We start from the raw sequence: 55,705 nt of genomic DNA on the forward strand, positions 1-55,705 counted from the left end.
CTACGCGACGAGGTGACCTACCAGTTGGGGGCGCTTGACGCGTTCTGCCGGCTGTTCGGCACCCGGGTCCGCTACCTCAAACCGCACGGCGCGCTCTACCACGCGGCCAGCACCAACGAGTCCCAGGCGGCGGCGGTGGTCGCGGCGGTCACCGGCTACGACCCTGAGCTGCCGGTGCTCTGCCTACCCGGCTCGACGCTCGCCCAACTCGCCGTCGGCGCGGGCCTGCCGGTCGTCGCGGAGGCCTTCGCCGACCGTGCCTACCTGCCCAACGGGGCGTTGGTGCCGCGCGGCACACCCGGCGCGGTGATCACCGACCCGGAGCAGGTGGCCGAACGGGCGGCGCGGATGGCCACCGAACGGATCGTGGTGGCGGTCGACGGCACCGCCATTCCCTGCTCGGTCGACTCGATCTGCGTGCACGGCGACACCCCAGGGGCGGTCTCCGCCGCCGAACTGGTCCGCGCCAGCCTGATCGACGCCAACATCACGCTGGCCCCGTTCGCGTGAGGCCGGAGGGGCCCGGGCGGGCCCCTCCGGACACCTCAGGCGTCCAGGCCGCGCAGCACCAGCGGCAGGCGGGTCACGGCGCCGTCGACGACCCGGACCGGTACGCCCCAGTCCTGCCGGGTCAGGTGGCACGCCGCGTGTTCGACGTCCGCGTCGCAGGTCGCCGCCTGGGCGGTCACCTGAAGCACCCCCGCGGTTACCTCGGCGTTGAGCACCAGCCGACGGGTCAGCTCGGTGCCCGTGCCGGCACCGTCGACAAGCAGCTCCGGCGGTGACGCGGAGACGACCAACCGGGTCGACGGCCCGAACGTCTCGTCCAGCTTCTGCCCCGGCGCCGGGGTGAAGACGATGTCCAGGGTGACCTCACCGGCCGCGACGTCGGTCGGCTTGCGCTCGGTACGGTGCCGGGGACCGTCGACGGTGCTGGCGCCCGCCGCCGACAGGGCACCCGGGGCGAGCCGGGTCAGCCGGTGCGCGGCCGACTCCACCACAAGCACCTCGCCGGCCGGGCTGAGCACCAGGTCGCTCGGCTCCGCCAACCCGTCCGCGACGGTGGAGACCTGGTTGGTCGCCGGGTCGAAGCGACGAACCGCGCCGTTGTACGTGTCCGCGATCAGCACCGAGCCGTCCGGCAGCGCGCACACACCCAGCGGGTGTTGCAGGAGCGCCGACTCGGCCGGACCGTCCACGTGCCCGAAGTCGAACAGGCCCTGCCCGACGGCGGTGCCCAACACACCGTTCTCGACGTACCGGAGGGAACTGGTCTCGCTGTCGGCGATCCAGAGCCGGGCACCGTCGGTGGAGACGGACAGCCCCGACGGTTGCGCCATCCACGCCTCCGCCAACGGGCCGTCCCGCAGCGCCTCGACTGTGGTGCCGGCGTACATGCCGGCGGTCCGCTTGATCGGGTCGAACCACCAGAGCTGGTGGATGCCGGCCATCGCGATGATCAGCTTGTCGTCGTACCAGGCCAGATCCCACGGGGAGGAGAGGTCCACCGCGAGCGCGTCGTGGGCGTGGTCGTCGACCTCGGCGCGCCACTGCCGGCCGCTGCCGGCCACGGTGACCACCTCGCCGGACTCCAGCCGTACGCCACGCAGCAGGTGGTTGACCGTGTCGGCCACCACCAGGTCGTAGCCGGCGACCTCGGCGACATGGGTGGGCAGCAGGCACACCCCCTGCGGCTCGGAGAACGTCGCCGCGGCACCCGGCCCGTCGGCCCGGCCCCGCTCGCCCGAGCCGATCCGGCGCACCGGCGTCTCGCCGTCCGGGGCCACCTCGACCAGGGAGTGTCGGGCCGAGTCCGAGACCAGCAGGTTGCCGTTCGGCAGCAGCGCCGCCTTACCCGGGAAGCGCAGAGCCGTCTCCGGGGCCGGCGGCGGAACGTACGGGCCGTCACCCCGATGCAGGGTGCCCTTGGCCTCGTGAGTGGCGATCAACTCGTCGATCAACCGGGCCAACCCTTCGGCATGACCCTCGCCGGCCATGGTGGCCACCACGTAACCCTCGGGGTCGATCACCGAGAGGGTCGGCCAGGCACGGGCCGCGTACTGCTGCCACATGTCCATCTCCGGGTCATCGAGTACGGGGTGGTGCACCCCGTACCGCTCGACGGCCGCGACGAGGGCGTCGGCGTCCTTCTCGTGCTCGAACTTCGGCGAGTGCACACCGATCACGACGAGCACGTCGCCGTACTTCTCCTCCAGCGGACGCAGCTCATCCAGCACGTGGAGGCAGTTGATGCAGCAGAACGTCCAAAAGTCCGCGATCACGATCTTGCCGCGAAGGTCCTGCAAGGTCAGGTTCCGTCCGCCCGTGTTGAGCCACTGGCGGCCCCGCAGTTCGGGCGCACGTACACGCGCTGTCGTTCCCATGCCTGTCAGCCTGCCACGCCTCAGTCCCAACCGCCGTGACCCCGACGACAGACCCGGAGGCATCCCAACCTGCTGGGGGAGCCGTCGCCTGCGAACCTCGGGCGGTCGGCGGGGCTAACGGGCTTCGGCCCACCCGACGAAGCGAGGCGTCAGGTCCGGGAGCACGGTGCCCGGGTTGAGTTTGGCCAGGTCGGCAGCCGCCTCCTCCTGGACCTTCGCCAGGTGCACCAACAGCCCTGGCCGATCGTTGCGGTACTCGCCCAGGAGGCGCAGCTTCGCGGCCGAGCAGGGCCAGAGGATGCCGCAGGCAGGGCAGCGCCACGACGGGCGCAGGGGCTTATGTTCAGGTCGGTCGCGCATCAGCCGACCCGCAGCGGCATACGGGCGACTGGGCGGCGGGCAGTCCGCGGGGCAGCCGGGGTCAGTGCGGGCGGGTCCTTCCAGATCAGGCCGGCGGTCATGACGAACAATGACCGGCGCGCGGTCGCGTCGCCGCTCGGGCCAAGCTCGTAGGCGTCGATCCAGAGCCAACCGTCGTACGTTGGCCAGTCGAGCACCCGAATGACGCGAACCGAGATCGGGCGCATGAACTGCACGCTCGCGGCGCGGGTTAGGTTCAGGACTTCGCCCGTCAGGACCTTCCGGGCTGACACGCTCATGCGCTCACCCAGTGGCTGCCGGCGACGTGGTTGGCGGGCTTCGGGTCGGCCATCGTTTCGGGGGGCTTGTCCGGCATTGGTGCTTCTCCTGATCATCGCTGGGAAGGGGCCCCCGCGAGTGCTCACCCTCAAGGGCGGCCCCAGTACGGACGGGTCCGCTGGTCTCGCGTCCTTGCCAGCCGCGCCGTCTACAGAGCACCTTGCCCATTGAAGCTGGACGGCTACACCACGTAGCTATACGTTCTGTAGACGTTGAAGACGTTCGCTCGGAGGTGGATATGAACCAGGCGCTACGAGCTGCGCTGGCCGACACGGGTGAGACCGTAGAACGTCTTGCCGAGCAGGTCGGCGTAGACCCGAAGACGGTGGCGCGCTGGGTAAACCCCGGCCGAGTCCCACACCCTCGCCACCGTGCAGCCGCAGCCGCTGCGCTCGGCCGCGAGACTGAAGACATTTGGCCGGACGTCTTGAAGCGGCGGGAACCGCCATGGCTACGCCCGTGGGTGGAGACCGAGCTTCAGGCGTCCGCCCTGCGCGCCTTTCAGGTCGCGGTCATCCCCGGCTTGTTGCAAACCCCCGAATACGCTGCGGCGGTACTAGCCAGCGGGGTGCTCGACCCGGACGAGGTTGCGGACTACGTCGCGACCCGGCTACGCAGGCAAAAGGCAGTTCTCGACCGACGCAAGCCCCCACTCTTCGTCGCGGTGATTGACGAATTCGCCCTTCGTCGTGGTGACCCCGAGATCATGAACCCGCAGCTAGACCACCTGGTAAAGATGGCTCAGCGGCCGAACGTGCTTCTTCACGTGCTGCCGCTGGACGCGGGCCTCCATCCCGGGCAGGCGGGACCGTTCGTCATCGCCACAACCGAAGACGGCGATGTCGCGTACCTCGACGACCAGGCTGCGGGAAGGCTGACCAACGACACCGCCGCCCTTTGGGCCACCTGGGATACTCTGCGCTCAGTGGCTCTCTCACGCCGCCAAACCATCGACTACCTTGAGGCAAGGTCATGGCTGATCTGACCGGCGCCCTGTGGCGCAAGAGCACCCGTAGTAGCTCCAACGGCGGCGACTGCGTCGAGGTTGCCGACAACCTTCCAGGCCTCGTCGCGGTGCGCGACTCGAAGGATCCGTCGGGTCCGGCGCTGACCTTCTCGCCGGTCGCGTGGGTCGCGTTCGTCAGCCAGGTCGCCGAGCGGCCGTAACCGACCCCAGACGCACGAGCGCGCCCGTCCCGGATACCGGGGCGGGCGCTTCACGTCCTACGGGGTGCCGCGCCGTTCGTGTTCGGAGCTGCGCCGGGTACGACGACGGCGGGGTCACGGTTGCCCGTGGCCCCGCCGTCGGTGGCGTTACTTGGTGGCCGGCTTGAGGCAGAGCACCCGGTTGGCGCCGCTACCCGGCAGCACCACGTGCGGCTGCGTCGGGTCGGCGCACTTCTCCTTCGCGTCCACCTTGGAGACGATGGTGAAGGAGCCCGCCTCGCCGCAGTTGGCCGCCGAGGCGCCACCCTCGCCGGCCTGCTTCACGCAGGTGCCGACGGCCGGGTCGAAGGCCGGGGTTTCCTTCTGGTCGACCTTCCCGAGGAGCAGCAGCAGGCCGAGCGGCACCGCCAGGATGAGCACCGCGGCGATCAGTACCGCGGCCAGCACGCGACCGTTGCGTACCTTCGGTGTCGGTGGCTCCGCCTTGGGGCTCTCGGCGGCGTCCGGCTTGAACGCGTCGAATCGACCCTGATCCGACTGGCCGGGCTCCTGGCCCCAGGACGGCGCGGGCTGCGGCGGTGGCGGGAAGGCCGGCGGGAAGCTGCCGCCCGGTCCCGACTCGATCGCGGGCCCGCCGAAGCCTGGCCCGCCGGAGCCCGGTCCGCCGAAGTTCGGCGCGCCGAAGGTCGACGCGCTGCCGACCGCGGCGGTGCCGGCGGCCGGTGACCCGGGGCCGCCGAACTGGTCCGCCGGCCGCTCGGCACCGCCGTGCGGCCGCGTGCCGTTCACCGGCCGGTTGTTGCCGGGCGCGTCGACGAAGGACGGCACGCCGGGCGGGAACGCGGGCGGCGGTGGCGGGGCCTCACCGAACGCGTTCGGGGCGGGCTGCCGGTCGTCGAAGCGCGGCTCGGCGGCAGGCTCGCCGCCCCAGCCGGGGCCAACCTGACGCTGCGGGTCGTTCTGCCAGTCCGGTGCGGCCTGCCGCTGGGAGTCGTTCTGCCAGTCTGGTGCGGCCTGGCGGGGCGGTTCGTTCTGCCAGTCCGGGGCCGCCTGGCGAGGCGGGTCGTTCTGCCAGTCCGGTGCGGCCTGCCGCTGGGAGTCGTTCTGCCAGTCCGGTGCGGCCTGCCGCTGGGAGTCGCTCTGCCACTCCGGCACAGGCTGGCGGTCGGCACCCGCGTCGACCTGGAACGGCTCCGGCTCCGGCTCGTTCTCCGGCTCGGGTCGAGCTGGCCGGCCGTACACCCGGGGTTGTGGTGTGGCCGTGCCGGTCGGACGGATGGCCTGGTCGGTCGGGGGCATCACCCGGCTGGCCAGCGGCACCGAGGCGCTTGCCCGGGCCGCCGCCGCGCCGGCTGCCGACTCGGCGTCCGACACCGGCACCACCGCGCGGCCCGCTCCGGACTCCGGAGAGGTACGCGGTGCGGGCACCACGGCGCCACTCGCGGGGGCGTCCTCGGCGCGGCCCCAACCGGCCGGGTCCGCCTCGTACTGCGCGGGGGCGTCCGGGGTCTCCCGCTCGGCGTACGCGGGCTGCTCGGGGATCGGTGCGAACTGGGCCTGGGGTGCGTAGTCGCTGGGCGGGGCAGCCGCCAGGCTGGCGCCCGGCACGCGCTGCTCCTGGGGAGGCAGCGGCACCGCGTTCGCCGGTGAGATGCCCGGCGCGGGTCCGGGTTGGTAGGCCGGCGCCTCGTCGCCCCGGTCCGCCTCCCAGCCGCCGCGGGCCTGCGCGGCTTCCGCCTCGGCGCGACCCCACACCTCGCCGGGCGCCCAGGGCTCGACCTCGGGCGGCCCATCCTTGCCGGGCACGCTGACGCTGGCACGGGAGGGCAGGCCGCTCTGCTCGGCGGGCGTCCACCCGACCGGCTCCGGTCGCTCGGCGGGTTGGTCCTGCGGGGAGAGCACCCAATCGGGCTGCTGCGGACGGCTCTCGGCATCGCCCCAGGCGGCCGGCTGAGCGGGCTGCTCCTGCCGCGCGTCGCCGTCACCCCACCCGGCGGGCTGCGCCTGCTGCTGCTGCTGCGCGGCCCATCCACCGGAGCGGGCCGGGTCGTCCTGTCCGGGCCAGTTCGTCGGCGGTGCCGGCACCTGGGCCGCGCCACGGGCCGCGCTGGGCGCGGCGGCCTGACCCCACGAGGGGGCGGACTGCTCGGCCGGTTCGGCGGGCTGACCCCAGGTCGGCGGCGACTGCTCCGCCGGCGTCCACACGGGCTGGTCGTCGCGTCCGGCCGTGGTCGCGGGCCAGCCGCCGTTGCCGGGCGTCTCGTTCTGCTGAGCGCCGCCGGACCAGTTGGCGGCCTGCTGCGGCTCGGCCTGCTGGGCCTCGGCTCCGCGCCACTCGGCGGTGGGCGGGTTGGTCGGTGCCGGGCCACCCCAGCCACCGGCATTCGCCGGATCTTCCTGGGCGGGCCAGGCGGTGGTGGCCGGAGGCACCTGCGCGGCGCCCCGCGCGGGCGGCTGGGCCTGCGCCCAGTCGGGCTGCTCGGCGGCGTTCGGAGTCCAGGTGGGCGCGGGAGTGCTCTGCTCAGCCGGCGTCCAGCCCTGCTGTTGCGGTGTGGCCCAGGCCGGCTGCGCCGGGGCTGGTGCGCCCTCACTGCCGGGCCAGGTGCCGGGCTGCTGCTGCGGCGGCTCACTCGTGCCACCGCCGGCCGCCCACGCCGGCTGCGGCGGGTCGTTGGGCTGCGCCGCGGGGGCGGCGCCCCAGGCGGGCTGCGGCGGGTCGTTGGGCTGCGGGGCGGCGGCGGCACCCCAGGCGGGGGCCGGCGGTTGCTCGGACTGGGTCGCCCATGCCGGCGTCGACGCGTCGGGCCGCGCCGGTGGCGGGGGTGCCCAGCCCAGGTCGGGGCCGGCAGCGTTGTTGCCGTTGTCCGGCTGCGCCGGGCGGTCGCCGTACGGCGCCGGTCCGCCGGCGCCCGGTGACACCTCGTCCGGCTCATGGCCGGTGCGGTGCGGGCCCTCGGACGTCATGGGTGCGCCTCCTCCATCACATGTCGGCTCGCCGGTGCCGATCGGTCTCCTCGGCATGGCTGCCGGCGTCACCGGCGTACCGCTGTGCCGGCTCCCCGCACGGTATCGGGTGGTGGCACGGCACGTCCAAGGAGCACCGGTCGTCACTCCCCGTGGCCGGTCGGTGTCGAGCAGCTTCGGTGTGCTCGGCCTCTGCCGGGTCGGCGGGCGGCGACCGAAGCCCACCGTACCGGGCGCTGCGGCAGGGCGGAATCCCGGTGGCGGGTGGCCGGGAACGCCGATGGCCCACCCGGTGAGCCGGGTGGGCCATCGATCTGGAGGAGGTGAGGAAAGTTGTGGAGCGTCAGCTCATGTGACGCTGGGCGATGACGAGGAGTTCCTCGCGAACTGCCGGCGAGTTCGCCGAGCGCAGCGCGTGCTCGATGGCACGGGCGCGGCGGGTGGCGTCGCGGTGGTTGCGGATTCGCTCGATCATGCTCATTGGTGGGTCCCCCTAGCTATTCGGTTGTCAGCCCCTGATGCCTCTATTCAACAGCAGAACCCCGCCAACTTCCATCGATTATTAGGTGAGCTGGGACACCTGCCTAACAATCAAAGGTCAACAGGCCGTCTGGCCGACGCTTCCGTCGTCTAAACGACACGGCCGGTGTGCCGGGCGTTAACCCGTGGCACACCGGCCGTGGCTGGCGTCTCGAACGATCAGGTCCAGGCGAGCAGCGCCGCCTCCGGATCCGCGAGGAAGTCGCCGATGTCGCGCAGGAACTTCGAACCCAGCTCACCGTCGATGATCCGGTGGTCGAAGCTCAGCCCCAGCGTGGTGACCTGACGCACCTTGACCTTGCCCTTGTGCACCCAGGGCATCTCCCGCACCGCGCCGAAGGCCAGGATCGCGGACTCACCCGGCGGCAGGATCGGCGTGCCGGTGTCCACGCCGAACACCCCGACGTTCGTGATGGTCAGGGTGCCGCCGGACATGGCCGCGGGCGAGGTACGCCCGGACTTCGCCGTCTGCACCAGGTCGGTCAGCGCGTCCGCCAACTCCCGCAACGAGAGTCGGCCGGCGTCCTTGACGTTCGGCACGATCAGACCGCGCTCGGTGGCCGCCGCGATGCCGAGGTTGACGTACTCCTTCACCACGATCTCGTCGCCGGCCCACGTCGAGTTGACCATCGGGTGCCGCCGTACCGCCAACAGCACCGCCTTCGCCACCAGCAGCAGCGGAGAGACGCGCACGTCGCGCCACTCCCGCCGACCCCGGAGCCGGTCCAGCGCCTTCATCGCCCGGGTCACGTCGACGGTCAGGAACTCCGTCACGTGCGGGGCGGTGAACGCCGAGCGGGACATGTTCTCGGCGGTCAGCTTGCGGACCCCCTTGACCGGGATGCGCTGCTCCCGGTCCGCGCCGAAGCTGGGGGCAGTCGTCGACGTCGCCGCGACCGGCTCCGCCACCACGACGGCAGCGCTCACCGCCCGCTGCACGTCCTCCCGGGTGATCGAGCCGAGCGGCCCCGACCCGGTCACCGTGCCGAGATCGACCCCGAGATCCTTGGCAAGCTTGCGCACCGGCGGCTTGGCCAACACCAACCCGCCGCTCGCCCCATTGCGTCGCTCATGGACCTGGGGTGCCGGATGTGCGGGGGTAGCAGCCGGTTCGTCGGCCACCACGGGCGGCTCGGCCTGCGTCGGGACGGCGCCCTTGCGGGGGCGGCGCTTCGCGGCTGTCGTACGCGGCCCGTAGCCGACAAGCACCGCCGTTCGGCCACCGGGAGCGGCGCCGCCGATCAGGCCTGGCTCGACCATGCCCTCGGCCGGGGCCACCTCCACCGCCGCCAGCGACGCCGCCGACGGGGTGGGCAGGTCGGCGCTCGGCGTGGCAGTTGTCGACGTCGACTCCAGCGGGCCGGCGCCCGGGTCGGTGTCGATCGCGATGATCGGCGTACCGACCTCGACAGTGGTGCCCTCCGGGTGGTGGATCGCCTGCACCTGCCCGGCCCACTTCGCCGGGATCTCCACCGCCGCCTTGGCCGTCTCGACCTCGACGATCGGCTGGTTCAGCTCGATCGTGTCGCCGACCTTGACCAGCCAGGCCAGGATCTCGCCCTCGGTCAGCCCCTCGCCCAGGTCGGGCAGGTTGAACGTCTTGATCCGGGACATGTCGCTCACCAGCCGAAGGTGCGGTCGACAGCGTCGAGCACCCGGTCGAGGTCGGGCAGGTACTCCTCCTCCACCCGGGCAGCCGGGTAGGGGGTGTCGAAGCCGGTCACCCGCAGCACGGGCGACTCCAGCGAGTAGAAGCACTCCTCGGTGATCCGGGCGGCCAACTCGGCGCCCAGGCCGATGTTCGACGGCGCCTCGTGCACCACGATCGCGCGGCCGGTGCGCTTCACCGACTCGTACGCCGCCGCCAGGTCCAGCGGGGACAGCGAACGCAGGTCGATGACCTCCAGCTCACGGCCGTCCTCGGCCGCGGCGGTCGCCGCCTCCAGGCACGTCCGCACCATCGGCCCGTAGGCCAGCACCGTCACGTCCGTGCCGGGCCGCACCACGCGGGCCGAGTGCAGCGGGTACGCCTCGGACAACGGCGCGTCCAGGTCGACCTGACCCTTCTCCCAGTAGCGCCGCTTGGGCTCCAGGAAGACGATCGGGTCGTCCGAGGCGACGGCCTGCTGGATCATCACGTACGCGTCCTGCGGGTTGGCGCAGGTCACCACCTTCAGGCCGGCCGTATGCGCGAAGTACGCCTCGGGCGACTCGGAGTGGTGCTCGACCGCGCCGATGCCACCGCCGTACGGAATTCGGATCACCATCGGGATGCTGAGCCGGCCGCCGGAGCGGTAGTGCATCTTCGCCACCTGCGACACGATCTGGTCGTACGCGGGGTAGACGAAGCCGTCGAACTGGATCTCGCAGATCGGCCGGTAGCCACGGATGGCGAGACCGACAGCGGTGCCGATGATGCCGGACTCCGCCAGCGGGGTGTCGATCACCCGCTGGTCGCCGAAGTCCTTCTGGAGCCCGTCGGTGATCCGGAAGACGCCGCCGAGCTTGCCGACGTCCTCGCCCATGATGATGACCTTGGGGTCGTTCTCCAGGGCGCGGCGCAGGCCGGTGTTGAGGGCCTTGCCGATGGTGAGCGTCTCCGTGGCCATCAGTGAGCACTCCCCTCGAACGACTCCATGTAGCGGCTGAACTGCGTACGCTGCTCGTCGAGCAGCGGAGAGCCGTTCGGGTAGACGTGGTCGAACATCGTCACCGGCTCGGGGTTGGGCATGTCGAGCACCCGCTCGCGCAGGTGCACCGACTCGCGGCGGGCCTGCTCGTCGACCTCGGCGAAGAAGGTCGCGTCGGCGATCTGCTGCTTCTCCAGGAAGGCCTTGACCCGGGTGATCGGGTCCTTGGCCTGCCAGGCCTCGACCTCGCTGGCGATGCGGTAGCGGGTCGGGTCGTCGGAGGTGGTGTGCGCGCCCATCCGGTAGGTGTACGCCTCGATCAGGCTCGGGCCCTGCCCGTGGCGGGCGTTGTCGAGTGCCGTGCGGGTGACCGCGTACGAGGCCAGCACGTCGTTGCCGTCCACCCGTACGCCGGGGAAGCCGAAGCCGGCGGCCCGCTGGTAGAGCGGGACGCGGGTCTGCCGCTCAAGCGGCTCGGAGATCGCGTACTGGTTGTTCTGGCAGAAGAACACGAGCGGGGCGTTGAACACGCTCGCCCAGACGAACGCCTCGTTCACGTCGCCCTGGCTGGTGGCCCCGTCGCCGAAGTAGGCGATGGCCGCTTCGCCGTCGTCGGTGCCGGTCTTGCCGTCCATGGTGATGCCCATGGCGTAGCCGGTCGCGTGCAGGGTCTGCGCGCCGATGACGATCGTGTACATGTTGAACTTGAACTCGTTCGGGTCCCAACCGCCCTGGTCGACACCGCGGAACAGACCGAGCGGCATGATCGGGTCGATGCCCCGGCAGTAGAGGACGCCGTGCTCCCGGTAGGTCGGGAAGGCCATGTCCTGCGTCCGCAGCGCCCGCCCCGATCCGACCTGCGCGGCCTCCTGGCCGAGCAGGCTGGCCCAGAGGCCCAGCTCGCCCTGGCGTTGGAGAGCGGTCGCCTCGGCGTCCAGCTTGCGGACCAGCACCAGATCGCGGTAGAGCCCGCGGTATTCCTCATCGGTGAAGTCGACGCGGTATTCGGTGCCGTCCGGCCCGGTGACGCTGTCGATCCGCTCGCCGTCGGGGGTGAGCAGCTGCACCAGCTCGGGGTCGCCGGCCGTGCCCTTCTTGGAGCGGGGTGCCGCCCGCCTGCCGCGGGTGGTGCCCCCGGGGTCGCCCTTTGCCATCGGTCTCTCCCTGTCGTGTCTGCGTCGGCACCGGGGGGTCACCCGGCCACGCAACTCGTGCGCCTGCCCGGCTCTTGCCGGACCGGTTCCTGGCGGCCGCGCCTAGCCCCGGTGGGGGTTGCCGCACGGCATGAGCCGGGTTCTGGCCGAACCCGGATCGGGAGCGCCGGCGCCGGGCCGCGCCTGCCGCGTGGGTGCGCGGAGGTCACGGCTGCGTTGCCGTCGTGCTCCATATTCGCAGAGCAGGTGAGCGCGCCCACAGTACGCCCGCCCCGGATTCCGACCGCCCACCCTTTGCCGCTGTTTGTCGCCCTCCTGCCGGCCTGCCGTTCCGAGGCGTTCCGGCGATGATTCGTCACGGTTCGGTCAGCCCGGCGTGTCGACACGCCGTGGAGGTTGGCTGACGGAGGGTAACTGGGTCAGGCTGATTCCCGCAGGATCACGTTTGTCGGGTTATATGCCGGCTTTGTGGCTGACGGCGGCGAAGCCCGGCGGCGGTGGCGGCCAGGCGTTCGCGCGGCGTCCACAGGTGTCCTCCGACGGCCGACGACAAGGGGTGTGTGGTGCACGAGCCAGGTGACGGTCCCGGCACACCAGCACTCGGCCGGCATCGGTCCGCCGGTGGCTACCGCCGCGTGGTCGGCGTCCACCGCGCCCCCGGCGCGGGCGGCCCCACCCGTGGTTACCTGCTCACCGTCGCGCTGCTGGCCGGCACCGCGTCGATGCCCATCCTCGCCGCCATCAGCGCGGGCTCGGCCACCCCGGGCAGCACCGCGCTGCCCGACAACAGCACCCCGTTCATCCCGACCCCGTCGATTGGGCCGGTGGTGATCCCGATGCCGATGACCAGCCAGCCGGCACTCCCGCCACCCGGCACCCCCAGCGTCGGCCCGACAAGTGGCTGGCTGCCCGCCGCTCCCCGGCGTACCTCGGACCGGCCCGCCTCGGAGACCGTGACCGGCCCCGGGCCCGGCCGGCCGGCGACCTACCCGCCGCTGGCGCCGAAGCCCACCCGCGGCACCTGGCCCGCCGTCCCCCCGCCCGGTCCGCCGACCGACCCTCCGGACTCCGAGCCGACCGACCCCTACCCCGACCCCGACCCCACCGATCCCGACCCGACGGATCCCGAGCCGACCCCGACGCTGGACCCGTCACCGACGACGGACCCGACGCCCACGTCGGAACCGACGCCGACCATGGACCCGTCCGACCCGACGCCGACGTCGGACCCGTCCGACCCGACGCCGACGTCGGACCCGTCCGACCCGACGCCGACGTCGGACCCGTCGGACCCGACGCCGACCATCGACCCGACCCCAAGCTCGCGCCCGCGCCCGACGCCGACGGACGCCCTCACCGCGACCGCCGTGCCGACCAGGGCGCCGTCTGCGCCGGTCACCATCCCTGGGCCGACCGCCGCCCCGGCCACACCGACCAGCCAGCCCGGCCCAGCGGTCCCGGCGCCCACCGGCGTCTCGTCGATGCCATCGGGCGATCGTTCCCCGGTGGCCTGACCAACGCATCCCACCGTTTACCGCCGCGACGGTACGGTGACCCTCAGGCGTGACCCATCCGGTGCCGGCGGTGTGCCGGCGTCAGGCACGTACCGGAGGGGGTGGCGTGGGCGGCGGCGCGAGACTCCGCCCGGTCGTCACCCGGCCCGGCCCGGGGCTGCGGGTCGCCCGGCTGGTCACCGAGGTGAGCGCGCCGGCCGTGCTCGTGTCGCTGCTGATCGTCACCGTGAGCTGGCACAGCGCACGCCGGCCGGGTCAGGGCCTGATCTGGGGTCTGCTCGCCACGCTCTTCGTCATCGGCATTCCGTTCGCCTACGTCGTCGGCGGGGTACGCCGTGGCCGCCTCACCGACCACCACGTCGGCCGCCGGGAGCAGCGCCGGGCGCCGCTGCTGGTCGGCCTCGCCTCGGTGACGGCGGGGCTCGCCCTGCTCGTCGTGCTCGGCGCCCCCCGCCCGGTGCTGGCGCTTGCCGTGGCCGGGCTCGTCGGTCTCGTGGTCACCGTGTCGGTGAGCCACTGGTGGAAGATGTCGATCCACTCGGCGGTGGCCGCCGGCACACTCGTCATCCTGATGCTGACCTTCGGGACGCGGCTGGTCGTCGCCGCACCGCTGCTGGTGCTTGTCGGCTGGTCCAGGGTGCGGCTCAGGGACCACACGGTGGCGCAGGTGCTCGCCGGTGGTGTGCTCGGCGCGCTGATCGCCGCGGTGGTCTTCGGCGCGCTGCGCTGACCGGCCTCCGCCGCCGACCAAGCCGCCGCCGGGCGCGGTGGCAGCCGCGCGGGCGGGCGGTGGCGGCGAGGCGGGCGCGCGGTGGCGGTGAGACCCGGGGCGGACGGCGTGCCACCCGCCCCGGAAACCGTCAGGCGCCGTCGTCGGCGAGGCGGTGCCGGTTGGCCTCGATCCAGGCGTCCAGAGCGGCCGGGTCGTCCGGGTCCACCCCGTCGGCCATGAGCTGCGCCACCGCGGCGGTCGCCGGGCTGCGCCGCTCACCTGTCGAGTAGAGGCGGGCGAACTCCGGCACCATCTCCTCGATCGCCTCGTCGGTGCGTGTCGCCGCCGCCTCCGGCAGCCCGCGCTGGCGGGACGCGTACCGCGCCCAGGCGCGCAGCACCCGGGGCAGCATCGCCGCGTCGTCCATGTCCAGCACCGCGCGGCGGTGCACCCAGTCGAGCAGGAACAGACCCGACACCGCGGGGCTCCAGCGCATCGGGTCGCCGTCCGGGAAGCTCGCCGAGTGGTCCAGCACCAGGCTCAGGCAGAAGTGCAGGGAGGCCAACTCCGCGCCGTCGACGGCGTCCAGCCCGAAGCGGGCGGCCTCCGGCGCGGCGAGGAACTGCCGGACCAGGTCGGTGCGCTCGGCCGCGGAGAGCGGCTCGACCGCCGCCGGGCCGGTCGGCTCGGCCGCGGTGGGCAGGATCGCCAGCCGGGCACCGACAAGCGCCCGGTCGGTCGCGAGGGAACCCTCGCCGGGCAGCTCACTCAGGTCGTCGGTCACCGAGAGGTGGCGGGCCACCTCACCGCGGAGCCGGGCCGGGTTCTCGGTCCGGAACCAGGTCAACTCGTCGTCGGCACACATCTGCCGGACCTGGTCCAGGATCCGTTCCGCCGGCCCGCCGACGAAGATGTCCTTGGTGATCCCGATGTTGTGGTCCACCAGGGCCACCAACGCGTGCTCGGTGCCACCCGACGCGTCGTCGTAGGCGAAGGTGGCGAGGTAGGAGGTCTGGTCGCCGTACACGTCGCCGTACGCCCAGGTGCCGGTGAGGTGCACCCGGCCGAGCTGCCCGGACCAGGCGGGCGCCTGGCTGCCCGGACGGACCCGCTCGGTGCCCTCGGCGTTCGGGACGAGCGCGGCGAAGACCTGCCGGATGGTGGTCGCCGCCGCGATCCGACGGCGGGCGGTGGCGGCGAGGAACCCGGTGACGAACTCCCGTACGGCGGTGTCGCGGTCGGTCTCCGCGATGGCGTAGACACTGCCCAGCAGCGCGCTGCCGAGCATCTCGGCGTCGAGGGCGGACTCCAGCTTGGTCACGTCGCGTGCGGCGTGCAGCACCGCGTCGTAGGGGGTCTCAGGCGTGGCCATGCTCCGACCCTACGCCGCCCAGCGCCGATGGAGAGCGGTAGCGGACCGGGCAGAGCGTCAGCGGCTGGAGGCGTCCCGCAGCGCGTCGCGTGCCTGCGCGTACGAGTCGAGCACGGTCCGTACCGGTGTCAGCACGTATTCGTCGCCGACCAGGGCGACCTTCGCCGTCAGCCGCTGCTCGGCACGGGCTCGGGCGCGCCGGGCGGCCCAACGCACCACCGGCCGGGTCAGCGCCGCCACCAGCAGCCCGGCCAGCAGGCCACCGAGCAGCAGCAGGGTGGGCAGCGGCACCTGACCGACAGTCGGGTTGTCCAGCGCCGGCAGGCCCAGCGCCCGCAGCGCGTACCCGAGCGCCAGCCAGCCGAGCCCGACCACGGCGGCGAGGGTGACAAGCCACTGCACACCGCCGACGACACGCCACCACAGCGGTCGACGGTCCAGGCCGAGGTCGGTGCCGGCGATCGTGCGGTCCAGCGCGTCCGGCAGGTCACCGAGGCGGGACCGGGCGGCCGAGGTCACCGCGCCGGGCCAGGCGGCGGGCAGGTCGGCGGCGGACCGGTCGGCCACGGCGCGGATCGCGAGGCCCAGCGCCGAGCGCTGCGCGGCCGACGGCTCCGGGACCGAGGTCGCCGCGACCAGGCTCTCCGCCGGGTCGTCCCGGCCACCGGTCGGGCCGGGCAGGTGCAGCCGACGCAGCGGGTCGGGTCGCAGCCGCCGCCAACCCCGGACCACGGGCCAACCGGTGGCCGCGCCGGCCCGATGCCGGTACGCCTGCTCCACCGCGTTGCTGACCGCGGGCACGCCGGCCGCTCCGGCCAGCGCCCGGTTCAGCCCGTCGACCGTCGGGTCGTCCGGTCCAGCCGCGGGTCGGGCCGAGCCGACCAGCTCGTCCAGGCCGGCGACAACCGTGTCGACGTCACCCGCGAGTCGGCGCAGCGCGGCCTGCCGTTCGGCGACGGTCCGTTCCAGCGCACCGCGCAGCCCCACCATGCCGGCCGGGTCGACGGCGGTGGTGGACAGCAGCGGCACACCGGTCAGCCCGTCCGAGTCGAGCAGCCGACGCAGGTCGTCCAGGACCCGGGGCACCTCGGCCGGGGACAGCCGGTCGGCCTGGTTGAGCACGACCACCGTGACGTCGCGGTGCCTGTGGAACTCGCGCAGATAGCTGTCGTGGATGACCCGGTCGGCGTACTTCTGCGGGTCGACCACCCAGACCACCTGGTCGACGAGGCCGAGGAGCCGGTCCACCTCCAGGCGGTGGGAGCGCTGCACCGAGTCGAAGTCGGGCAGGTCGAGCAGGACCAGGCCGTGCAGCGCCGTCTCGTCGTCCGCGTCCAGGGCGCTCTCCCGGACGAAACGGTGTCGGGGCAGCACGCCGATCCAGTCGAGCAGCTGGTTGGCACCCGCCAACGGCCCCCACACGCAGGCGTGGGTGACGCCTGTGGTCGGCCGGCGGACCCCCACCGGCGACAGCTCCAGTTGGGCCAACGCGTTGAAGAGGCTCGACTTGCCGCTGCCGGTGGCACCCGCCAGCGCGACCACCGTGTGGTCCCGGGACAGCGCCAGCCGGGTGCCGGCCCGCTCGACGAGGGTGTGCGCGGGCACCAGCTCGGCGTCGGGCAGCAGGCCGTCCACCGCGGTCAGGAAGCGCCGGACCGCGTCCAGCCGGGCGACAAGCGCGTCGGCGTCCACCCGCTTGTCGCCGCGGAACGCCTCGCGTACCCGGCCGGTGAGGTTTGTCACCGGGAGCCCTCCTCGTCGCGGGCCGGTCGGGTGTCGCCGCCAGCGGACAGACCACTGCGGTGCCGCGCCAGCTCGACCCGGCCGGCGGCCCGGCGCAGTCCGTCGCCGGCGTCCGCGGCGGGGCGGGCGTCGACGGTGCGGCCGAGGAACCGGTCGGCCTCCGCGTCGAGCAGCGTCCGCACCCGGGCTAGCAGGTCGGTGCGGGCCTTGGCGGCCAGGGTACGCACCGCCTGGTCGCCGAAGATCGCCTGGAGCACGGCCTGCGCGGCGACTGTGGTGCCGGCCCCGGTGGCCAGCTCCAACCCGGTCGGGATGAACGCGGTGGAGGCGAAGACGGCGATCATCACGGCCAGGCCTGTGGCGTTCACCGCGTACGCCGCGGTGCGGGCCACGAACCGCTTGTCGCCGCCCTCGACCCGGACCAGCTCCAACACCCCGCGCTGCCAGTCCCGGACCATCCGTTCGGCGCGCTCGGGCAGGTCTTCGCTGGGGTGGGCGAGCGCCGGATCGAGCAGCCCGCTGCCCGCCGGGTGCGCCTTCCAACCCGTGTACGCCGATTCGGCGGCCTCCGAGGACACCCCGCGCAGCAGCGTGACCAGTTGCGACTCGATGGCGTTGCGCAGCTCGACGGCGGGTGCCGGTCGACCGGTGACGGCGGCGACGACCCGGTCCCGCAGGCGGCCGATGCGTGCTTCCAGGGTGCGGAAGAACTCCCCGGTGCCGACGAACTCCTGCCAGCGGGCGAGCACCTCGCCTCGGAGCAGTCGGCCGTCCTGAAGCCCCTGCTCGACGGTGCGCTCGGCGCCCCGGTACGCGGCCCGCACCCGGTCGTCCAGCTCGTCGGCGGCGGTGACCTGCTCGTCGGCGGCGTCGGCCAGCTCCTCGACGGCGGGGTGGAGCGCGGCCAGCGCCCCGTCCAGCGTCTGGCGGACCACCGCCGACCGTGCGTCCGCGTCGCCGGCCAGCCGGGCGAACCAGTCGGCAAGCGCCGCGGTCGCGCCCTCGGGCAGCAGCCCCTGCCCGTCGACCCAGGTCTCCGGCAACACGAACAGCGGCGCCCGGCCGAGGTCCTGTTCGGCGAGCATCTCGGCCAGGTGGGCGGCGATCTCGTCGGTGGCCTCGGCGGGCACCCGGTCCAGCACCATGGCGATCACCGCGCCGCGCGCCCGGGCGCTGCGCAGCAGCTCCCAGGGGACCGCGTCGGCGTACCGGGCGGCGGTGGTGACGAAGAGCCAGAGATCGGCGGCGGCCAGCAGTTGGGTGGCGAGCGCGCGGTTGGCGTCGACAACCGAGTCGATGTCGGGCGCGTCGAGGAAGGCCAGCCCGGCGGGGAGGGCGGGGGCGGTGACGAGGTGCAGGGCGCGCGGGTCGTCGCTCGGCTCGGTGGTGCGGGTCAGGCCGGGCAGCAGGTCACCCTGCCGGAACCACGCCGCGTCGGACGGGTTGCAGACCAGGACCGGGGAGCGGGTGGTCGGCCGGAGCACACCGGCGGCGCTGACCCGGGCCTTGACCAGGCTGTTGACCAGGGTCGACTTGCCGGCGCCGGTGGAGCCGCCGACCACCACGAGAAGCGGGGCGTCCAGCCGGGCGAGCCGGGGCAGCAGATAGTCGTCGAGCTGATCGCTGAGGGCCGTGGCGGTGTGCCGGGCGGGGCCGGCGGAGGGCAGCGCGAGAGGGTACCGGGTCGCGCCGATCGCCTCCCGGAGGCCCGACAGGGCGCCGGGGAGGCCGTCGTCCCCGGTGGTGGCGGGCGGCTCCTCCGCGGCGTCCGGCGGACCGGTGCGGGCTGCGACGGCGGGCGCGCCGGAACGGGTGGCGGAATCGCCGGGCGTCGTCACCGCTAAAGCGTGCCCGACCGATGCAAGGGAAGACAACCGGACGGTAGGAAAGGCTGGGTTGCGTCGGGGTGACTCAACTCAACTTGACGATTCGCCAACGCGTGGCACTATTGAGTCCAGTTCACTCAACTTGTGGTGGGGCCCGCTGCGGGCGGTGTCCGCCAAGCAGCAACGGGCAGTGCCCGTCACCTGCACAACCTTACGAAGCGAGGAAGCGAAGATGGCACGTGCGGTCGGTATCGACCTCGGCACGACGAACTCCTGCGTCAGCGTTCTCGAGGGCGGTGAGCCCACCGTCATCGCCAACGCTGAGGGCTCGCGGACGACCCCGTCGATCGTCGCGTTCGCCCGCAACGGGGAGGTGCTCGTCGGTGAGGTCGCCAAGCGCCAGGCGGTGACCAACCCGGACCGGACGATCCGCTCGGTCAAGCGCGAGGTCGGCACGAACTGGTCCGTCGACATCGACGGCAAGAAGTACACCCCGCAGGAGATCTCGGCCCGGACGCTGATGAAGCTCAAGCGGGACGCGGAGGCGTACCTGGGCGAGCAGATCACCGACGCGGTGATCACCGTTCCGGCCTACTTCAACGACAGCCAGCGGCAGGCCACCAAGGAGGCCGGTGAGATCGCCGGCTTCAACGTGCTGCGGATCGTCAACGAGCCGACCGCGGCCGCCCTGGCGTACGGGCTGGACAAGGGCTCCAAGGAGCAGACCGTCCTGGTCTTCGACCTCGGCGGCGGCACCTTCGACGTCTCTCTGCTGGAGCTGGCCGAGGGCGTCATCGAGGTCAAGTCGACGAGCGGTGACAACCACCTCGGCGGCGACGACTGGGACCAGCGGATCATCGACCACCTGGTCAAGACGTTCCGTGGTGAGCACGGCATCGACCTCGGTCAGGACAAGATGGCCCTCCAGCGCCTCCGTGAGGCCGCCGAGAAGGCCAAGATCGAGCTGTCCGCCGCCACCACCACGAACATCAACCTGCCGTACATCACCGCCGGCGCGGCCGGCCCGCTGCACCTCGACGTGACGCTGAGCCGCGCCGAGTTCCAGCGGATGACGCAGGACCTGCTGGACCGCTGCAAGGGCCCGTTCGAGCAGGCCGTGAAGGACGCCGGGATCAAGATCTCCGACGTCGAGCACGTCATCCTGGTCGGCGGTTCGACCCGGATGCCCGCCGTGACCGACCTGGTCAAGCAGCTCACCGGCCGCGACCCCAACAAGGGCGTCAACCCGGACGAGGTCGTCGCCGTCGGCGCCGCCCTCCAGGCCGGTGTGCTCAAGGGTGAGGTCAAGGACGTCCTGTTGCTCGACGTGACCCCGCTGAGCCTGGGCATCGAGACCAAGGGCGGCATCTTCACCAAGCTGATCGAGCGCAACACCACGATCCCGACCAAGCGCTCCGAGGTCTTCACCACGGCGGACGACAACCAGCCGTCGGTGCTGATCCAGGTCTTCCAGGGCGAGCGGGAGATCGCGGCCTACAACAAGAAGCTCGGCACCTTCGAGCTGACCGGCCTCCCGCCGGCGCCGCGCGGCGTGCCGCAGATCGAGGTCGCCTTCGACATCGACGCCAACGGCATCGTCAACGTGCACGCCAAGGACCTGGGCACCGGCAAGGAACAGAAGATGACGATCACCGGCGGCTCGTCGCTGCCGAAGGACGACATCGAGCGGATGCGCCGGGACGCCGAGGAGCACGCGGAGGAGGACAAGCGTCGCCGCGACGACGCCGAGGCTCGCAACGTGGCCGAGGCGCTGCAGTGGCAGACCGAGAAGTTCCTCGCCGAGAGCGGCGACAAGCTGCCCGGTGAAAACCGGGAGCAGCTCAACGAGGCGCTCGGTGAGCTGCGGGGTGCCCTCGGCGGTCAGGACATCGAGAAGATCAAGTCCGCCCACGAGAAGCTGGCGAAGGTCTCCCAGGAGGCCGGGTCGCTGCTCTACTCGGCTCAGGCCGAGCAGGGTCAGCAGCCGGGTGGCGAGGCCGGCCCGGGTGCGGCCGGCGCACAGCCGGGCCCGCAGTCCGGCGGCGCCGACGACGTGGTCGACGCGGAAATCGTGGACGAGGACGGCAAGAAGTGACCGTCGGCCTCCAACACGTGTCCACGGCGAAGGGGATGGGGTAGCCGCATGACGCAGAAGCCACGAGCCGCCGACCCGAGCGACACCGGGTCGACGCCGGGTGGCTCCGCGCCCACGGAGCCGACCACCGGCGACGGGGAGCGGGTCGTCATCCGCAACAAGCGCAAGCTCGTCGACACGGCGGAGCCGGAGGGCACCGCCGCTGACGCGGAGACCGGTGTGCCGGCCGAGGGCCTGGTCGAGGACGCCGAGGTCGTGGTCGACGAGATCGAGGTCGAGGTCAACGCCACCGACGGTCCGGAGCCGTCCGGCCCGCCGGTGGTGGACGCCCCGGCGCAGCCGGTGGACGGCGCCGGCCCCGGCACGTCGCTCGGCGCCGAGCTGGAGGCGCTCCGGGCCGAGTTGGACGAGCGGACCCGGGACGTGCAGCGGGTGTCGGCGGAGTACGCCAACTACCGCAAGCGTGTCGACCGCGACCGCAACCTGGTGCAGGAGCAGGCGACCGGTTCGGTGCTGGCCGCACTGCTGCCGATCCTCGACGACCTGGACCGGGCTCGGGAACACGGCGACCTGGTCGGGCCGTTCGGCACGGTGGCGGAACAGCTCACCACCGCGCTCGGCAAGTTCGGCCTGAACGCCTTCGGCGAACAGGGCGACCCGTTCGACCCGACCCGCCACGAGGCGGTCGCGCACCAGACCTCGGCCGAGGTCACCGAGCCGACCTGCGTACAGGTCATGCGGCGCGGCTACCAGCTCGGTGAGCGGCTGCTGCGCCCCGCGCTTGTCGCGGTCGCGGACCCGGAATAGTGCGAAGCAGTGACCGGGCCGTCTCGCCCACCGCGCGTCGGTGGGCGAGACGGCCGGGCCGCGACGGTCGAGAGGGGGTGGACCGGTGAGTTCCAAGGACTGGATCGAGAAGGACTTCTACGCCGTGCTCGGCGTGGACAAGGCCGCCTCGGCCGATGACATCAAGAAGGCGTACCGCAAGGTGGCCAGGGAGTCGCACCCGGACCACAACCCGGGCGACGCCAAGGCGGAGGAGCGGTTCAAGGCCGCGTCCGAGGCGTACAACGTGCTGTCGGACTCCGGCCGCCGTCGCGAGTACGACGAGATGCGCTCGCTGTTCGGCTCGGGCGCGTTCCGGCGCGGCGCCCGCGGCGCGGGTCAACCGGGCGGCATGCCCTTCGACGTCTCCGACATGTTCGGCGGCGGCGGCGGGGGCGGCGACCGCCGCTTCGGAGGCGCCGGCTTCCAGGACCTGTTCAGCTCGATCTTCACGGGTGGTCAGGGTGGTGGGCAGGCGGCGCCACGCGGCCCGGGTCGTGGCCGGGACGTGGAGACCGAGGTGGCACTTGACTTCGGCGACGCGGTACGCGGGGTGACGCTGCCCCTGACGCTGCGCGCGCCGGGCGTCTGCGAGACCTGTCACGGCAACGGGGCCAAGCCCGGCACCCAACCGCGGACCTGCCAGGTCTGCCACGGTGCCGGCGTGACCACCCGCAACCAGGGGTCGTTCAGCTTCTCCGAGCCGTGCCGCAACTGCCAGGGTGTCGGCACGGTGGTCGAGGAGAAGTGCCCCGAGTGCCACGGCAGCGGCGGTGTCACGAAGACACGCACCATGAACGTGCGCTTCCCGGCCGGCGTGTCCGACGGTCAGCGCATCCGGCTGACCGGGCGCGGTGAGCCAGGCGAGCGCGGCGGCCCGGCTGGTGACCTGTTCGTGCACGTCAAGGTTCGGCCGGACGAGCTGTTCGGGCGTACCGGCGACGACCTGACGTTGAGCGTGCCGATCACCTTCGCGGAGGCCGTGCTCGGCACGGACCTGCGGGTGCCCACGCTCGACGGCGCGGTGACCCTGCGGGTCCCGCCGGGTACGCCCAGCGGGCGGGTGTTGCGCGCCCGGGGCAAGGGTGTGGTGCGCCGCGACGGGCAGGCCGGCGACCTGCTTGTCACGTTGGACGTGGTGGTGCCGGCCCGGTTGTCCGACGAAGCGCGCACCGCGCTGGAGGCGTTCGCCGAGCAGAGCCCGCCAGCCGCCCGGGAACATCTCGAGGCGCGGGTGCGTCGGGTCAGTTAGTCCGGTGGAAGGGACGCGGAGGTGAGCGGGATGTCGGGCGAGTTCCTCGGTTCGGGTGACCCTGCCTACGAGGCCAAGGTGCTGATGATCTCGGTTGCGGCGCGGATGGCGGGGATGCACCCGCAAACCCTGCGCCAGTACGACCGGCTGGGGCTGGTGCAGCCCGGCCGGGCCGCTGGAGGCGGGCGTCGGTACAGCGTCCGTGACGTGGTGCTGCTGCGCGAGGTGCAGCGGCTCAGCCAGGACGACGGGATCAACCTGGCCGGCGTCAAGCGGATCATCGGGCTGGAGCGGCTGTTGGAGCAGGCGCAGCAGCGGGTGGCCCGGCTGGAGGCGGAGCTGGACGCCGCGTACCGGCGGGTCGCCGAGCTGGAATCCCTCGCCCGCTTTCCGGGTCGGGATCTGGTGCCGACCAATCGCACGTCCACCGCGCTCGTGGTCTGGCGACCCCGTCGTACTCCCGATCGTTGACCTGCCACACACCCGGAGCTGTTCTTCGGCCCGGACCGCACCGGATTCCCCGGCGCGGTCCGGGCCGCTTCGGTTAGCCTGTCGATATGGGTCCAATCGGCTTAATACGGACCTACCGGCATGGCGAGGGGGAGCGATGGCGGAACCGGCGAAGAAGGTCGCCCAGCAGACGGAAGAACGGTTGGAAGACCTGGCCGAGACCGTCCGCAAGAAGTTCGACAAGGTGACCGAGGGGACCTACCGGGACCGGGTCGTCGAGGGCCGGTTCGCCGAACAGGGCGACCACGGCGGCAACAAGAGCCGAGCCGAAACCGAGCGCAAGCAGGACTGACCGGTGACCGACGTGCGGGCCGGGACCCACGGGGGGTCCCGGCCCGTTCGCCGTCAGAGCGCGGGCCGGGACGCGGTGTCACCGTGGCGGGGGTCCCGGCCCGTTCGCCGTCAGAGTGCGGGCCGGGACGCGGTGTCACCGTGGCGGGGGTCCCGGCCCGTTCGCCGTCAGAGCGCGGGCCGGGCCTCAGCCGAGGCGGCGGTTCTCGCGGACCAGGCCGCCCTCGCACCAGTCCCGGTAGACGAAGAGGTCCGGGCGGGCCAGCAGCACCCGTCCGTTGTGCGCCCAGATCTTCATCAGCTCGTCGCCGTCCCGCTCGGCCTGCTCGACGAGCTTGCGGAAGCGGCGCTTGGGATGGGCGCGGAAGTTCGTCCGGATGCCGTCGGCCGCGTAGATGTAGAGGCAGTGCAGCGCGAAACGCCGCGCCGGGCAGGTCGGATCCATCGCCAACTCGAAGAGGGTCAGCACCAGCCGGTCGCCGGAGACCAACAGGTCCCAGTCGGGTGGCATCGAAGCCAACGGCACCGAATCGGGCTTGTACGCCCAAGCTCGCAACTCCGCCGGACTCGGATCGACGGGGTTGGCGAAGCCGTGGAACGTCGACTCCTGCACGCTCACCGGCCAACCTTCCGCTCTCGCCCGCGTGTGGCAACGCTGCCTACGGACCCTGGCTGCTGGGGCGAAACGGTAACCCGCCGTCGGGTGCTGCGGTAGTACCCGCGAGGAGCAATTCCGCAACCGTTGGCATGGCCGGGTTCACGGCATCGACGGCGTTGCCGATGATGCTCCTATGGCAATCCACGTACGACGGTTGCGGCGCGGCGCCGAGGCCGAGTTCGTCTCGGGGTTGGAGTGGCTCTTCGCCCCTCCCGGCAGCCGTCCCGCGGACTGGGACCGCGACCGCGCCGTCGAGCGCACCGCGCGGGTACTCGACCACGAGAACGCCGCGCTCTTCGCCGCGCGATCGCAGGAGGATCAGGTGGTCGGCGTGGCCAGCGTCTACCTGGACATCCTCTCGGTGCGCTTCGGCCGTCGGGCTTCGATCGAGGATCTCGCCGTGCACCCCGAGTGGCGTTCCCGGGGTGTCGGTTCCCGCCTCCTGGTGGCGGCCAGGGCGTGGGCGCACGACCAGGGAGCCGACTATGTCTTCCTGGAGTCCGGCCTCGCCCGGACCGAGGCGCATCGCTTCTACCTCCGCGAGGGTGCGACCCACGCGGCCGCGGCCTTCAGGTGGAGCTCAGTGCACTGAGTCGACGACCGGGGTCGACTCCCGCCGCTGGGCCGCCGCGCGGTTACGCAGCCACCGCTTGAACCACGGGAAGTCCGGCAGCCGGGCGAGGATCGGCCCGGTCACCACTGTGATCAGGACGTACGTCGCCGCCAGCGCCGCCAACCGCGGCTCGACGCTCCCGGCAGCCACCGCGAGCCCGGCGATGACGATGGAGAACTCACCGCGAGGTACGAGTGCCAGGCCGGCCCGCCACCGACCGGGTTCCGCGATGCCGACCCGGCGGGCCGCGAGGTAGCCGGTGAGCGTCTTCGTCGCCATGGTGACCACTGCCAACGCGAGCGCCGGCAGCAACACCGGCGGGATGTCCCGTGGGTCGGTGACCAGGCCGAAGAAGACGAAGAACACCGCGGCGAACAGGTCCCGCAGCGGGGACAGCAACTCGGTGGCGTGGTGCGCCACCGGGCCGGAGAGCGCGATGCCGACCAGGAACGCGCCGACCGCCGCCGACACCTGCAGCTTCGCCGCGAGGCCGGCGATCAGCAGGGTCAGACCGAGTACGCCCAGCAGCAGCGCCTCCGGGTCCTTCGCCGACAGGGCGGACGAGATGAGGTGGCCGTACCTGATGGCGACCACCAGCACGAGCAGCACGGTGCCCACCGCGACAGCGAGTGCGATGCCGCCGCCCAGCAGGCCGGTGCCGGCCAGTACCGCGGTGACCAGCGGCAGGTAGAGCGCCATCGCCAGGTCCTCGATGACCAGGACCGAGAGGATCACCGGAGTTTCCCGGTTACCGAGTCGGCCCAGGTCGGCGAGGACCTTGGCGATCACGCCGGAGGAGGAGACCCAGGTGATGCCGCCGAGCACCAGGGCGGCCACCCAGTCCCAGCCGAGCAGCAGGGCGAACGCCGCGCCGGGCAGCGCGTTGAACAGGCCGTCGATCAGCCCGGCCGGCGCCGCCGAGCGGAGGTTGCCGACCAGCTCGTTGGCCGAGTATTCCAGGCCGAGCATCACCAGCAGCAGGATGACGCCGATCTCGGCGCCGACGGCGAAGAACTCCTCGCTGGCGGCGAGCGGAAGCAACCCGCCGTGCCCGAACGCGAGCCCGGCCAGCAGGTAGAGAGGGATCGGTGAGAGGCCTACCCGGCGGCTGAGCCGGCCGAGGACACCGAGCAGCAGCAGCAGCGCGCCGACTTCGACGAGCAGTGTGGTGGAGTCGTGCATCCGCCTCAGCCGTCCGGGTCACTGTCGGCGAGGATGGCGGACACGCCGTCGAGACCCCTGCGGGTCCCGACGACGACCACCACGTCGCCGGCTGCGAAGCGGAAGGAGGGGAGTGGCGAAACGATCACTTCGCCTTCACGCAGCACCGCCACGATGGAGGCGCTGGTGCGGGTACGCGCCTTGGTGTCGCCGAGCTTGCGGTTGACGTACGGCGAGCCGGCCGAGATGGCGATCTGCTCGGTGAGCAGACCGGCGGCCTGCTCACGCAGCCCGGAGAGCTGGCCGAGCATCAGCGACGCGCCGAGGATGTCGGCCAGCGCCTCCGCCTCGTCGTCGGTCAGCGGGATGTCCGCCTGGCAGGAGTCGGGATCGTCCGGGTCGTACAGGACCAGATCTCGGCGGCCGTTGCGGTGGGAGACGACGCCCAGGCGACGTCCGGACTCCGTCACCAGATCGTGACGTACCCCGATCCCGGGTAGGGCGGTCTGCTCGACACGTACTCGCACAGGCTAAGGCTACCGCTTGGTGAACAAAGCGCAGATCTTGGACGGACGGCAACCCGTCGGGCGGCCCCGGCGCAGTGCAAGGGTCGTGATCCACTCGGGTTCGTTGAAGTCGGCGTATCCAACGTGGCGAGACGCCCCGACTTCCTGAAAGGCGAGTGGATCTACTTCGGGTCGCTTACGTAGGTGCCTTTGCCTTGATGCCCTTCGGTCAGACCCTCGGCCTGCAGCATCAACAGCGCTGAACGGACCGGCTCGGCGGACACGCCGTAGTGCTCGGTCATTTCACGCAACGAGGGCAGCTTGTCGCCTGGCGCGTACTCGCCGGAAGCGATCTTGTCGCGGATGTCCTGCGCGATTCGTTGGCGGTCCGAAACTCGGGGCATGGGGCAACTCCTGGTAGGCCCCAAGATCTTCCCATGCGGTCGGCGGGTGAGCCAACACTTCGCGTGCTAAGCATGGTCACTGCTTGTCCTGCAATGCTTTGCATTGTGTGTTGGCGGGGCGGGCACTCGGGGTGTGGAAAGCCCGGTAGGCAACCGGCCTCCTCGGCCGGGTCGTCCGCGTCGCCGCTGGCACGGCCGTGTGCTCCCCTCGGGTAAACGGCCGTGCCAGCGCCCGACCCCCAGGAGAGGAGCGCCGCTGATGGTGGGCCGAGGGTGGTGGCGATGAGCGGGCGGTTCGTCATCCACCTGCCGATATCCGCGCCCGACCTGGCCCGCGCCAAGATGCTGGGGCGGACCGCCGGTCGGTCGTTGGCCTTTCTCGCCCGGATCGACCTTGGCGGGATCACCGTCTCGACCGAGGACGACCAAGGGGTACGGCACTGGGTCTTCTGCGACCGGCGGCTGGACGGTGGCCGTCGCTGCGTGCTCCGCGCCGACCACGAAACCCCGTGCACCGCGCGGTTGCCCCGGCGAATCGGCCCGTAGGGGCCGCACAAGACCGTGATCGACTCGGTTTTCAGGATGTCGCGGTGTCCTGGCGGTCCGGATGCCCCGACTTCCTGAAGGGCGGGTGGATCAACCGCGCCGGGGCCGGACGCGCCGCGCGCCGGGGCCGGACGCGCCGCGCGTCGGGGCCGGACGCGCCGGTGCCCGCCCCGGCCGAGCGGGTGCGGGCACCTGGGCACGCCGAGGTCAGCGGAGGCTGGCGAAGAACTCGCGGATGTCGGTGACCAGGACATCGGTAGCCTGGTGGGCGGCGTAGTGCCCGCCGACGTCACCGCGGCCCTCGACGTCCGTCTCGTACGCCGTCCACCTGACGATGTTCGCGTGGTCCCGCTCGGCGAAGCGGCGGATGGACTGGAAGTCGCCGGGGAACATGGCGAGCGCGGTCGGTGCGGTGGTCGGCTCGGTCGGGGGCTCGCCGGCGTGCGCGTCCTCCCAGTAGAGCCGGATCGCCGAGGCGGCCGTGCCGGTGAACCAGTAGAGCGCCACGTTGGCCAGGACGAAGTCGGCGTCCAGGCTCTCGTCGAACAGTTGGGCGTTCCAGGCGAGCAGCCCGACCGGCGAGTCGGCCAGGCCGAACGCCAGGGTCTGCGGCTGCTGACTGTGCACCTGGTTGAAGGAGAACTTGTTCTCGTAGAACCACTGGAGGTGCCCGAGCGCGGCCTGGTCCGCCTCCGAGAGCCCGGCGAACTCGGCCGGGTCGCCGGTGGGGAACGAGAAGAGTTGGGTGACGTGGACGCCGAGGACGTGTTCGGCGTCGATCCGGCCCACCTCCGGCGCGACCATCGAGCCGGCGTCGTTGCCGACCGCGCCGTAGCTGTCGTACCCCAGGCGGTTCATCAGCTCGGCCCAGGCGCGGGCGATGCGGAACCGGTTCCAGCCGGCGCTGCGGGTCGGGCCGGAGAAACCGAAGCCGGGCAGCGACGGGATGACCACGTGGAAGGCCGGCGCGTCCGGGTCGGTCGGCTCGGTGAGCGGGGCGATCACGTCGAGGTATTCCAGGACCGAGCCGGGCCAGCCGTGGGTGAGCACCAGCGCGGTGGCGTCCGGCCGGGACGACCGGACGTGCAGGAAGTGGATCTGCTCGCCGTCGATCTCGGTGACGAACTGGGGGTGGGCGTTCAGCCGGGCCTCGACGGCGCGCCAGTCGAACCCGTCGCGCCACCTGTCGACGAGGGCACGCACCCGATCGGTGCCCATCCCGTAGGCGTCGCCCGCACCGGGCAGCTCGGCGGGCCAGCTCGTGCGGCCGAGCCGGGCGGCCAGGTCGTCGAGGTCGGTCTGCGGGATCTCCACGCGGAACGGGCGGATCGCGGTGCCGGTCATCTCGGAACTCCTTCGGAACGGAATGTTTCGTTCTGCAATCAGAGTAGCAGACCGGAACGATCCGTTCCACTGCTAGGCTGGGGGCATGTCCACGACTTCCGGCAAGACGCTTGGCGGTCGCCGCGCCCAGGCCGCCCGCAACGACGAGGTCATCCTCGAAGCCGCACGTGCGGTCTTCCTCGACGATCCGAAGGCGCCGATCGCCGCCGTCGCCGAACGTGCGGGCGTCGGCATCAGTGCGCTCTACCGGCGGTACGCGGGCAAGGAGGACCTGCTGCGTCAGCTCTGCCACGACGGGCTGCGCCGGTACGTCGCCGAGGCCGAGTCGGCCCTCGCCGAGCCGGACGACTGGACCGCGTTCGCCGGGTTTCTGGCCCGGGTGGTCGACGCCGACGTGCACTCGCTCACCGTTCACCTGGCCGGCACCTTCACCCCGACCGAGGAGATGGGCCGGGACGCGATGCGCGCCAACGAGCTGGCCACGGCCCTGTTCGAGCGGGCCCGCGCCAGCGGTCGGCTGCGCCCCGACGTGGTCGTACCGGATCTGGGGTTGTTGCTGGAGTCGTGCGCGGCGGTGCGCGTACCCGATCCGGAGCGGACCGGGCAGTTGCGCCGCCGGCAGCTCGCGGTGCTGCTGGCGGGTCTCTCGACGGCGCCGGACGCGGACCCGCTGCCCGGCCCGGCTCCGGCGGCCGGGGAGTTCGACTGGCGGTGGCGTCCTCGGGAGTGATGGGCGTCACGCGCTAAGGTTGAGTGGAATACGCTCAACTCTGGTTGTGTCCTTCTCAGTGGACAACGCCGATCCGGGGGAGCCCATGAACACCGAAAGACTCACCACCAAGAGCCGCGAGACCATCACGGGCGCTGTCGCGCTGGCCAACCAGCGTGGCCACGCCACCGTGGAGCCCTGGCACCTGCTGCTGTCACTCCTGGACACCGACGGCTCGACCGCCACCGGTCTGTTGCGCGCCGTCGGGGCCGACCCCGCCGAGCTGCGCCGGGCCGCCCAGCGCGCGGTCGACGCCCTGCCGGCCGCGCGCGGTTCGAGCATCGCCGAGCCGACGTTGGCTCGGGAGTTCGTCAACGCCATCGGCGCCGCCGAGCAGATCGCCCGGCCGTTGGGCGACGAATACACCTCCACCGAGCACCTGCTCGCCGGCCTGGCCCGGGTGGGTGGGGCCGTGTCCGGTGCGCTGAAGACGGCAGGCGCCACCGAGGAGGCCCTGGTCGCGGCCTTCCCGACCGTGCGCGGTGGCGACCGCCGGGTCACCACCGCCGACCCCGAGCAGACCTACCAGGCCCTGACCAAGTACGGCGTCGACCTGACCGCCAGCGCCCGGGACGGCAAGATCGATCCGGTGATCGGTCGGGACGCCGAGATCCGCCGGGTCATCCAGGTGCTCTCCCGGCGTACGAAGAACAACCCGGTGCTGATCGGCGAGCCCGGCGTCGGCAAGACCGCGATCGTCGAGGGCCTCGCCCAGCGGATCGTCACCGGTGACGTGCCCGAGTCGCTGCGCGACAAGAAGCTGATCTCGCTGGACCTCGGGGCGATGGTCGCCGGCGCGCAGTACCGGGGCCAGTTCGAGGAGCGGCTGAAGTCCGTCCTGGAAGAGATCAAGAACTCCAACGGGCAGGTCATCACCTTCCTCGACGAGCTGCACACGGTCGTCGGCGCCGGCAAGGGCGAGGGCTCGATGGACGCCGGCAACATGCTCAAGCCGATGCTGGCCCGTGGCGAGCTGCGGATGGTGGGCGCCACCACGCTCGACGAGTACCGCGAGCACATCGAGAAGGACCCGGCGCTGGAGCGTCGTTTCCAGCCGGTGCTTGTCGGCGAGCCGACGATCGAGGACACCATCGGCATCCTGCGCGGGCTCAAGGAGCGCTACGAGGTGCACCACGGCGTACGGATCACCGACGCCGCGCTCGTCGCCGCCGCCACCCTGTCGGACCGCTACATCACCGACCGGTTCCTGCCGGACAAGGCGATCGACCTGGTCGACGAGTCCGCGTCCCGACTCCGGATGGAGATCGACTCCCGGCCCGTCGAGGTGGACGAGATCGAGCGGGCGGTCCGCCGGCTGGAGATCGAGGAAATGGCGCTGGCGAAGGAGCCGGACGCGGCCTCCGCCGAGCGGTTGGAGCGGCTGCGCAAGGAGTTGGCCGACAAGCGCGAGCAGCTCACCGTGCTCTCCGAGCGCTGGCAGACGGAGAAGAGCCACATCACCAAGCTCTCCACCGCCAAGGAGGAGCTGGAACGTCTCGGCGGCGAGGCCGAGCGGGCCGAGCGCGACGGGGAGTTGGAGCGCGCCGCCGAGCTGCGCTACGGCCGGATCCCCGCCCTCAAGGTCGAGCTGACGCAGGCCGAGGAGGAGTTGGCCCAGCTCCAGGCCGACGGCGCGATGCTCAAGGAGGAGGTCGGGGCGGACGACATCGCCGCGGTGGTCGCCTCCTGGACCGGCATCCCCGCCGGCCGGCTGCTCGAAGGCGAGACGGCCAAGCTGCTGCGGATGGAGGAGTCGCTGGGCGGTCGGGTGGTCGGCCAGGCCGAGGCCGTCGGCGCGGTCTCCGACGCGGTCCGCCGGGCCCGGGCCGGCATCGCCGACCCGGACCGCCCGACTGGCAGCTTCCTCTTCCTCGGCCCCACCGGCGTCGGGAAGACCGAGCTGGCGAAGGCCCTCGCCGAGTTCCTCTTCGACGACGAGCGGGCGATGGTCCGCATCGACATGAGCGAGTACGGCGAGAAGCACACGGTCGCCCGGCTGGTGGGCGCCCCGCCCGGTTACGTCGGCTACACCGAGGGCGGCCAGCTCACCGAGGCGGTGCGCCGCCGACCGTACTCGGTGATCCTGCTCGACGAGGTGGAGAAGGCCCACCCGGACGTCTTCGACGTGCTGCTCCAGGTGCTCGACGACGGCCGGCTCACCGACGGCCAGGGCCGCACGGTGGACTTCCGCAACGCGATCCTGATCCTCACGTCCAACCTCGGGTCGTCGGTGATCGGCGACCTGACGCTGGCCGAGGAGCAGCGCCGGGAGGGTGTCCTGGCGGTGGTCCGGTCGCACTTCAAGCCGGAGTTCCTCAACCGGCTGGACGACATCGTGGTCTTCGCCTCGCTGCGCGGGGACGACCTGCGGACCATCGTCGACATCCAGCTGGACCGGATGCGGCGGCGCCTGGCCGACCGCAGGCTCGGCCTGGAGATCACCGATGCCGCTCGGGCCTGGTTGGCCGAGCACGGCTACGACCCGATCTACGGAGCCCGCCCACTGCGCAGGCTGGTCCAGACGGCGATCGGAGACCAGTTGGCGAAGGCCCTGCTGTCCGGCCAGATCCGCGATGGCCAAACGGTGAAGGTGGACCGGTCCCCAGAACCCAACACCCTCACGGTAACCCCCGCCTAACCACCACCACCCCGGCTGCTTCCCCGCGTTGATCATGGAGTTGTTGCCCGACTGCACGGCGTGTCGGGACAATAACTTCATGATCACCGGGGTCGAAGTGGGGTGGGTGGGGAAAGAGTTGGAGCATGTTTGGGATTGGGAAGAAGTGGGAGCGGGACCTTGGTGCAGCCGTCGACACGTTGGTCGCGGCTGACACGCTCGCCTTCGGTGGGGTTGGCATCGCCGGGGCCCTGCTGCCGGTGACGGAGGCGTTCCACACTGTCGAGGCCGCGCTCGACGACCATCCCGACGAGGTCCGCCGGCAGCTCGACCGCGTGCTGGCCGACGGCACACCCGCCGGCCGGGCGTACGCGGCCACGCTGCTGGAACGGCTCGACCCGGCGGCGGCCCGAGCAGCCTGGACCTCGTTGCGGGACGACCCGACCGAGTTCACCACATTCGTCGGCTGTGTGATGGGCCGCGAGACCCTTGGCAACTACGCCAGCCAACGGCTCGCCACATCTTGATCCATCTGCGGACACGGACGAACCACCGCCCACCCGGCCGTCCACAGTGCGATCGTGCACAACAGGCGATGCCGCGACTGCCGTCGGTAGTTGAGCTGTCGGTCACGGTACGGGTCGCACCGGAGCCGAGGATTGTTACCGTCTGCGCCGAGGTACCTGGGGAGATGGTCGGGTGGGCAGGTCAGTGACGTACCTGGTGGTGGCGCTTGCCGTACTTGCGGCGGTCGTCATCGTCATCGCCGTGCGGGTCCGGCGGTCGGCGGCGACCAGACCCGGCGGACGGTCGTCGGATGCCACGGCGCAGTCGCTGCGCGGCGACCCGCTTCGCCTGGGCCTGGGCGACCGCGTGCGGATCCGCAATCGGGAGTACGCGGTGAGCGGCACCATCCGCCTAGTCGAGGGGGACTGGAGCTGGGTGCAGCACCTGCTCGACGACGACACCGGCACCCGCTACCGGCTCTCCGTGGAGGACGGCCCCGAGCTGGAGTTGGTGCTCTGGACGGCCGAGCCGGGCGCGAGCGTGACCCCGGGTGCACCGACCATCGACCTCGGCCGGCGGCGTTACACCTGGGCCGAGACAGGGCAGGCGCGCTACACGGCCACCGAGGAGGTCGGGCTGCCGCCGGCCGGGACGATGCGCTACCACGACTACCAGTCCGGTGGCGGGGCGCGGCTGTCCTTCGAGGCGTACGGCGAAGAGGGTTGGCGAGTGGCCCGCGGTAATCTGCTCGACCCCGCCGATCTGGTAATTCAGACAGGCGGCGGGACTCAGGCGAGTTGAATGGTGGGGCGAATTGGGCCGTCGTCCAATTGTCGCGCCGCGGTCGAGTCGGCCATTCAAAGGTGAACCGACCCGGCCGCGGCGCGGCTATTCAGAAATTAAGCCAACAGCCCGACAAGGGTGTACGGCATGCTTTGGACGTTGAAGAAATTGGAAACGCACGCCCAGTCGCTTAGGATTCCCTGGTTCTGGAGGCGCACGCCTTCAGTGATGCAGGTGGCGAGATTCTTGTAGACGCCCCACGCCGGCCAGCCCTGGGCCTCGAAATCCCCTGCGGTGCTGGACACGACAGCTGGTGAAGCGGTCGGGGCGGCCTGCGCTGGCGCGGCCAAGGTGAGCGTACCGACAGCGAGCGCGCCGGACAGGGCCGCAGCGCGAACAATCTTCTGAATACTTGCTCCTTCTGAGCGTTTGGCATTTCCTGCCTGAGACAGGCCGGCTGTCCAAGACAGCTTGCAAACCCCCCGTGGGCCCACGAAGCCGCGCTGACTACCAATTGCTGGCCGTCGACGCCCATCTATAGGAACACGCTCTGGCCTGACTGGCAACCCCGATCACCGTGTCCACTCACGTATTTGCAGTTCAACGGCTTCACAAATGCTTGCGATCTCGCCTTATGGCGCAGGCAAGCGTCGACGTTGAGTGGTCTTTGGCCCAAGGCTCCGGTCGATGGCGGGAGTCCGTCACGAGCAGACGCGCCAGACGACACTCCGACGGTTCACCGCTCTGCCCACAGTGGCCCGACGCCGCCGATGGCTCCCGCGCCCCTGCCTGGGTCTTTGTCCCTGAACTGTCGCTCGTAGGGCGGTGTCGATACGGTGTCATCCTGATCACATAAGGAGAGCCATGGCCAATCCTCTCAGCAAGCCGACTCCGGCGCGCCCGGGTGTCGTGACGATCTCGACGTATCTGCTGCTGCTGTTCGCGCTCACTCAGCTACTCAGCCTGATCATGGTCATCAGCGTGAGTGGCAGCATCCGGCAGGGCTTCCAGGATGCGTACCAGGGCACGGAGGACGTCGACACCATCGGAACGGTCGCCGTCGCCTTCACGATTGCCTCCGTCGCAGTGCTCCTGGTGCTCGCGCTCGTCCTGGTTGTGCTGGCGATGTTCAACAACCGTGGACGCAACGGAACCCGGATCACCACGTGGGTGGTCGGCGGCATCATGGTCTGTTGTGTCGGTGGCTCGCTCGTCAGCGGTGCGTCCGGATTTTCGCAGAATGCGTCGGGGGGCGGCGGCGATGCGCCGAGCGGCGCAGAGATCGAGCGCAGCATGTCGGATGCCCTCCCATCCTGGTACGGCCCGACCAGCACAGCGGTGAACATCGTGGGGCTCGCGGCGCTACTCGCGGCGCTGATCCTGCTGGCGCTTCCGAAGGCCCACCCGTTCTTCCGCAAGGCCACCGCGGCCTGGGAGCCGCCGGCCCCGGGCGCCAGCTACCCGGGTGCCCCGCAGACCCCGGGTCAGCCCGGCTACCCGCAGTCGTCAGGTGAGCCGGGTTACCCGTCGAGTGGGGAGCCGAGCTACCCGCCGGCGAACCGGCCGGACGACACGCCGCCCGGGTCGACCCCACCGTCGACGAGCTGACGGCCCGACGAGCACGAGCTGACGGCCCGACGAGCACGAGCCGACAGCCCGGTAAGCACTAGCTGACGGCCCGGTAAGCACGACGCCGACGATCCCTCCGAGTAGGTTGCAACCCGACGCCTACCGGAGGGATTCGTCGTGTCGTACCCCGAATCGGCATCGGCTCGCCGGCCTGCCGTCGTCCTGTCGGCCGCAACCGTGCTGTGGGTGATGGCGGTGGCCTCGCTCGTGTACACGGTTGTCGACCTGGTGGTGTTGGGCGGGACTGTCGACGCGTTCCGCTCCGCGGCCCGGGACACCTCGGCCAGTCCGGAGCAGATCGACGACGCGGTGACCCTGCTGCGCGCGTCCGCCGTGCTGTCGGCGGTGCTGGCCGCGCTCTCCGCGCCGGTGCTCGCCGGCCTGGCCCTCGGTCTGCTGGCGGCCCGCAACGGCGTCCGGGTGGCTACCTGGGTGGTCAGTGGGCTCGGTGTGCTCGGTGGCTGTTGCAGCGTGGCGGTGCTCATCGGTGAACGGGCCGCGCCGCTGCAACTGGGCGCCGACGACCAGGCTTTCGCCGAGTTGCTGGGCCTGATCGGTGACGCCTACCCGTCCTGGTGGATCCCGCTCAACGCCGGCCTTTCCGTCGGGCAGGTGCTCGGTTACCTTGTAGTAGCCGTGCTGCTGGCCCTGCCGGCGGCGAACGCCTGGTTCGGTCACCGCCGCTCGACCGCGCCGGCCGCGTTCACGTCCGTCCCGCACTATCCGCAGTCGGCGCCGCCCGCGCCCCCGTACCCGCCCAGGTGAGGACCGCCCCGTGCCGCTCGACCCCACCACTGCCGAGCGCCGGGCCCTGATCACCGGGGCGACCGCAGGCATCGGCGCGGCGTTCGCCAGGCGGCTGGCCGCCGACGGTTGGCATCTGGTGCTCGTCGCCCGCGACGCGGCCCGGTTGGCCGAGCTGGCCGGCGAGTTGGGTTCCGCCCACGGCCGCGAGATGGAGACGATCCCGGCGGATCTGTCCACCGACGACGGGTGCGCCATCGTGGAGCGGCGGCTCGCCGACGGCGGCCCGGTGCACCTGCTCGTCAACAATGCCGGGATCAGCCTGAACAAACCGTTCCTGCGGTCCACCGCGGAGGACGAGGCGCGACTGTTGCGGCTCAACGTGCACGCGGTCATGCGGCTGACCCTGGCGGCGTTGCGACCGATGACCGACCGCCGGAATGGGGCAGTGATAAATGTCTCTTCGGTCGCCGGGTTCGGTACGGCCATGCCCGGATCGACGTACTCGGCCAGCAAGGCGTGGGTCACCAACTTCAGTGAGTCGGTTGGTCTGTCGGCCCGGCCGTTCGGGGTCCGCGTGATGGCCCTCTGCCCCGGCTACACCCGCACGGAGTTCCACGAGCGGGCCGGCATCAACATGTCCAAGACACCCGAGTGGCTGTGGCTGCGGGCCGAGGATGTGGTCGACGAAGCCCTGCGTGACCTGGGCAAAGGCAAGATGGTCAGTGTCCCGGCATGGAAGTACAAGGTGGTCGTCGCCGGCATGCGGCACGCGCCGCGTCGGCTGCTCCAGGCGGTCGCCCGGGACACTCGCGGCCGGATCGGTCGCGACGAGCACTGAGCCCCGACGGGCCCGTCGTCGCCCGGTGGCCGGTGCGGAGACGTTGGCGCGCCGCTGTCAGGACAGTCGCTGAGCGTAGTGGTACATCGCCAACCATCGGTGCCTCGCCGGGCTGGTCAGGGTGGACCCCGCACACGCCGTTCAGACTTGCGCAGTAACCTCTATCGCCATGGGGGACCACGACGACCTGCGTAAATTCATTACCGACCTGGCCGTGGTCCACGGACGGGTCGTGCTCTCCTCGGGGCGGGAGGCAGACTGGTACGTGGATCTGCGGCGCGTCACGCTCCATCACCAGGCCGCTCCTCTGGTCGGCCGGGTGTTGCTCGACCTCACCGCCGACTGGGATTACGCCGCGGTCGGTGGCCTCACCCTTGGCGCGGATCCCGTCGCGGTCTCGATGCTGCACGCCGCCGCTCCGACCGGCCGTGCCCTGGACGCCTTCGTGGTGCGCAAGGCGGGCAAGGCACACGGTCTGCAACGGCGGATCGAGGGACCGGAGGTGGCCGGCCGCCGAGTGTTGGCGGTGGAAGATACATCCACGACGGGCGGAAGTGTGTTGACCGCTGTCGAGGCGCTTCGCGAGGCCGGGGCGGAAGTCGTGGGCGTGGCGGTTATTGTTGATCGAGGCGCCGGCGACGCGGTGCGAGCCGCCGGATTGCCTTACCGGGCGGCCTATACGTTGGCTGACCTCGGCCTTGTGGCGTAAAAGTTTGCCGATTCGGATCTGCTGATATGCAGGCGGATCGATGCTGCTGGTGGAAGGATGGAATACGTGGGAACTGCGTTGGCCGAAATGACTATGCCTCAGATCTCGCCGCTTAACGGCGAGCCGATCGAACGTGCCGATGCCGAGCGTCTCGCCGGGGTCCTCAAGGCCCTTGCGGATCCTGCTCGGCTGCGGCTGCTCAGCCTGATCCAGTCGGCCCCCGAGGGCGAGGCGTGCGTCTGTGACCTGACGGCGCCGCTCGGCCTCTCTCAGCCGACGGTCAGTCATCACCTGCGTATCCTCACCGAGGCGGGCTTGCTGCAGCGGGAGAAGCGCGGTGTCTGGGCGTACTACAGCCTGGTCCCGAGTGCGATCGCGACGATCGCCGACCTGCTGACCCCGCCGCGTAAGCGGGCCACCAAGAAGGCCCGCTGACGTAGGCACTGCACGCCGTCCCGCTCCGGGACGGCGTCCGGTGGCGAGCCAGGGGTGGCGCCATCGGTGGGTAACACCTGCTCGTCCCCGGCCGCACCGCCGGAGGCCGGGTCCGACATGCCGACGGCCGACCCCCGCACCAGGGGCCGGCCGTCGTCGTCGTACGTGGGCTCAGTGATCCTGGCCGTGCTCCGGGCGGTGCCGGCCGTGCTGGTGCCGGTCGTGGTCGAACGCCTCGCGGGCCGCCTCCACCGCGCCGGCGGCGCTGGCCGCCGCGACCACCGCGACCGCCTCGCCGCGCTTACGCGCACGCCTGTCGCGGAGGAACTCGAAGAAGATCGGCAGCACCGAGATCAGGACGATCAGGGCCACCACCGGCAGGATGTAACGATCGATCTTGTCGCCGATGGCTTCGTAGATCTGCTCGGCGAGCAGGTAGCCGATCAGCAGGATGCCGTCCACCCAGAGCACCGCGCCGACGATGTTCCAGAGCAGGAACTTGCGGGCCGGCATGCCGAGCGCGCCCGCGACCGGGTTGAGGAACGTCCGGACGATCGGGATGAAGCGCGCCAGCACCACGGCCTTCGCCGGGCCGAACTTCTGGAAGTAGTACTCGGCCTTCTCCACGTACTCCTTCTTGAAGAGGCGGGAGTTCGGCCGCTCGAACATCGGCCGGCCATACCGGGAACCGAGCCAGTGCCCCAGCTGGGCGCCGGCGATCGCGCAGATCGGGCCGCCGATCAGCAGGCCGACCAGGGACAGTCGAGTGCCGTCACCGAAGATCGCGTCCGCCACCGGCGACGAGGCCACCCCGGCGAGGAACAGCAGTGAGTCGCCCGGGAAGAAGAAGCCGACCAGCAGGCCGGTTTCGGCGAAGAGGATCACCCACACGCCGATCAGCCCGAAGGTCTGCAACAGATCCTTGGGATCGAGCGGGTTCAGGGCGACGCTCTCCATGAGAGCGCGGGTCTTCTCAGCTGTGTCCACGGCCACAAAGGGTACCGAAGCCCAGGGTCCGGGCCGCGCCGGACCGGCACCGCGCCACCCGCCCGCGTAGTGGAGTTCGGTGGGCCTTACTGCAATGTTCCGTACGCCCGCTTCCGTCATCTGGGGTAGGAGCCCCGGGAGGTGCAGTGACGTACGAGGAGTTCGCGGACACGCGGCTGGCCCCGCTACTGCGGTACGCGGTGATGCTCACCGGTGATCCGCACCAGGCCCAGGACCTGGTCCAGGAGACCATGGTCCGGGTCCAACTGAACTGGCGCCGGGTCGCCCGCGCGGATTCCCCCGAGCACTACGTTCGCCGGATGCTCACCAACCAGTACGTCGACTGGCGGCGCGGCTCCTGGGTCCGCCGGGTGCTGCTGCGCGGGGAGGCCGACACGACGGTGCCGGCGCCCACCGACCACACCCAGTCCGCCGTGGACCGCGACCAGATCTGGTCCTGGCTGTCCCGGCTGCCGCGACGGCAGCGCGCCACCCTGGTGCTGCGCTACTACGAGGATCTGCCCGACGCGGAGATCGCCGACATCCTCGGCTGTGCCGTCGGGACCGTCCGTTCGTCCATCTCCCGAGCCCTGGCCACGCTCCGGGCCGAGTACGTGGAGGTATGACAATGATCGAGGACGACCTGCGTGCCGCCTTCACCCGGCACGAGACGCTCACCCCGTCGACCGGCCCGCTGCGTGCCGCGATCGACCGCCTGGCGGTACGTCGCCGGCAGCGTCGGCGTCGCTGGCAGGCCGGCGGCACGGCCCTGGCCGTGCTCGGCGTACTGGGCGTCGGGGTGCCGCTGTTCACTCCGGAGCGAGCCGGGTCGCCGCAGGTCGCCGGGGTGGCCGACGCGTCGGATCGGCCCCTGACGACGGGAGCTGTGACAGTCCTGCTGCTCGGCATCGACAGCACCGCGCCACGGCAACAGTTGGCCGACTCGATCCTGCTCGTGCACATCCCGGCCGACCGCAGCCGCCCGTACCTGGTCTCCCTACCCCGCGACCTGAGGGTGCCCGTTCCCGGCCACGGCACCGACAAGTTGAACACGGCGTTCGCGCTGGGCGCCGGCCCCACCGGCCGGCAGACGGCCAAGGGGTACGAGCTGGCCCGCTCGACGATCACGCAGCTGACCGGGGCCCGGATCGAGACCGGCCTGGTGCTGACGTATCCCGGTCTGCGCACGCTGACGAACGAGGTGGGCGGGGTGTCGGTCTGTCTGCCCGAGCAGGTGCGCTCGGCACACACCCGACGGGTCTTCCCGGCCGCGTGCCAGCGTCTCGACGGCGCCGGTGCTGTCGACCTGCTCCGCCAGCGCTACGGGCTGTCCGAGGGCAGCCAGGACCGCGACCGCAACGCCCGGCTCTTCGCGACCGGGCTGATCCGTTCGGCCTCCGATCAGGGCGTGCTCACCAATCCGGTACGACTCGCCACGCTGCTGAGCGCCGTCGGACCGGGTCTCGCCGTGTCACCGGGTGAGGCCACCATGCTGGAGTTGCTGCGGCTCGTCCCGACGCTGCGCTCGGTGGAGCCGGTGGGGCTCAGCCTGCCGGTGCACGAGGCGGACGGGCCGAGCCACTATCTGGAGGCGGACCCGACGCTCGCCCCGGAGTTCCTGGCCGCGCTGCGCGAGGATCGGCTCGGCGACTGGGTGGCCCGCCACCCGAAGCTCGTGGACGGCGCTCGCTGAACGCTCAGCGGTAGTCGTCCTCGTCGCCGGTGACCACCCGGGCCTGCTCCATCGCGTCCCAGTCGTCGACCTCCAGGCCGCGCTGCGGGGTGCCGTCACCGTCGGCCGGGCCGACCGCCGTGGCCTGCTCGACCGCGTCGGCCGGCTCGGCCTCGGGGTTGCGCTCGTCCGGGACGAGGTGGTCGCCGGGGGTGAAGTCCTCGTCGGGCTGACCCATCGTCCCTCCCGGGGGTCTCGGGGCATGGTTCCCACCCACCGTACGGGCTGGGCCGGCACCGCGCCCGGAAGCGGAGTAGGCGGAATCAGCCCTCGACGTCGCGGCCCGGTGCCAGGATGGTGCGGTGGGCTTTCTCATCCGACTCGCGATCACCGCGGTCGCTCTGTGGATAACCACGCTGATCGTGCCCGGGGTCGACGTGCACGGCCGCTCGGGTGGCAACACAGTGCTCACCCTGATCGTGGTGGCGCTGATCTTCGGTGTCATCAACGCGGTGCTCAAACCGATCATCCGGGTGGTCGGCTGCGTGTTCTACCTGCTGACCCTGGGCCTGTTCGCGCTCGTGGTCAACGCGTTGCTGTTCCTGCTCACCGACCGGATCGCGCGTGGGCTCGACCTGCCGTTCCAGGTGGACGGTTTCTGGGCGGCGTTCTGGGGCGCCATCGTGATGACAGTGGCCACCTGGCTGATCAGCGTCATCGTGCCGGACAACCTGGACCGTCGGTGAACGGCTAGCACCCGGGTCGGTTGTTCCGGCACACCTCACCTACGGGATACTTCCGGGCGGAGGACAGCGCGGTCCGGCGCACGAACGAACAACAGCGGCCAGCACGGCCGAGAGTGGTAAGTAAGGAGCGCATCACATGCCCATCGCTTCCCCCGAGGCCTACGCGGAGATGCTGGACCGCGCCAAGGCTGGCCGGTACGCGTACCCCGCGATCAACGTGACCTCCTCGCAGACGCTGAACGCGGCGCTCAAGGGCTTCGCCGACGCGGAGAGCGACGGCATCATCCAGGTCTCCACAGGTGGTGCCGAATACCTGTCCGGCCCCTCGATCAAGGACATGGTCACCGGCGCCGTGGCGTTCGCCGCGTACGCGCACGAGGTCGCCAAGAAGTACTCGGTGAACATCGCCCTGCACACCGACCACTGCCCGAAGGACAAGCTGGACAAGTTCGTCCGTCCGCTGATGGCCATCTCGCAGGAGCGGGTGCAGCGCGGCGACGAGCCGCTGTACCAGTCGCACATGTGGGACGGTTCGGCCGTGCCGGTCGCGGAGAACCTCCAGATCGCCGCCCAGCTGCTCGACGAGGCCGCCAAGGCCAAGATCGTCCTCGAGATCGAGGTCGGCGTCGTCGGTGGCGAGGAGGACGGCGTCGAGAATGCCATCAACGACAAGCTCTACACCACCACCGATGACGGCCTGGCCATGGTCGAGGCGCTCGGCCTCGGCGAGAAGGGCCGCTACATGGCGGCGCTGACCTTCGGCAACGTGCACGGCGTCTACAAGCCGGGCAACGTCAAGCTCCGTCCGGAGATCCTCAACCAGATCCAGGAGGCTGTCGGCGCCAAGTACGGCAAGGACAAGCCGCTCAGCCTGGTCTTCCACGGCGGCTCGGGCTCCCTGCTGAGCGAGATCCGGGAGGCTCTCGACTACGGCGTGGTGAAGATGAACATCGACACCGACACCCAGTACGCCTTCACCCGGCCCGTCGCGGACCACATGCTCCGCAACTACGACGGCGTGCTGAAGATCGACGGCGAGGTCGGCAACAAGAAGCAGTACGACCCCCGCGCCTGGGGCAAGGCCGCCGAGGCCGGCCTGGCCGCCCGGGTCGTCGAGGCGTGCGAGCACCTCCGCTCCACCGGCACCACGATGACCAAGTAACGACGCACCACGAACGGCCGGCTTCCCCGCGCGGGGCAGCCGGCCGTCGTCGTTCAGGCGGTGAGCAGGCGGACGGCCTCGTGTACGTCGTCGGTGAGGTGGATCGTCGAGGACAGGTCACCGAACGGCGACGCGGCCAGCAGCGGGCGCAACAACGCCTCCACCGGCAGCTCGGAGGTCCAGTAACCGCGGTCCAGGAAGATGTACGCGCCGCTGGCGCCGTCGGTGCCGTAGTAGGTCTTGGTGGCCGCCTGGAACACCTCCTGCACCGTGCCCGCCCGCCCGGGCGCGAAGACGATGCCACCCCGGGCGAGTCGCAGGATGGTGTCCTCCCGGATCGCGTTCGAGAAGTACTTGGCGATCCGCCCGGCGAACAGGTTCGCCGGCTCGTGTCCGTACAGCCAGGTCGGGATGGCCAGCCCACCGGCCCGCGCCCAGCCGAGGTCGTCACCACGTTGCCGGGGCACGCTCGCGTAGCGCTGCCGCACCGCCAACGCCGTGGCCGTGTACCTGTGGTGGTCGGTGAAGTCGGGCGCCCCGGACAACCTGTCGATCGCCTCGGTCAACTCGGCCGCCGGCCGGTCCGCCAGGTAGGCGCCGAGGTTCGCCGCCTCCATCACCCCCGGACCGCCGCCGGTCACCACCAGCCGGTCGGCCCGCGCCAGCTCCCAACCCAGCACGGCAGCCATCCGGTACGGCGGGCTGCCCCGCCGCACCGCGTGCCCGCCCATGATGCCCACCACCGACTGCGGCCCGTGTCGGGCCAGCCAGGCCCGGGTGGCGTCGGTCAGCGCGTTGTCCACGCCGTGGTCGTGCAGCCGCTGACCCAGCGCCTCCCGGACGTCCGGCAGCGCGCCGCCGTGCGCCCGGAAGTGGTCGTACACCCGGGTGTCGTACATCCCGGTGAACCCGCCCTCGGCGAACCCGGCGGCCAGCTCCTCCGGGGTGTAGAGGTGCGACGGCTGGGTCGGGTACGGCAGCCCCGAGAACGGCGGCACCACGTTCGCGCCGCGCCGGACCAGGTCGGCCCCGACGTCCCGGGAGGCGAACCGGCATCCCACGAACAGCGTGCCGGCGACCTCGATGCCCCTCAGGTCGGGCACCGGCGCCAGGTCGAGGCGCAGGCCCTGCACGGTCAGCCCGGTCAGCCGGCCGGTGGCCAACTGCCGATCGAACTCGTCGCGGGTCTGGATCTCGTCGGCGTGCAGGTGCGGCTCGATGACGTCCGCGGGAGGTGGGGTCGGCACCAGGCCATCCTGCCCGTCCGCCGCGGGCCCCCAAACCTCGGGCCTGGGCTGAAACCGACAGGAGCCCGGTGACCGTGGCCACCGGGCTCCTGCATAACCGGTTCCTGGGGAGGCTCCGGACCATTAGTTGTAGTGGAAAACACTCGGCAGCGGCATAGGCCGCAGGCGTGATGAACTCCTCAGCCGTTCAGCCGAACGCGCAGGCCGACCCGCTCGCGTGTCGCCCTGTCCAGCGGGTTGAATGGGGCGATGCAGAACCTTTTGCCAGAGCCACCGGCCACCCGCCTGCCCGCGAACGACGAGGCCGACGCCGCCCTGGCCGCCGCCGAGGAGGCCGGCACCGAGGAGGCGTACGCAAGCGTCGCGGCCGGCTTCCCCACCTACAGTGCGGCCTGGGCGGAGCTCGCGGCCCGGTCGTTCGCCCAGGACCAGGTGGTGACGGCGTACGCCTACGCGCGCACCGGCTACCACCGGGGCCTCGACCAGTTGCGTCGCAGCGGGTGGAAGGGGCACGGCCCGGTGCCGTGGTCACACGAGCCCAACCGGGGCTTCCTCCGCTGCCTCTACGTGCTGTCCCGCGCGGCGGACGAGATCGGCGAGGCCGACGAGGCGGCCCGCTGCGCCCAGTTCCTGCGTGACTGCGACCCGGAAGCGGCGGACGCGCTCGCGAGCAACTGACCCCGATCCGACGGCCGGCCCGACATCGGGCCGGCCGTCGGCCATCTACAACCCTTCGGCGACCGCGGCGGCGATCTTCAGCCAGGCGTCGCGGGTGGCCGAGGAGAGCCCGCCGTACCGGATCGGCTCGCCGGTGTCGATGAGCCGCTCGTACGGGGCCAGCAGCACCGCCCGGGTACGGGCCGCGAAGTGCTCCTGGATGGCCGGCAGGTCGATCTCCTTGCGCGACGGGGGCATCGACACCACGGTCACGGCCTGGCGGACCAGCCGCTGCCGGCCGCTCTGCTCCAGGTGGTCGAGCATCCGGGCGGCCGTCTCCGCCGAGTCGTTACGGGCCGACATCGTGACCACCAACTGGTCGGTGGCGTCCATCGAGGCCTGCCAGTTCTGCGCCCGTACGTTGTTGCCGGTGTCCACGAAGATCAACTTATAGAACCGGCTGACCACCTCGCGGATCTCGGCGAACGCGGCAGCGGTCAGCATCTCGCCACCGGTTGCCGACTCGTCCGAGGCCAACACGTCGAACATTCCCTCGCCCTGCGAGCGGACGTACTGCGACAGGTCACCGACGCGCCCGTGCGCGCCCTGGAACTGTCCGAGATCCCGCAGCATGTCCCGCACGGTGCGGGAGTGGAAGTCCTGCTGGGCGCGCATCCCCAGGGTGCCCTGGGTCTCGTTGTTGTCCCACGCCAGCACGTAGCCGCCGCGCTTCTGACCGAACGTCATGGCGAGCAGCAGGATGGCCACCGTCTTACCGGCGCCGCCCTTCGGGTTGACCACCGTCACCTGCCGCAGCCCGCCGAAGTTGCGGCGCACCATCTCGATGTCGCGCTTGAGCTCCTGCTCGTGCCGACCCGGAGACAGCCGGAGCAACCCCATCTTGTTGACCACCGCGCGGACACCCATCGTCGCCACCGGGTCGGCGGGCCGGACCTGCCGGCGCCGGGTGAAGTCCTCGGCGGTCGGTACCGCTGTCTCCTCCGGCGTCCAACTCGCATCCGCGTACGCGGTCGCCTCCGGGTACCCGGCGGCGGGCACCCGGGTCACTCCATCGGCCTCCGGATAGGGCTGCCCAGCCTGGACGCCCGGCGCGCCCTGCTGCCACGGCGGTGGGTACCAACCCGGAGACGGCGGAAACGGCCCGGGCGGTGGAGTCGCCGGCCCGGCCTGCTGGGCAGCCTGCTGCGCCAGGTTGCTGAAGTACGTCAGGTCCGGCGGCGGCGGAATCTCCCCGGGGCCGGCCTGGCCGGGGATCACCGGGGTGACCGACGGGCCCGGGTACGCCGGATCGGGACCGGAGTGCGGCGGCTGCGGTCCGGGCGGCACGGGAGGCGGCGGCATCGCGGCGGCGGCCTCGTCGTGGGCCGGCGCGGACGCTGACGCGGGACGCTGCGGCGGGTAGGCCCAGGGCGACTCGGTCGGCCGTCCCACCCCGCCGGCAGACCCGTCCAGTCCGGTCCCGTCGACCTGGGGCACGGGCCCTGCCGCCGCTTGCCCGGCCGCTGCCGGGTCTGCGGAGGTCGGGGTTGCGCCGTTCGGGCTGTCGGTGGGGGTGCTCGCGCCCGTGGGGTGGTCGGTGGGTGTGCTCGCGCCCGTGAGGTGGTCGGCGGGCGTCGAGGCGGCGGTGGGGTGATCCAGGGTGAACGGCAGGTCCAGGTCCACGCCCCCCGGAGGGATCGGCGCGGCGACGGCGGTCGGAGCCCAGTCACCAGCCGGTCCCTGCGCCGCCCCGGCCGCGCTGCTGGGCGTCCCGGCCGCGCTGCTCGTCGTCCCGGCGACGGGGCTCGTCGTCTCCGGCTGGCGCTCCGGCGACGCGGTGCCGGTGTGTGATGTCACAGCACGTGCCTGGGCGGTGCCACTGCCGGCCGGGCCGCCGTTGCTCCCCGCCGTGGTGGTCGCGGAGGTGCCGGGCGCCCCTGGCCTGCCCGTGGTGCCGAGCGCCCCTGGCGTGGCCGGAGTGCCGGGCACCCCGGACGTGGCCGTCGGGCCGTGAGCCCCTGGCGTGGCCGGAGTGCCGGGTGCCCCGGACGTGCCCGTAGTGTCGGGTGCCCCGGACGTGGCCGTCGGGCCGAGTGCCGCTGGCGTGGCCGGAGTGCCGGGTGCCCCGGGAGTGAGCGGCGTGCCGGGGGGCAGCGGCATGCTCGGGGTCGGCGGTGTCGACGCGGCGGCCGGTACCCCCGGGTCAGTCGGCGGCGGCCAACTGGGCTGAGCTGGTGCCCAGCCGGACCCGGCGGCGGACGAGCCGCCGACGCCCCAGCCGCCGGGCGCCGGGACGGCACCGGAGAGCGACGGGTAGTCGGAGGGCGAGGGCGGCGGCTGGGCCGGGGCCCCTGGTTGCCCGGGAACCGGCGACCGGCTGATCGGCGGCGCGGCCACCGGCGGCGTCACCGGCCCCGGCGCGACCGACGACGGAGCACCCCGCTGTTGGGCGACCGCCGCCCACGGCGGCACCGGGTCACCCGTGCCGTGGTCGGCCGGATCGGGTGGCCAGAGTGGTTCGATGTCCCGCTCTGGCACCGGCTGCTGGCCGTGCACCTGCGCTCGGTCGGCGTTCTCGTCCATTACGGCCCCTCCCAGTCCTCCTGCGAGGATAGGCCCATCCACCCGGACGGGGCCGTCGCCGCAGTCGGGCCGCCCGCTCGGCACGGCCCAGGATCAGATCGCCCGGCACGGCCCAGGATCAGATCGACCAGACCGCCCAGGCGCCCGGCTCGATCCACCAGGAACGCTTTCGGGTCAGCTCAGCCTCGACACCATCGTCGAGGTAGGGGACCTTCCCCTCCCGGGGTAGCACCGAAACGGCCCGCCCGCGGGCCCGCCGCACCTCGAGACGGACCCGCTTGCGGCCCAGCGCCGAGCGGACGACCACCGGCACGGCCACCGCGACCTCGATCTGGCCGTCGGCCGGGTCCGGCGCGGCCAGCAGCAGCACGTCGTCGAGCGTCGCGTACCCGCCGGCGTTGCCGACCACGCAGGCCAGCAGCGGTTCGTCACCGTTGCTGAGGACGGTGTCGTCCACCTCCACCCGGGCCCGCCAGTGCAGCGGCCGGCCGGCGTCATCGGCGGCGCCGAGCAGCGCGCCGTCCAGGGTCACCGAGCCACCGTCGTTGCGCAGCAGGTCCAGTCGCCGTGCCGTGCCGTCCACCACCGCGGCGGCCACCGCCGCCGGGTCACGCGGCAGCCCGAGCTGCGCCGCCAGGTCCCGGTGGGTGCCGCCACGGGCCGGATCGAGCGGGAGTACGGCCACCGGCGGCAGGTCGGGCAGGGTCCGGTTGCCGGGCAGATCCGCAGGTCGCTTGCTCGGCGCGGGAGCGTACCGCCGGACCAGCCGGCGCAGCACGGCGCGCAACTGCCCGTCGCTCGCCGTGGCGACGACCAGGCGGGTCTTGCCGTCCAGGTCGGGCCAGGTGAGGCCGTCCGGGCGGGCCGGACCGTCGAGCCGGGCCAGCACCGCGTCGATCTCCGCGTCGGAGCGGGCGGTGACCATCTCCACCCGGGCGCCCCTGGCGATCAGCGCGTCCGAGCAGGCCAGCACCGGCACCCGGGGCCGCTCGGTGGCGCACCCCTCGGTATCGCCGGGGGCCCGGGTGTCGCCGCCGGTCTCGGTGCCGCCGTCGGTCTGGGCCGGGGAAGCCGGGCCACTGTCGGTCTGCTTCGTCGGGTCGGTTGCGGACTCGGTCGCGCCGCCGCAGCAGGCCCCGCCGCTGCCACAGCCCCCGGGAGCGTCCCGCTCCGAACCGAGGGTGAGCAGCACCACGTCGTACACGGAAGGAGCCTCCTGCCTCTCGACGCGACCCCTGCCGGCCACGCCGTCATTACTTGTTAACCTGACACCCCGGGCTCGCCAACCGGTCGCCACCTGGCACCCGAGCCTTCTGGAGGCGGAAAAGATGCCAGCGATCGTGCTCATCGGCGCTCAGTGGGGCGACGAGGGCAAGGGCAAGGTTACCGACCTGCTGGGTGAGCGGGTCGACTACGTCGTGCGCTACTCCGGTGGCAACAACGCCGGCCACACGGTGATCACCCCTGACGGCCAGAAGTACGCGCTGCACCTGATGCCGTCCGGAGCGCTCTCGCCGAACGCGATGATCGTCATCGGCAACGGTGTGGTGGTCGATCCGAAGGTGCTGCTCGCCGAGATCGACGGCCTGGCCGAGCGCGGCGTCGACGTGTCCCGGCTTCGGATCTCCGGTGACGCGCACCTGATCATGCCGCACCACCGGGCACTGGACCGGGTGATCGAGCGTTATCTCGGTTCGTCGCGGATCGGCACGACCGGCCGGGGCATCGGCCCGGCGTACGGCGACAAGGTCGCCCGGATCGGCATCCGGCTACAGGACCTGCTCGACCCCGGCATCCTGCGCAAGAAGCTGGAACTCGCGCTGCGCGAGAAGAACCAGATCCTGTTCAAGGTCTACAACCGCAAGGCGATCGATCTCGAGGCGACCGTCGAGGAGTACCTGGCGTACGCCGAGCGGCTCAAGCCGTACATCGCGGAGACCCGGGCGATGCTCTGGGACGCCCTGGACCGGGGCGACACGGTGCTGCTGGAGGGCGCGCAGGCCACCATGCTCGACATGGACCACGGCACGTACCCCTTCGTGACCTCGTCCAACCCGACCGCCGGTGGTGCCTGCGTCGGCGCCGGCATCCCGCCGACCGCGATCAACAAGGTGATCGCGGTGAGCAAGGCGTACACCACCCGGGTCGGCGCGGGACCGTTCCCGACCGAGCTGTTCGACGCCAACGGCGATCACCTGCGCAAGATCGGTGCGGAGTACGGCACGACCACCGGTCGGGAGCGTCGGTGCGGGTGGTTCGACGCGGTCGTCGCCCGGTACGCCTGCCGCCTCAACGGCGTCACCGACCTGGTCATCACCAAGCTGGACGTGCTCACCGGCCTGCCCAAGGTGCCGCTCTGCGTCGGCTACGAGATCAACGGCGTCCGGGTCGACGACATGCCGATGAGCCAGACCGACTTCCACCACGCCACGCCTGTCTACGAGGAACTCGACGGCTGGTGGGAGGACATCACCAAGGCGAGGACCGCCGAAGACCTACCGGAGAACGCCCGCCGCTACATCGCCCGGGTGGAAGAACTCTGCAACACCAAGGTAAGCGTCGTAGGCGTAGGCCCAGGCCGAGAAGAAAACGTAGTCCTCCACCCCCTCCTCTAGTCAGCCCCGTTGATCATGAGGTTGACGGGTTGTTCGATCGACAAAGGTCCCGTCAACCTCATGATCACGCGCGGCGGGTGGGCGCTGTTTTCCACAGGGTTATCCACAGGGGTGGTGGCTGGTTGGATGGGCGGTCAGCGTGGTTCCTGTGGATCGCGCAGACCTTGTCCACTCGATGGCGGCCGCTCAGGATGGCTTGATCAGTCGGGTGCAGGCACAGAAAGCCGGATTCAGTCGGCACGAAATAGATCACCTGGTGGCCGTGGGCCGGTGGTGGCCACTCGCTCGAGCGGTCTATCTGACGCGTGGTCGGTGCGGTGCACCACCTGCTCGCCGGTGTCTAATTCGTGCCGCGTTGCTCTCGCTGGGCCGGCACGCTCACGCGGTGTTCGACACTGCGGCCGAGTTGCACGGCATCGCCGGACTGCCGCGCCGGGACGAGATTCATGTGGGGCTGCCGGGTCGGGCGGCCAAGCTGGCGCGAGTGTCGAATCCCGCGGTCGTGCTGCATCAACTCGAACGCGCTCCAAGCGCGGTGATGCAGGTGAACGGGGTCGCGGCTACGGAGCCACGGCTGACCGTCGCCGAGGTTATCTTGCGGGAACGTCGCTACACGGCGGTCTCGGTGCTCGACTCCGCGCTCAATCGGGGGCTACTCACGACCGAATGCCTGGCAACCATCCCAGCGTTGATCCGTGGTCGGCGAGGCGCGGTCGCAGCACGTGTCTACCTTGCCGAGGCTGATGGTCGGGCACAGTCGCCATTGGAAACCCGCTCGCGGCTGCGATGTGTCGACGGGCGGGTTCCCCCAGACACCCTCCAACTGGAAGTGCGCGACGACGACGGGTATCTGCTCGGCATCGGCGACCTGGGCTGGAGGGGCCCAAAGGTGATCGCCGAAGCGGACGGCAGAGACGCACACGGCTCACCCGAGGCCGTCTTCGCCGACCGCCGCCGCCAGAACCGCCTGGTCAATGCCGGCTGGACCATCCTCCGCTTCACCTGGCAGGACACTCTCCATCCCGACTACATCCCCCACACGGTCCGCCAGGCGATCGCAGTCGCTCATTCCCGTCGATCATGAGGTTGACGGGCTAGTGGATCACTCAAAGGCCCGCCAACCTCATGATCAACTGGGCTGGAGCGGTGGGCAGTAGGATGCGGGGTCGTGCGGGTTCTTTTGGTGGGTGGTGGCGGGCGGGAGCATGCGCTCGCGCTCGGGCTGGTACGTGATCCGGCTGTTTCGGCGCTGACTGCCGCGCCGGGCAACCCGGGGATCGGTTCGGTGGCTGAGCTGCGGACCGTGACTCCGACGGATCCGGCCGCGGTCACGGCGCTGGCCGTGGAGACAGCCGCCGACCTGGTGGTGATCGGTCCGGAGGCACCGCTGGTCGCCGGGGTCGCCGACGCGCTACGTGCCAAGGGGATCGCCGTGTTCGGCCCCTCCGGTGCGGCAGCTCAGCTGGAGGGTTCCAAGGCGTTCGCCAAGGACGTGATGACCGCCGCCGGCGTGCCGACCGCACGGGCGTACGTCTGCACGGACGAGGAGAGCACCGCTCGGGCGCTCGACGAGTTCGGTGCCCCGTACGTGGTGAAGGACGACGGTCTCGCCGCCGGCAAGGGAGTGGTGGTGACCGCCGACAGGTCGGCCGCCCTCGCGCACGCCGCCGAGTGTGGACGAGTCGTGATCGAGGAGTTCCTCGACGGCCCGGAGGTCAGCCTCTTCGTGGTCACCGACGGCGAGGCGGCGCTGCCGCTGTTGCCGGCGCAGGACTTCAAGCGGCTCGGCGACGGCGACACCGGGCCGAACACCGGTGGCATGGGCGCGTACGCGCCGCTGACCTGGACTCCCGCCGGCCTGGTCGACGACGTCATGCGCGACGTGGTCCACCCGACGCTCGCGGAGATGCGGCGCCGAAACACCCCGTTCGCCGGCCTGCTCTACGTCGGGCTTGCGATCACCGCCGCCGGCCCTCGGGTGATCGAGTTCAACGCGCGCTTCGGTGACCCGGAGACGCAGGCGGTGCTCGCGCTCCTGGAGACCCCGCTGGGCGGGCTGCTGCACGCGGCGGCCACCGGCACGCTGGCCGAGCATCCGCCGCTGCGGTGGCGGGACGGCAGCGCGGTCACCGTGGTGCTGGCCGCGCCGGGCTATCCGGCCGCGCCGCGCACCGGCGACGTCATCACCGGCGCGGACCGACCGGGCATCATCCACGCGGGCACCGCCCGCCGGGCCAGCGACGGCGCGTTGCTCTCCGCCGGGGGCCGGGTCCTCTGCGGTACGGCCACCGGGTCCGATCTGGCCGCCGCGCGGGACGCCGCGTACGCGCTTGTGGACGGGGTGGAGTTGGCCGGCTCGCAGCACCGCACCGACATCGCCGCCGCCGCGATCGACGGCCGGATCACGATCCCGAGCTGACTCCCCGCATCGGTGGGCGGGTACCTCGACCGCGAACGCCCACGGGTGTGGGTCGAGGTGGGTGCCTCGACCGCGAACGCCCGCGGTGCGCTCGGGCTGATGGAGAGTTCGACCCCCGGTTCCGGGCCGTAGCGCGATGCCTCCGCGCCCGCGGAGTGGATCGGCGTGCGCGCGGACAGCGTGTTCGCTGAAGACGCCGCTGAACGACACCTTGAAGCTGGGCGTCGTAGCCGTCCCCGTGCGATCTGCCACCACCACGGCCCGCCGACAATCCACGTGCCGTATCGATCGATCATCGACCTGGTCGAGCGTGTCGACCGAAGGGGTAGCTGAGCCAGTCTGGTGAGGTTGTCGCCCCGAGGGGCAACCCGGCGTTGCTCCGGCCACGACTTAGCGGTGTCGGAGGCACAGCGACGGGAGGAGTGGAGATGCGGGTTTGCGGACGATCACCGTGCTGTTGGTTGCCGGTGGGAGGACAGGTCCGAGGATGCCACTGAGCCGGATACCGGTCGAGCGGTCTTCGGCCGACGCCGACTACACCGAGTGTGTTCGGGTCGGTCTGCCGCAGTGGCGCCGGACGGCGTACCTGATGTGCGGCGACTGGCATCAGGGCGACGACATCGTGCAGCGGGTGCTCACCGAGCTGTACCGCAACTGGTCCCGGGCACGGCGCGCCGACAACCTGAACGCGCTGGTCCGGACGATGTTGATGCGGCGGTTGATCGACGAGCGGCGACGTGGCTGGGCTCGGGTGTTGCTCACCGACCTGCTGCCGGAGCGGCCCGCACCGACCGCCCCGGATGCCACCGAGCGGCTCGATCTGGTGGCGGCGTTGCGCCAGGTCGCGCCGCGGCAGCGGGCCGTCCTGGTGCTGCGGTTCTTTCAGGACCTGACGGTGGAGGAGACGGCTCAGGCGCTGGGCTGCGCGCCGGGCACCGTCAAGAGCCAGACCGCCAAGGGGCTTGCGACGCTGCGAGGACTGCTCGCCCCCGCCCGAAATGACGTGCCGACCGCCATGCGGACCGGCACGGCGAGTGGCATGCCGTCCAACGTGTTGGCCCACGGGAGTTGGAAATGATCGATGAGATGGATCTGGCGCGGTTGATGCGCGCCGAGTTCGAGGCGGCCGAGCCGCCGTCCGCCGTGGTGAACGTCGAGCGGGCGATTACCGCCGGGCGGCGGCAGCGCTGGTACGCGCGCGGTGCGGGCGCCGCGCTGGCGGTGGTCGCGGTGGTTGTCGGCGCTGTCACGGTGCCGGGCCTGGTTGCGCCGACGGACGGGTCGCCGTCACTGGGCTCGCTCGACACCCCGGCCCCGCTGGAGCCGGCCACCGGGGAGGCGTCGTCGCCCGACACGTCCCGGATTCCGGCCGCGTTGGAGACGATCGATCCGACCATTCAGTACGTTCGGTTCGGTTGGTTGCCGTCGGGCCTGGCCAGGCTGAGTTACTCGGCGGGTCTGTCGCAGGGTGACACGCGTGTCATTCTGGGCGGAGATGACGGTGACAAGCAGAGCTCGGCGGGGGTTTCGGTCCACCTCTACCCGAAGGGGGTGATGCCGAAGGCGCCGCAGGTCATGGGCATCGACCAACGGGCACCCGTGGTGAACACTGCGCCCGCACCCGATGTGCGGGGCGAGGCGGCGACCTTCACCGTGTACGACGTCGACGGCGACACCGACCGGCTCTCCCTCCGCTGGCAGTACGCCCCGGACGGCTGGGCCCAGGTCGACGTCACGCCCTGGGCGGCGGGGCAGGACGTCCGCGAGACCGCCCTGCACGTGGCGCAGACGCTCAGGTTCAGTACGACCGAACGGCTGCGGATGCCGGCCCAGGTCACGGGGTTGCCGCAGCATCTGCGGCCGATCTATGCCAGCGTGGACGGGCCACTGACCCCGGACGGCTGGCGGTGGTACGCCGGCATCACGTACAGCGCCGAGACCTCCACCGCGGCTCACAGTAAGGCGGGGGCGAAGACGCTGGACGTCAGCTTCTCCCCGTACGTGGTGATGACCGACAAGATCCGCGCCGAGTTGGACGGGAAGGTGCTGTACGAGCCGCCGAACACCACCATCGACGGCCATCAGGCGTCCTTCTACGCTGCCGCCGATCCGGACTGGTCGGAGAGGCTGGAGGTGCTCGACGTGCGGGGGATGGTGGTCCGGATGGACGCACGCCGCGGCGCTCTCGATGAGCAGGGCACGAAGGGCCTGTTCCCGCACCTCGACCTCGCCGGGGCCAAGCCCGACTGGCGGCCCTCGCTGATCGTCGACTGACGGGGGCGGTCACCGCCCCGGCACTCGCCGGTTTTCGCCGACGGGTCCGGGGCGGTCAGCCGTAGTAGCGGCGTAGCTCTCGGCTGAGCACCTTGCCGGTGGCGTTACGCGGCAGGTATTTCACGAGGATCACGTCCCGGGGGACGGAGAATCGCGCCAGGTAGTGCCGGACGTACTCGCGTACCGCCTCGGGGTCGAGCGTTTCGCCCGGGTGCAGGGCGAGGAACGCGGACAGCCGCTGGCCGTACTCGGCGTCGGGTACGCCGATCACCGCCGCCTCGCGGACCTGGGGCAGTTGGGCGAGCAGGTCCTCCACCTCGGACGGGAAGACGTTCTCGCCACCGGAGACGATCATGTCGTCGGCCCGGCCGTCGACGAAGAGCAGGCCGTCGGGGTTGAGTCGGCCGAGGTCACCGGTGTCGAGCAGGCCGTCGTGGGTTTCCCGGCTGGCACCGGAGGTGTATCCCTCGAAGAGCATCTCGTTGCCGACGAAGATCCGCCCGACCTGGCCGGGCGGCACCGGTTGCCCGTTGTCGTCGAGCAGTTCCAGTCGGGTGCCGTGGGGTGGCCGGCCGGCCGTGGTGGGCGCCTGGCGCAGGTCCTGGGGAGCCGCGAGGGAGGCCCAGGAGACCTCGGTGGAGCCGTAGAGGTTGTACAGGACGTCGCCGTAGACGTCCATGAACCTCGGGGCGAGCCCGCCGGGCAGGGCGGAACCGCTGACCGCGACGACCTTGAGCGGAGGGCGCGGGTCGGGCGCGGGGACCTCCAGGAGCCGCTGCACCATCACCGGTACGGCGAACAGCGCGTCACACCTGTGGGCGGTGAGAGCGGCCAGCGTGGCGACCGGGTCGAAGCGCCGGTGCAGCACGATTGTGGCCCGCAGGGCCAGGCAGACCTGCAGGGCGGCGAGCCCCCAGGTGTGGAAGATCGGTGCCGCGATCATCACCCGGTCTCGGGCGTGCAGTGGGATGCGGTCGATGATGGACACCAGCGGGCCGAAGCCACTCGGCGTGGGTCGGCGGGCACCCTTGGGGGTGCCGGTGGTGCCGGAGGTCAGCACGATGATCCGACCGTCCCGATCCGGCGGCTGCAGGTCACCCGGTATCGCCCCGGCGACCAACTCGTCGCGGGCCCGTTCGTCGAGGCGTGGCAGCTCGGCGGGGAGGCCGAGGACCCGGTCGGCGAACTCGTCGTCGTGGACCAGCAGCCGCAGCCGCTGCTCCTCGGCCACGGTGGCCAACTGGGCGGCGGAGAGCCCGGTGTTGACGAGCACGGCGTCGACGCCGAGCAGGGTGGCCGCGACGATCGTCTCGATCAGCCCATGGTGGTTGCGGCAGAGCACGCCGATCCGGTCGCCGGCCTGGACGCCGAGCCCCGCCCGCATCGAGCGGGCCATCCG

Annotated in this window: 54 protein-coding genes (2 of these 54 cut by a window edge); 33 read left to right on the forward strand and 21 right to left on the reverse strand. The window is 71.6% G+C overall.

Features of this window, described 5'->3' with window-relative positions; translation table 11 throughout:
• On the forward strand, positions 1 to 510 hold the 3' portion of the coding sequence (locus tag ACGFH8_RS08450; protein WP_393365252.1) for a LamB/YcsF family protein. 240 nt of this gene lie to the left of the window's left edge; 510 of the gene's 750 nt are visible here — the last part of the coding sequence; the start codon falls outside the window, past its left edge; it ends in the stop codon at positions 508 to 510.
• Between the two features lie 35 nt (positions 511 to 545).
• Here ACGFH8_RS08450 and ACGFH8_RS08455 read toward each other — a convergent pair whose 3' ends face one another.
• Together ACGFH8_RS08455 and ACGFH8_RS08460 are read right to left on the reverse strand one after the other, a co-directional pair.
• Complete coding sequence (locus ACGFH8_RS08455; RefSeq protein ID WP_393365254.1) at positions 546 to 2,384, reverse strand: NHL domain-containing thioredoxin family protein; 1,839 nt, start codon at positions 2,382 to 2,384, stop codon at positions 546 to 548.
• Positions 2,385 to 2,743: 359 nt separating this feature from the next.
• A complete protein-coding gene (locus ACGFH8_RS08460) occupies positions 2,744 to 3,043 on the reverse strand; it encodes a hypothetical protein (protein WP_393365256.1) in 300 nt (99 codons plus the stop codon).
• A 278-nt stretch (positions 3,044 to 3,321) separates the two neighbouring features.
• On the opposite strand from ACGFH8_RS08460, the gene ACGFH8_RS08465 reads away from it, so the two are divergent.
• The gene (locus ACGFH8_RS08465; RefSeq protein ID WP_393367023.1) at positions 3,322 to 4,068 is read left to right on the forward strand and encodes a DUF5753 domain-containing protein; all 747 of its coding nucleotides are present in this window, start codon (positions 3,322 to 3,324) and stop codon (positions 4,066 to 4,068) included.
• Positions 4,056 to 4,250, forward strand: a complete 195-nt coding sequence (locus ACGFH8_RS08470) for a DUF397 domain-containing protein (RefSeq protein ID WP_393365258.1) — start codon at positions 4,056 to 4,058, stop codon at positions 4,248 to 4,250. Before ACGFH8_RS08465 ends, ACGFH8_RS08470 begins: the two co-directional genes overlap by 13 nt.
• A 147-nt stretch (positions 4,251 to 4,397) precedes the next feature.
• On the opposite strand, the gene ACGFH8_RS08475 is transcribed toward ACGFH8_RS08470, so the two are convergent.
• From ACGFH8_RS08475 to pdhA, 5 genes are all read right to left on the reverse strand, one after another.
• Positions 4,398 to 7,214: a hypothetical protein gene (locus tag ACGFH8_RS08475; protein ID WP_393365260.1), complete on the reverse strand. Its 2,817-nt coding sequence runs from the start codon at positions 7,212 to 7,214 to the stop codon at positions 4,398 to 4,400.
• Between the two features lie 343 nt (positions 7,215 to 7,557).
• Positions 7,558 to 7,695, reverse strand: coding sequence for a hypothetical protein (locus ACGFH8_RS08480; protein ID WP_167454674.1), 138 nt, complete (start codon positions 7,693 to 7,695; stop codon positions 7,558 to 7,560).
• Between the two features lie 218 nt (positions 7,696 to 7,913).
• Positions 7,914 to 9,368: a dihydrolipoamide acetyltransferase family protein gene (locus ACGFH8_RS08485; RefSeq protein ID WP_393367025.1), complete on the reverse strand. Its 1,455-nt coding sequence runs from the start codon at positions 9,366 to 9,368 to the stop codon at positions 7,914 to 7,916.
• A gap of 5 nt (positions 9,369 to 9,373) precedes the next feature.
• Complete coding sequence (locus tag ACGFH8_RS08490; protein ID WP_393365262.1) at positions 9,374 to 10,363, reverse strand: alpha-ketoacid dehydrogenase subunit beta; 990 nt, start codon at positions 10,361 to 10,363, stop codon at positions 9,374 to 9,376.
• A complete protein-coding gene (pdhA, locus tag ACGFH8_RS08495; protein ID WP_393365264.1) occupies positions 10,363 to 11,538 on the reverse strand; it encodes a pyruvate dehydrogenase (acetyl-transferring) E1 component subunit alpha in 1,176 nt (391 codons plus the stop codon). Before pdhA ends, ACGFH8_RS08490 begins: the two co-directional genes overlap by 1 nt.
• A 563-nt stretch (positions 11,539 to 12,101) precedes the next feature.
• On the opposite strand from pdhA, the gene ACGFH8_RS08500 reads away from it, so the two are divergent.
• Both ACGFH8_RS08500 and ACGFH8_RS08505 read left to right on the forward strand, forming a co-directional pair.
• Positions 12,102 to 13,052: a hypothetical protein gene (locus tag ACGFH8_RS08500; protein WP_393365266.1), complete on the forward strand. Its 951-nt coding sequence runs from the start codon at positions 12,102 to 12,104 to the stop codon at positions 13,050 to 13,052.
• 49 nt (positions 13,053 to 13,101) lie between these two features.
• Positions 13,102 to 13,782, forward strand: a complete 681-nt coding sequence (locus tag ACGFH8_RS08505) for a phosphatase PAP2 family protein (protein ID WP_393365268.1) — start codon at positions 13,102 to 13,104, stop codon at positions 13,780 to 13,782.
• Between the two features lie 130 nt (positions 13,783 to 13,912).
• Here ACGFH8_RS08505 and ACGFH8_RS08510 read toward each other — a convergent pair whose 3' ends face one another.
• Genes ACGFH8_RS08510 through ACGFH8_RS08520 form a run of 3 tightly spaced genes read right to left on the reverse strand, consistent with a single transcriptional unit; the run spans position 13,913 to position 18,717 of the window.
• A complete protein-coding gene (locus ACGFH8_RS08510) occupies positions 13,913 to 15,136 on the reverse strand; it encodes a hypothetical protein (RefSeq protein WP_393365270.1) in 1,224 nt (407 codons plus the stop codon).
• Positions 15,137 to 15,193: 57 nt separating this feature from the next.
• Positions 15,194 to 16,879: a GTPase gene (locus ACGFH8_RS08515; protein WP_393365272.1), complete on the reverse strand. Its 1,686-nt coding sequence runs from the start codon at positions 16,877 to 16,879 to the stop codon at positions 15,194 to 15,196.
• Positions 16,876 to 18,717: an ABC transporter gene (locus ACGFH8_RS08520; protein ID WP_393365274.1), complete on the reverse strand. Its 1,842-nt coding sequence runs from the start codon at positions 18,715 to 18,717 to the stop codon at positions 16,876 to 16,878. The genes ACGFH8_RS08515 and ACGFH8_RS08520 overlap by 4 nt, the downstream gene beginning before the upstream one ends.
• 220 nt (positions 18,718 to 18,937) lie before the next feature.
• On the opposite strand from ACGFH8_RS08520, the gene dnaK reads away from it, so the two are divergent.
• From dnaK to ACGFH8_RS08545, 5 genes are all read left to right on the forward strand, one after another.
• Positions 18,938 to 20,800 carry a molecular chaperone DnaK gene (gene dnaK, locus ACGFH8_RS08525; RefSeq protein ID WP_393365276.1) on the forward strand — a complete coding sequence of 621 codons (1,863 nt, stop codon included), beginning with the start codon at positions 18,938 to 18,940 and terminating at the stop codon, positions 20,798 to 20,800.
• A gap of 48 nt (positions 20,801 to 20,848) precedes the next feature.
• The gene (gene grpE / locus ACGFH8_RS08530; RefSeq protein WP_393365278.1) at positions 20,849 to 21,607 is read left to right on the forward strand and encodes a nucleotide exchange factor GrpE; all 759 of its coding nucleotides are present in this window, start codon (positions 20,849 to 20,851) and stop codon (positions 21,605 to 21,607) included.
• Positions 21,608 to 21,692: 85 nt separating this feature from the next.
• Positions 21,693 to 22,877, forward strand: coding sequence for a molecular chaperone DnaJ (gene dnaJ, locus ACGFH8_RS08535; RefSeq protein WP_393365280.1), 1,185 nt, complete (start codon positions 21,693 to 21,695; stop codon positions 22,875 to 22,877).
• Between the two features lie 30 nt (positions 22,878 to 22,907).
• Positions 22,908 to 23,348 (forward strand): heat shock protein transcriptional repressor HspR, encoded by a 441-nt coding sequence (locus tag ACGFH8_RS08540; RefSeq protein ID WP_030332087.1) that lies wholly within the window; start codon positions 22,908 to 22,910, stop codon positions 23,346 to 23,348.
• 136 nt (positions 23,349 to 23,484) lie between these two features.
• Positions 23,485 to 23,679, forward strand: coding sequence for a hypothetical protein (locus tag ACGFH8_RS08545; RefSeq protein ID WP_393365281.1), 195 nt, complete (start codon positions 23,485 to 23,487; stop codon positions 23,677 to 23,679).
• A 186-nt stretch (positions 23,680 to 23,865) separates the two neighbouring features.
• On the opposite strand, the gene ACGFH8_RS08550 is transcribed toward ACGFH8_RS08545, so the two are convergent.
• On the reverse strand, positions 23,866 to 24,297 hold the full coding sequence (locus tag ACGFH8_RS08550; protein ID WP_357809076.1) for a hypothetical protein: 432 nt from the start codon (positions 24,295 to 24,297) through the stop codon (positions 23,866 to 23,868).
• A 172-nt stretch (positions 24,298 to 24,469) separates the two neighbouring features.
• Between ACGFH8_RS08550 and ACGFH8_RS08555 the strand changes: the two genes are divergently transcribed.
• Positions 24,470 to 24,928 carry a GNAT family N-acetyltransferase gene (locus ACGFH8_RS08555; protein WP_393365283.1) on the forward strand — a complete coding sequence of 153 codons (459 nt, stop codon included), beginning with the start codon at positions 24,470 to 24,472 and terminating at the stop codon, positions 24,926 to 24,928.
• On the opposite strand, the gene ACGFH8_RS08560 is transcribed toward ACGFH8_RS08555, so the two are convergent.
• The 3 genes from ACGFH8_RS08560 to ACGFH8_RS08570 all read right to left on the reverse strand — a co-directional run bounded on the left by ACGFH8_RS08560 (position 24,917) and on the right by ACGFH8_RS08570 (position 27,020).
• Entirely contained in the window at positions 24,917 to 26,131 is a 1,215-nt protein-coding gene (locus ACGFH8_RS08560; protein WP_393365285.1) for a cation:proton antiporter, read from the reverse strand. The genes ACGFH8_RS08555 and ACGFH8_RS08560 overlap by 12 nt on opposite strands.
• A 5-nt stretch (positions 26,132 to 26,136) precedes the next feature.
• A complete protein-coding gene (locus ACGFH8_RS08565) occupies positions 26,137 to 26,637 on the reverse strand; it encodes a cation:proton antiporter regulatory subunit (RefSeq protein WP_393365287.1) in 501 nt (166 codons plus the stop codon).
• Between the two features lie 161 nt (positions 26,638 to 26,798).
• Positions 26,799 to 27,020: a winged helix-turn-helix domain-containing protein gene (locus ACGFH8_RS08570; RefSeq protein ID WP_393365288.1), complete on the reverse strand. Its 222-nt coding sequence runs from the start codon at positions 27,018 to 27,020 to the stop codon at positions 26,799 to 26,801.
• Between the two features lie 282 nt (positions 27,021 to 27,302).
• On the opposite strand from ACGFH8_RS08570, the gene ACGFH8_RS08575 reads away from it, so the two are divergent.
• Complete coding sequence (locus tag ACGFH8_RS08575) at positions 27,303 to 27,566, forward strand: hypothetical protein (protein ID WP_393365290.1); 264 nt, start codon at positions 27,303 to 27,305, stop codon at positions 27,564 to 27,566.
• Positions 27,567 to 27,773: 207 nt separating this feature from the next.
• Here ACGFH8_RS08575 and ACGFH8_RS08580 read toward each other — a convergent pair whose 3' ends face one another.
• Complete coding sequence (locus ACGFH8_RS08580; RefSeq protein WP_393365292.1) at positions 27,774 to 28,910, reverse strand: epoxide hydrolase family protein; 1,137 nt, start codon at positions 28,908 to 28,910, stop codon at positions 27,774 to 27,776.
• Positions 28,911 to 28,995: 85 nt separating this feature from the next.
• Here ACGFH8_RS08580 and ACGFH8_RS08585 point away from each other — a divergent pair, with 85 nt between their 5' ends.
• The 9 genes from ACGFH8_RS08585 to ACGFH8_RS08625 all read left to right on the forward strand — a co-directional run bounded on the left by ACGFH8_RS08585 (position 28,996) and on the right by ACGFH8_RS08625 (position 37,944).
• Positions 28,996 to 29,640 carry a TetR/AcrR family transcriptional regulator gene (locus ACGFH8_RS08585; protein ID WP_393365294.1) on the forward strand — a complete coding sequence of 215 codons (645 nt, stop codon included), beginning with the start codon at positions 28,996 to 28,998 and terminating at the stop codon, positions 29,638 to 29,640.
• 85 nt (positions 29,641 to 29,725) lie between these two features.
• Positions 29,726 to 32,317, forward strand: coding sequence for an ATP-dependent chaperone ClpB (gene clpB / locus ACGFH8_RS08590; RefSeq protein WP_393365296.1), 2,592 nt, complete (start codon positions 29,726 to 29,728; stop codon positions 32,315 to 32,317).
• A 125-nt stretch (positions 32,318 to 32,442) separates the two neighbouring features.
• Positions 32,443 to 32,823, forward strand: a complete 381-nt coding sequence (locus tag ACGFH8_RS08595) for a hypothetical protein (protein ID WP_393365298.1) — start codon at positions 32,443 to 32,445, stop codon at positions 32,821 to 32,823.
• Between the two features lie 172 nt (positions 32,824 to 32,995).
• Positions 32,996 to 33,604: a DUF4178 domain-containing protein gene (locus ACGFH8_RS08600; RefSeq protein WP_393365300.1), complete on the forward strand. Its 609-nt coding sequence runs from the start codon at positions 32,996 to 32,998 to the stop codon at positions 33,602 to 33,604.
• An 846-nt stretch (positions 33,605 to 34,450) separates the two neighbouring features.
• Positions 34,451 to 35,194, forward strand: coding sequence for a hypothetical protein (locus tag ACGFH8_RS08605; protein ID WP_393365302.1), 744 nt, complete (start codon positions 34,451 to 34,453; stop codon positions 35,192 to 35,194).
• Positions 35,195 to 35,332: 138 nt separating this feature from the next.
• The gene (locus ACGFH8_RS08610; RefSeq protein ID WP_393365304.1) at positions 35,333 to 35,980 is read left to right on the forward strand and encodes a hypothetical protein; all 648 of its coding nucleotides are present in this window, start codon (positions 35,333 to 35,335) and stop codon (positions 35,978 to 35,980) included.
• A gap of 10 nt (positions 35,981 to 35,990) precedes the next feature.
• A complete protein-coding gene (locus tag ACGFH8_RS08615) occupies positions 35,991 to 36,800 on the forward strand; it encodes an SDR family NAD(P)-dependent oxidoreductase (RefSeq protein WP_393365306.1) in 810 nt (269 codons plus the stop codon).
• 169 nt (positions 36,801 to 36,969) lie between these two features.
• Positions 36,970 to 37,509 (forward strand): orotate phosphoribosyltransferase, encoded by a 540-nt coding sequence (pyrE, locus tag ACGFH8_RS08620; protein WP_357373246.1) that lies wholly within the window; start codon positions 36,970 to 36,972, stop codon positions 37,507 to 37,509.
• 57 nt (positions 37,510 to 37,566) lie between these two features.
• Positions 37,567 to 37,944 (forward strand): helix-turn-helix transcriptional regulator, encoded by a 378-nt coding sequence (locus ACGFH8_RS08625; protein ID WP_030332125.1) that lies wholly within the window; start codon positions 37,567 to 37,569, stop codon positions 37,942 to 37,944.
• Between the two features lie 171 nt (positions 37,945 to 38,115).
• Here ACGFH8_RS08625 and ACGFH8_RS08630 read toward each other — a convergent pair whose 3' ends face one another.
• Positions 38,116 to 38,901, reverse strand: a complete 786-nt coding sequence (locus ACGFH8_RS08630; RefSeq protein WP_393367027.1) for a DedA family protein — start codon at positions 38,899 to 38,901, stop codon at positions 38,116 to 38,118.
• Between the two features lie 176 nt (positions 38,902 to 39,077).
• On the opposite strand from ACGFH8_RS08630, the gene ACGFH8_RS08635 reads away from it, so the two are divergent.
• Both ACGFH8_RS08635 and ACGFH8_RS08640 read left to right on the forward strand, forming a co-directional pair.
• Complete coding sequence (locus ACGFH8_RS08635; protein ID WP_393365308.1) at positions 39,078 to 39,557, forward strand: SigE family RNA polymerase sigma factor; 480 nt, start codon at positions 39,078 to 39,080, stop codon at positions 39,555 to 39,557.
• A gap of 2 nt (positions 39,558 to 39,559) precedes the next feature.
• Positions 39,560 to 40,624 (forward strand): LCP family protein, encoded by a 1,065-nt coding sequence (locus ACGFH8_RS08640; protein ID WP_393365310.1) that lies wholly within the window; start codon positions 39,560 to 39,562, stop codon positions 40,622 to 40,624.
• Between the two features lie 4 nt (positions 40,625 to 40,628).
• On the opposite strand, the gene ACGFH8_RS08645 is transcribed toward ACGFH8_RS08640, so the two are convergent.
• On the reverse strand, positions 40,629 to 40,841 hold the full coding sequence (locus ACGFH8_RS08645; protein ID WP_393365312.1) for a hypothetical protein: 213 nt from the start codon (positions 40,839 to 40,841) through the stop codon (positions 40,629 to 40,631).
• A gap of 124 nt (positions 40,842 to 40,965) precedes the next feature.
• On the opposite strand from ACGFH8_RS08645, the gene ACGFH8_RS08650 reads away from it, so the two are divergent.
• Together ACGFH8_RS08650 and fbaA are read left to right on the forward strand one after the other, a co-directional pair.
• Positions 40,966 to 41,349 (forward strand): phage holin family protein, encoded by a 384-nt coding sequence (locus tag ACGFH8_RS08650; RefSeq protein WP_393365313.1) that lies wholly within the window; start codon positions 40,966 to 40,968, stop codon positions 41,347 to 41,349.
• Positions 41,350 to 41,485: 136 nt separating this feature from the next.
• Positions 41,486 to 42,511, forward strand: coding sequence for a class II fructose-bisphosphate aldolase (gene fbaA / locus ACGFH8_RS08655; protein ID WP_357555146.1), 1,026 nt, complete (start codon positions 41,486 to 41,488; stop codon positions 42,509 to 42,511).
• A gap of 53 nt (positions 42,512 to 42,564) precedes the next feature.
• Here fbaA and ACGFH8_RS08660 read toward each other — a convergent pair whose 3' ends face one another.
• Positions 42,565 to 43,758: an LOG family protein gene (locus ACGFH8_RS08660; RefSeq protein ID WP_393365315.1), complete on the reverse strand. Its 1,194-nt coding sequence runs from the start codon at positions 43,756 to 43,758 to the stop codon at positions 42,565 to 42,567.
• A gap of 249 nt (positions 43,759 to 44,007) precedes the next feature.
• Here ACGFH8_RS08660 and ACGFH8_RS08665 point away from each other — a divergent pair, with 249 nt between their 5' ends.
• The gene (locus tag ACGFH8_RS08665) at positions 44,008 to 44,436 is read left to right on the forward strand and encodes a DUF3151 domain-containing protein (RefSeq protein ID WP_393365317.1); all 429 of its coding nucleotides are present in this window, start codon (positions 44,008 to 44,010) and stop codon (positions 44,434 to 44,436) included.
• Between the two features lie 45 nt (positions 44,437 to 44,481).
• Here ACGFH8_RS08665 and ACGFH8_RS08670 read toward each other — a convergent pair whose 3' ends face one another.
• The gene (locus ACGFH8_RS08670; protein ID WP_393365319.1) at positions 44,482 to 46,272 is read right to left on the reverse strand and encodes a chromosome partitioning protein; all 1,791 of its coding nucleotides are present in this window, start codon (positions 46,270 to 46,272) and stop codon (positions 44,482 to 44,484) included.
• A 16-nt stretch (positions 46,273 to 46,288) separates the two neighbouring features.
• Between ACGFH8_RS08670 and ACGFH8_RS08675 the strand changes: the two genes are divergently transcribed.
• Complete coding sequence (locus tag ACGFH8_RS08675; RefSeq protein ID WP_393365321.1) at positions 46,289 to 46,429, forward strand: hypothetical protein; 141 nt, start codon at positions 46,289 to 46,291, stop codon at positions 46,427 to 46,429.
• A gap of 36 nt (positions 46,430 to 46,465) precedes the next feature.
• On the forward strand, positions 46,466 to 46,645 hold the full coding sequence (locus ACGFH8_RS08680) for a hypothetical protein (protein WP_393365323.1): 180 nt from the start codon (positions 46,466 to 46,468) through the stop codon (positions 46,643 to 46,645).
• A 471-nt stretch (positions 46,646 to 47,116) separates the two neighbouring features.
• Here ACGFH8_RS08680 and ACGFH8_RS08685 read toward each other — a convergent pair whose 3' ends face one another.
• Positions 47,117 to 48,202 (reverse strand): hypothetical protein, encoded by a 1,086-nt coding sequence (locus tag ACGFH8_RS08685; RefSeq protein ID WP_393365324.1) that lies wholly within the window; start codon positions 48,200 to 48,202, stop codon positions 47,117 to 47,119.
• Between the two features lie 124 nt (positions 48,203 to 48,326).
• Here ACGFH8_RS08685 and ACGFH8_RS08690 point away from each other — a divergent pair, with 124 nt between their 5' ends.
• The 5 genes from ACGFH8_RS08690 to ACGFH8_RS08710 all read left to right on the forward strand — a co-directional run bounded on the left by ACGFH8_RS08690 (position 48,327) and on the right by ACGFH8_RS08710 (position 54,306).
• Positions 48,327 to 49,613: an adenylosuccinate synthase gene (locus tag ACGFH8_RS08690; RefSeq protein ID WP_393365326.1), complete on the forward strand. Its 1,287-nt coding sequence runs from the start codon at positions 48,327 to 48,329 to the stop codon at positions 49,611 to 49,613.
• Between the two features lie 385 nt (positions 49,614 to 49,998).
• A complete protein-coding gene (locus ACGFH8_RS08695) occupies positions 49,999 to 50,697 on the forward strand; it encodes a hypothetical protein (protein WP_393365328.1) in 699 nt (232 codons plus the stop codon).
• Positions 50,698 to 50,781: 84 nt separating this feature from the next.
• Positions 50,782 to 52,032, forward strand: coding sequence for a phosphoribosylamine--glycine ligase (gene purD / locus ACGFH8_RS08700; protein WP_393365330.1), 1,251 nt, complete (start codon positions 50,782 to 50,784; stop codon positions 52,030 to 52,032).
• A gap of 487 nt (positions 52,033 to 52,519) precedes the next feature.
• Positions 52,520 to 53,110 carry a SigE family RNA polymerase sigma factor gene (locus ACGFH8_RS08705; RefSeq protein ID WP_393365332.1) on the forward strand — a complete coding sequence of 197 codons (591 nt, stop codon included), beginning with the start codon at positions 52,520 to 52,522 and terminating at the stop codon, positions 53,108 to 53,110.
• Complete coding sequence (locus ACGFH8_RS08710) at positions 53,107 to 54,306, forward strand: hypothetical protein (RefSeq protein ID WP_393365334.1); 1,200 nt, start codon at positions 53,107 to 53,109, stop codon at positions 54,304 to 54,306. Before ACGFH8_RS08705 ends, ACGFH8_RS08710 begins: the two co-directional genes overlap by 4 nt.
• 55 nt (positions 54,307 to 54,361) lie before the next feature.
• On the opposite strand, the gene ACGFH8_RS08715 is transcribed toward ACGFH8_RS08710, so the two are convergent.
• Positions 54,362 to 55,705: the 3' portion of an AMP-binding protein gene (locus tag ACGFH8_RS08715; protein WP_393365336.1), read on the reverse strand. It continues 219 nt past the right edge of the window; the window shows 1,344 of its 1,563 coding nt (coding positions 220–1,563); its start codon lies beyond the right edge, outside the window; its stop codon occupies positions 54,362 to 54,364.

Source organism: Micromonospora sp. NPDC049175 (assembly GCF_043197345.1).
Lineage (GTDB): Bacteria > Actinomycetota > Actinomycetes > Mycobacteriales > Micromonosporaceae > Micromonospora.

Bases quoted from the DNA above. Each gene is read 5' to 3' on its own strand.
- ACGFH8_RS08555 (WP_393365283.1), top strand. From the start codon at position 24,470: ATGGCAATCCACGTACGACGGTTGCGGCGCGGCGCCGAGGCCGAGTTC.
- ACGFH8_RS08480 (WP_167454674.1), bottom strand. From the start codon at position 7,695: ATGAGCATGATCGAGCGAATCCGCAACCACCGCGACGCCACCCGCCGC.
- ACGFH8_RS08540 (WP_030332087.1), top strand. From the start codon at position 22,908: ATGTCGGGCGAGTTCCTCGGTTCGGGTGACCCTGCCTACGAGGCCAAG.
- ACGFH8_RS08705 (WP_393365332.1), top strand. From the start codon at position 52,520: ATGCCACTGAGCCGGATACCGGTCGAGCGGTCTTCGGCCGACGCCGAC.
- clpB (WP_393365296.1), top strand. From the start codon at position 29,726: ATGAACACCGAAAGACTCACCACCAAGAGCCGCGAGACCATCACGGGC.
- ACGFH8_RS08585 (WP_393365294.1), top strand. From the start codon at position 28,996: ATGTCCACGACTTCCGGCAAGACGCTTGGCGGTCGCCGCGCCCAGGCC.
- ACGFH8_RS08710 (WP_393365334.1), top strand. From the start codon at position 53,107: ATGATCGATGAGATGGATCTGGCGCGGTTGATGCGCGCCGAGTTCGAG.
- ACGFH8_RS08630 (WP_393367027.1), bottom strand. From the start codon at position 38,901: ATGGAGAGCGTCGCCCTGAACCCGCTCGATCCCAAGGATCTGTTGCAG.
- ACGFH8_RS08490 (WP_393365262.1), bottom strand. From the start codon at position 10,363: ATGGCCACGGAGACGCTCACCATCGGCAAGGCCCTCAACACCGGCCTG.
- ACGFH8_RS08475 (WP_393365260.1), bottom strand. From the start codon at position 7,214: ATGACGTCCGAGGGCCCGCACCGCACCGGCCATGAGCCGGACGAGGTG.
- ACGFH8_RS08605 (WP_393365302.1), top strand. From the start codon at position 34,451: ATGGCCAATCCTCTCAGCAAGCCGACTCCGGCGCGCCCGGGTGTCGTG.
- ACGFH8_RS08465 (WP_393367023.1), top strand. From the start codon at position 3,322: ATGAACCAGGCGCTACGAGCTGCGCTGGCCGACACGGGTGAGACCGTA.
- ACGFH8_RS08560 (WP_393365285.1), bottom strand. From the start codon at position 26,131: ATGCACGACTCCACCACACTGCTCGTCGAAGTCGGCGCGCTGCTGCTG.
- ACGFH8_RS08690 (WP_393365326.1), top strand. From the start codon at position 48,327: ATGCCAGCGATCGTGCTCATCGGCGCTCAGTGGGGCGACGAGGGCAAG.
- fbaA (WP_357555146.1), top strand. From the start codon at position 41,486: ATGCCCATCGCTTCCCCCGAGGCCTACGCGGAGATGCTGGACCGCGCC.
- grpE (WP_393365278.1), top strand. From the start codon at position 20,849: ATGACGCAGAAGCCACGAGCCGCCGACCCGAGCGACACCGGGTCGACG.
- dnaK (WP_393365276.1), top strand. From the start codon at position 18,938: ATGGCACGTGCGGTCGGTATCGACCTCGGCACGACGAACTCCTGCGTC.
- ACGFH8_RS08580 (WP_393365292.1), bottom strand. From the start codon at position 28,910: ATGACCGGCACCGCGATCCGCCCGTTCCGCGTGGAGATCCCGCAGACC.
- pdhA (WP_393365264.1), bottom strand. From the start codon at position 11,538: ATGGCAAAGGGCGACCCCGGGGGCACCACCCGCGGCAGGCGGGCGGCA.
- ACGFH8_RS08625 (WP_030332125.1), top strand. From the start codon at position 37,567: ATGGAATACGTGGGAACTGCGTTGGCCGAAATGACTATGCCTCAGATC.
- ACGFH8_RS08575 (WP_393365290.1), top strand. From the start codon at position 27,303: ATGAGCGGGCGGTTCGTCATCCACCTGCCGATATCCGCGCCCGACCTG.
- ACGFH8_RS08485 (WP_393367025.1), bottom strand. From the start codon at position 9,368: ATGTCCCGGATCAAGACGTTCAACCTGCCCGACCTGGGCGAGGGGCTG.
- ACGFH8_RS08570 (WP_393365288.1), bottom strand. From the start codon at position 27,020: ATGCCCCGAGTTTCGGACCGCCAACGAATCGCGCAGGACATCCGCGAC.
- ACGFH8_RS08510 (WP_393365270.1), bottom strand. From the start codon at position 15,136: ATGGCCACGCCTGAGACCCCCTACGACGCGGTGCTGCACGCCGCACGC.
- ACGFH8_RS08665 (WP_393365317.1), top strand. From the start codon at position 44,008: ATGCAGAACCTTTTGCCAGAGCCACCGGCCACCCGCCTGCCCGCGAAC.
- ACGFH8_RS08460 (WP_393365256.1), bottom strand. From the start codon at position 3,043: ATGAGCGTGTCAGCCCGGAAGGTCCTGACGGGCGAAGTCCTGAACCTA.
- ACGFH8_RS08545 (WP_393365281.1), top strand. From the start codon at position 23,485: ATGGCGGAACCGGCGAAGAAGGTCGCCCAGCAGACGGAAGAACGGTTG.
- ACGFH8_RS08645 (WP_393365312.1), bottom strand. From the start codon at position 40,841: ATGGGTCAGCCCGACGAGGACTTCACCCCCGGCGACCACCTCGTCCCG.
- ACGFH8_RS08595 (WP_393365298.1), top strand. From the start codon at position 32,443: ATGTTTGGGATTGGGAAGAAGTGGGAGCGGGACCTTGGTGCAGCCGTC.
- ACGFH8_RS08640 (WP_393365310.1), top strand. From the start codon at position 39,560: ATGATCGAGGACGACCTGCGTGCCGCCTTCACCCGGCACGAGACGCTC.
- ACGFH8_RS08470 (WP_393365258.1), top strand. From the start codon at position 4,056: ATGGCTGATCTGACCGGCGCCCTGTGGCGCAAGAGCACCCGTAGTAGC.
- pyrE (WP_357373246.1), top strand. From the start codon at position 36,970: ATGGGGGACCACGACGACCTGCGTAAATTCATTACCGACCTGGCCGTG.
- ACGFH8_RS08455 (WP_393365254.1), bottom strand. From the start codon at position 2,384: ATGGGAACGACAGCGCGTGTACGTGCGCCCGAACTGCGGGGCCGCCAG.